This window comes from Adhaeribacter soli (assembly GCF_008727925.1).
Taxonomy (GTDB): domain Bacteria; phylum Bacteroidota; class Bacteroidia; order Cytophagales; family Hymenobacteraceae; genus Adhaeribacter_A; species Adhaeribacter_A soli.
Genome location: NZ_VTWT01000008.1, coordinates 1 through 57,671, shown reverse-complemented (window position 1 = coordinate 57,671; position 57,671 = coordinate 1). Strand labels below are relative to the sequence as shown.

At 46.5% G+C, this 57,671-nt stretch carries 45 protein-coding genes (1 of these 45 running past the window's edge); 16 read left to right on the top strand and 29 right to left on the bottom strand.

What is annotated here, in order from left to right; translation table 11 throughout:
* From F0P94_RS14715 to rffA, 17 genes are all read right to left on the bottom strand, one after another.
* Positions 1 to 548, bottom strand: the 5' end (the start) of a protein-coding gene (locus F0P94_RS14715; RefSeq protein WP_150904667.1) for a type I restriction-modification system subunit M. The gene continues 1,486 nt to the left of window position 1, outside the view; the window shows 548 of its 2,034 coding nt (coding positions 1–548); the start codon lies at positions 546 to 548; its stop codon lies off the left edge, out of view.
* 256 nt (positions 549 to 804) lie between these two features.
* Positions 805 to 1,815 (bottom strand): DUF3871 family protein, encoded by a 1,011-nt coding sequence (locus F0P94_RS14710; RefSeq protein ID WP_225307236.1) that lies wholly within the window; start codon positions 1,813 to 1,815, stop codon positions 805 to 807.
* 93 nt (positions 1,816 to 1,908) lie between these two features.
* A complete protein-coding gene (locus F0P94_RS14705; protein WP_150904666.1) occupies positions 1,909 to 2,100 on the bottom strand; it encodes a hypothetical protein in 192 nt (63 codons plus the stop codon).
* 186 nt (positions 2,101 to 2,286) lie between these two features.
* Positions 2,287 to 2,535, bottom strand: coding sequence for a hypothetical protein (locus tag F0P94_RS14700; RefSeq protein ID WP_150904665.1), 249 nt, complete (start codon positions 2,533 to 2,535; stop codon positions 2,287 to 2,289).
* Between the two features lie 69 nt (positions 2,536 to 2,604).
* On the bottom strand, positions 2,605 to 2,946 hold the full coding sequence (locus F0P94_RS14695) for a hypothetical protein (RefSeq protein WP_150904664.1): 342 nt from the start codon (positions 2,944 to 2,946) through the stop codon (positions 2,605 to 2,607).
* Between the two features lie 495 nt (positions 2,947 to 3,441).
* Positions 3,442 to 4,584 carry an AAA family ATPase gene (locus F0P94_RS14690; RefSeq protein ID WP_150904663.1) on the bottom strand — a complete coding sequence of 381 codons (1,143 nt, stop codon included), beginning with the start codon at positions 4,582 to 4,584 and terminating at the stop codon, positions 3,442 to 3,444.
* A gap of 67 nt (positions 4,585 to 4,651) precedes the next feature.
* Positions 4,652 to 4,933 (bottom strand): helix-turn-helix domain-containing protein, encoded by a 282-nt coding sequence (locus tag F0P94_RS14685; protein WP_150904662.1) that lies wholly within the window; start codon positions 4,931 to 4,933, stop codon positions 4,652 to 4,654.
* 78 nt (positions 4,934 to 5,011) lie between these two features.
* A complete protein-coding gene (locus tag F0P94_RS14680) occupies positions 5,012 to 6,031 on the bottom strand; it encodes a hypothetical protein (protein WP_150904661.1) in 1,020 nt (339 codons plus the stop codon).
* Between the two features lie 6 nt (positions 6,032 to 6,037).
* Complete coding sequence (locus tag F0P94_RS14675) at positions 6,038 to 7,252, bottom strand: site-specific integrase (RefSeq protein ID WP_150904660.1); 1,215 nt, start codon at positions 7,250 to 7,252, stop codon at positions 6,038 to 6,040.
* Between the two features lie 527 nt (positions 7,253 to 7,779).
* Positions 7,780 to 8,733, bottom strand: a complete 954-nt coding sequence (locus F0P94_RS14670) for an ISAon1 family transposase (protein WP_150904659.1) — start codon at positions 8,731 to 8,733, stop codon at positions 7,780 to 7,782.
* Positions 8,734 to 8,772: 39 nt separating this feature from the next.
* Positions 8,773 to 9,108: an ISAon1 family transposase N-terminal region protein gene (locus F0P94_RS14665; protein ID WP_225307235.1), complete on the bottom strand. Its 336-nt coding sequence runs from the start codon at positions 9,106 to 9,108 to the stop codon at positions 8,773 to 8,775.
* A gap of 197 nt (positions 9,109 to 9,305) precedes the next feature.
* Positions 9,306 to 12,890, bottom strand: a complete 3,585-nt coding sequence (locus F0P94_RS14660) for a T9SS type A sorting domain-containing protein (protein WP_150904658.1) — start codon at positions 12,888 to 12,890, stop codon at positions 9,306 to 9,308.
* Between the two features lie 272 nt (positions 12,891 to 13,162).
* On the bottom strand, positions 13,163 to 16,612 hold the full coding sequence (locus F0P94_RS14655; protein WP_150904657.1) for a T9SS type A sorting domain-containing protein: 3,450 nt from the start codon (positions 16,610 to 16,612) through the stop codon (positions 13,163 to 13,165).
* Between the two features lie 715 nt (positions 16,613 to 17,327).
* On the bottom strand, positions 17,328 to 20,756 hold the full coding sequence (locus F0P94_RS14650; RefSeq protein ID WP_150904656.1) for a beta strand repeat-containing protein: 3,429 nt from the start codon (positions 20,754 to 20,756) through the stop codon (positions 17,328 to 17,330).
* Between the two features lie 810 nt (positions 20,757 to 21,566).
* Positions 21,567 to 22,736 carry an acyltransferase family protein gene (locus F0P94_RS14645; RefSeq protein WP_150904655.1) on the bottom strand — a complete coding sequence of 390 codons (1,170 nt, stop codon included), beginning with the start codon at positions 22,734 to 22,736 and terminating at the stop codon, positions 21,567 to 21,569.
* Between the two features lie 215 nt (positions 22,737 to 22,951).
* Positions 22,952 to 23,944: an OmpA family protein gene (locus F0P94_RS14640; protein WP_191907055.1), complete on the bottom strand. Its 993-nt coding sequence runs from the start codon at positions 23,942 to 23,944 to the stop codon at positions 22,952 to 22,954.
* Between the two features lie 61 nt (positions 23,945 to 24,005).
* A complete protein-coding gene (gene rffA, locus F0P94_RS14635) occupies positions 24,006 to 25,145 on the bottom strand; it encodes a dTDP-4-amino-4,6-dideoxygalactose transaminase (protein WP_225307234.1) in 1,140 nt (379 codons plus the stop codon).
* Between the two features lie 222 nt (positions 25,146 to 25,367).
* Between rffA and F0P94_RS14630 the strand changes: the two genes are divergently transcribed.
* Entirely contained in the window at positions 25,368 to 26,426 is a 1,059-nt protein-coding gene (locus tag F0P94_RS14630; RefSeq protein ID WP_150904654.1) for a class I fructose-bisphosphate aldolase, read from the top strand.
* 189 nt (positions 26,427 to 26,615) lie between these two features.
* Positions 26,616 to 27,521 (top strand): acetyl-CoA carboxylase, carboxyltransferase subunit beta, encoded by a 906-nt coding sequence (gene accD, locus F0P94_RS14625; protein ID WP_150904653.1) that lies wholly within the window; start codon positions 26,616 to 26,618, stop codon positions 27,519 to 27,521.
* An 86-nt stretch (positions 27,522 to 27,607) separates the two neighbouring features.
* Here the strand turns inward: accD and F0P94_RS14620 are convergent, their stop codons facing one another.
* Positions 27,608 to 28,288: a hypothetical protein gene (locus tag F0P94_RS14620; RefSeq protein WP_150904652.1), complete on the bottom strand. Its 681-nt coding sequence runs from the start codon at positions 28,286 to 28,288 to the stop codon at positions 27,608 to 27,610.
* 313 nt (positions 28,289 to 28,601) lie between these two features.
* Here F0P94_RS14620 and F0P94_RS14615 point away from each other — a divergent pair, with 313 nt between their 5' ends.
* The 3 genes from F0P94_RS14615 (at position 28,602) to F0P94_RS14605 (ending at position 30,818) form a co-directional block, all read left to right on the top strand.
* Positions 28,602 to 29,336, top strand: a complete 735-nt coding sequence (locus tag F0P94_RS14615) for an OmpA family protein (RefSeq protein WP_225307233.1) — start codon at positions 28,602 to 28,604, stop codon at positions 29,334 to 29,336.
* Positions 29,337 to 29,528: 192 nt separating this feature from the next.
* Positions 29,529 to 30,218 carry an OmpA family protein gene (locus F0P94_RS14610; protein WP_150904651.1) on the top strand — a complete coding sequence of 230 codons (690 nt, stop codon included), beginning with the start codon at positions 29,529 to 29,531 and terminating at the stop codon, positions 30,216 to 30,218.
* A 129-nt stretch (positions 30,219 to 30,347) separates the two neighbouring features.
* Positions 30,348 to 30,818, top strand: a complete 471-nt coding sequence (locus F0P94_RS14605; RefSeq protein WP_150904650.1) for a hypothetical protein — start codon at positions 30,348 to 30,350, stop codon at positions 30,816 to 30,818.
* A 152-nt stretch (positions 30,819 to 30,970) separates the two neighbouring features.
* Here F0P94_RS14605 and F0P94_RS14600 read toward each other — a convergent pair whose 3' ends face one another.
* A complete protein-coding gene (locus F0P94_RS14600) occupies positions 30,971 to 31,639 on the bottom strand; it encodes a DUF2238 domain-containing protein (protein ID WP_150904779.1) in 669 nt (222 codons plus the stop codon).
* Positions 31,640 to 31,688: 49 nt separating this feature from the next.
* On the opposite strand from F0P94_RS14600, the gene F0P94_RS14595 reads away from it, so the two are divergent.
* The 4 genes from F0P94_RS14595 (at position 31,689) to F0P94_RS14580 (ending at position 35,957) form a co-directional block, all read left to right on the top strand.
* Positions 31,689 to 32,393: an endonuclease III domain-containing protein gene (locus F0P94_RS14595; protein ID WP_150904649.1), complete on the top strand. Its 705-nt coding sequence runs from the start codon at positions 31,689 to 31,691 to the stop codon at positions 32,391 to 32,393.
* Between the two features lie 223 nt (positions 32,394 to 32,616).
* Entirely contained in the window at positions 32,617 to 33,600 is a 984-nt protein-coding gene (locus F0P94_RS14590) for a radical SAM protein (RefSeq protein ID WP_150904648.1), read from the top strand.
* 290 nt (positions 33,601 to 33,890) lie between these two features.
* Positions 33,891 to 34,400: a gamma carbonic anhydrase family protein gene (locus tag F0P94_RS14585; RefSeq protein WP_150904647.1), complete on the top strand. Its 510-nt coding sequence runs from the start codon at positions 33,891 to 33,893 to the stop codon at positions 34,398 to 34,400.
* A gap of 36 nt (positions 34,401 to 34,436) precedes the next feature.
* Entirely contained in the window at positions 34,437 to 35,957 is a 1,521-nt protein-coding gene (locus F0P94_RS14580) for a T9SS type A sorting domain-containing protein (RefSeq protein WP_150904646.1), read from the top strand.
* A gap of 342 nt (positions 35,958 to 36,299) precedes the next feature.
* On the opposite strand, the gene F0P94_RS14575 is transcribed toward F0P94_RS14580, so the two are convergent.
* Positions 36,300 to 37,610, bottom strand: coding sequence for a hemolysin family protein (locus F0P94_RS14575; protein ID WP_150904645.1), 1,311 nt, complete (start codon positions 37,608 to 37,610; stop codon positions 36,300 to 36,302).
* Between the two features lie 210 nt (positions 37,611 to 37,820).
* Between F0P94_RS14575 and F0P94_RS14570 the strand changes: the two genes are divergently transcribed.
* Both F0P94_RS14570 and F0P94_RS14565 read left to right on the top strand, forming a co-directional pair.
* On the top strand, positions 37,821 to 40,007 hold the full coding sequence (locus F0P94_RS14570) for a protein-disulfide reductase DsbD family protein (protein ID WP_150904644.1): 2,187 nt from the start codon (positions 37,821 to 37,823) through the stop codon (positions 40,005 to 40,007).
* Between the two features lie 408 nt (positions 40,008 to 40,415).
* Complete coding sequence (locus F0P94_RS14565; RefSeq protein WP_150904643.1) at positions 40,416 to 41,444, top strand: isoaspartyl peptidase/L-asparaginase family protein; 1,029 nt, start codon at positions 40,416 to 40,418, stop codon at positions 41,442 to 41,444.
* A gap of 252 nt (positions 41,445 to 41,696) precedes the next feature.
* On the opposite strand, the gene F0P94_RS14560 is transcribed toward F0P94_RS14565, so the two are convergent.
* Positions 41,697 to 42,815 (bottom strand): MBL fold metallo-hydrolase, encoded by a 1,119-nt coding sequence (locus tag F0P94_RS14560; RefSeq protein WP_225307232.1) that lies wholly within the window; start codon positions 42,813 to 42,815, stop codon positions 41,697 to 41,699.
* Between the two features lie 17 nt (positions 42,816 to 42,832).
* The gene (locus F0P94_RS14555; RefSeq protein ID WP_150904642.1) at positions 42,833 to 43,030 is read right to left on the bottom strand and encodes a hypothetical protein; all 198 of its coding nucleotides are present in this window, start codon (positions 43,028 to 43,030) and stop codon (positions 42,833 to 42,835) included.
* Positions 43,031 to 43,253: 223 nt separating this feature from the next.
* On the opposite strand from F0P94_RS14555, the gene F0P94_RS14550 reads away from it, so the two are divergent.
* From F0P94_RS14550 to F0P94_RS14535, 4 genes are all read left to right on the top strand, one after another.
* Complete coding sequence (locus F0P94_RS14550; protein WP_150904641.1) at positions 43,254 to 43,901, top strand: hypothetical protein; 648 nt, start codon at positions 43,254 to 43,256, stop codon at positions 43,899 to 43,901.
* Between the two features lie 124 nt (positions 43,902 to 44,025).
* Entirely contained in the window at positions 44,026 to 44,286 is a 261-nt protein-coding gene (locus F0P94_RS14545; RefSeq protein ID WP_150904640.1) for a hypothetical protein, read from the top strand.
* Positions 44,287 to 44,382: 96 nt separating this feature from the next.
* Positions 44,383 to 44,646, top strand: a complete 264-nt coding sequence (locus F0P94_RS14540) for a hypothetical protein (protein ID WP_150904639.1) — start codon at positions 44,383 to 44,385, stop codon at positions 44,644 to 44,646.
* Positions 44,647 to 45,264: 618 nt separating this feature from the next.
* Positions 45,265 to 46,095, top strand: coding sequence for a DUF1206 domain-containing protein (locus tag F0P94_RS14535; protein ID WP_150904638.1), 831 nt, complete (start codon positions 45,265 to 45,267; stop codon positions 46,093 to 46,095).
* Between the two features lie 44 nt (positions 46,096 to 46,139).
* Here F0P94_RS14535 and F0P94_RS14530 read toward each other — a convergent pair whose 3' ends face one another.
* The 3 genes from F0P94_RS14530 to F0P94_RS14520 all read right to left on the bottom strand — a co-directional run bounded on the left by F0P94_RS14530 (position 46,140) and on the right by F0P94_RS14520 (position 50,773).
* Complete coding sequence (locus tag F0P94_RS14530) at positions 46,140 to 46,733, bottom strand: hypothetical protein (RefSeq protein ID WP_150904637.1); 594 nt, start codon at positions 46,731 to 46,733, stop codon at positions 46,140 to 46,142.
* Positions 46,734 to 46,875: 142 nt separating this feature from the next.
* On the bottom strand, positions 46,876 to 48,687 hold the full coding sequence (typA, locus tag F0P94_RS14525) for a translational GTPase TypA (protein WP_150904636.1): 1,812 nt from the start codon (positions 48,685 to 48,687) through the stop codon (positions 46,876 to 46,878).
* A 568-nt stretch (positions 48,688 to 49,255) separates the two neighbouring features.
* Positions 49,256 to 50,773 (bottom strand): SulP family inorganic anion transporter, encoded by a 1,518-nt coding sequence (locus F0P94_RS14520; RefSeq protein WP_150904635.1) that lies wholly within the window; start codon positions 50,771 to 50,773, stop codon positions 49,256 to 49,258.
* 345 nt (positions 50,774 to 51,118) lie between these two features.
* On the opposite strand from F0P94_RS14520, the gene msrB reads away from it, so the two are divergent.
* Positions 51,119 to 51,658, top strand: a complete 540-nt coding sequence (gene msrB, locus F0P94_RS14515; RefSeq protein ID WP_150904634.1) for a peptide-methionine (R)-S-oxide reductase MsrB — start codon at positions 51,119 to 51,121, stop codon at positions 51,656 to 51,658.
* Positions 51,659 to 51,870: 212 nt separating this feature from the next.
* Here the strand turns inward: msrB and F0P94_RS14510 are convergent, their stop codons facing one another.
* The 4 genes from F0P94_RS14510 to F0P94_RS19705 all read right to left on the bottom strand — a co-directional run.
* A complete protein-coding gene (locus F0P94_RS14510; protein WP_150904633.1) occupies positions 51,871 to 52,068 on the bottom strand; it encodes a PID-CTERM protein-sorting domain-containing protein in 198 nt (65 codons plus the stop codon).
* Positions 52,069 to 52,139: 71 nt separating this feature from the next.
* Positions 52,140 to 55,313, bottom strand: a complete 3,174-nt coding sequence (locus F0P94_RS14505) for a T9SS type A sorting domain-containing protein (RefSeq protein ID WP_150904632.1) — start codon at positions 55,311 to 55,313, stop codon at positions 52,140 to 52,142.
* Positions 55,314 to 55,550: 237 nt separating this feature from the next.
* The gene (locus tag F0P94_RS14500) at positions 55,551 to 56,816 is read right to left on the bottom strand and encodes an IPT/TIG domain-containing protein (protein ID WP_150904631.1); all 1,266 of its coding nucleotides are present in this window, start codon (positions 56,814 to 56,816) and stop codon (positions 55,551 to 55,553) included.
* Between the two features lie 35 nt (positions 56,817 to 56,851).
* Positions 56,852 to 57,671 (bottom strand): hypothetical protein (locus F0P94_RS19705; protein ID WP_225307231.1); only part of this gene is annotated, 820 nt, incomplete at its 5' end.

The window sequence follows — 57,671 nt, the reverse complement described above, 5'->3', positions numbered from 1 at the left end:
CCTGCAGTTGTACCACCTTTATTTTCGTCAGCAAACCTTTTAATAAGGTACTCATAAGCGTCACCTAATATATCAACTGATGCATTTTTATTGCTGAGGTCAACTGCATCCAAGTAATTTACGAGCAATGACAGCACTTCAGGGTGTAGTTTTTTCCCACCAGAGCCATCCGGAGAAGGTTCATTCCAACGCACTGTATTAATTACTCCTTTCAGATCAGGATTGTGATCAGCAATCGAATTTACCGCTCTGTTTAGCACATCGTTCTTCTTATCCATTGAGGCTTCTCTCACATCCTTCCAATGGCACTTTGCTGGAATCTTAAAATCATGTGCATCTAACAAAATCTTATCAATTTGTTTTTGATTCAATTTTCCGAAGGTTTCTTCAGCCTCCTTCAGCACCTTTGTAGACTCCCAATCGTAATTGTCTGATAAGCGCTTAAAAAATAACAGAGAAAGAATGTAAGCTTTATAGTCTTCAACCTTATCCCTAAGTATATCGGCCATGCCGAACAGGGTATTACCCAATGCTTGTTTGGTGATCATTTACTGAAATATGTTTTACTGGTAATCTCTGAACTTAATGTAAAAATATCTATTCTGCCAAAGCTTGGTTTTAACTTGGACAGTGCTGCTTTGAAATGTGAAAAAGTAATAAGTTAAACTTGTTGTCAAAATCAACGATAAACAGCTTTCCGAGTAGCGAATATACCATTTAAAATAGAGAAGTAAAGGGTAGTCTCTTTTAATCGGAGTGCCTACCCTTTCTCAATTTAAATCATGAATTATATAATAAGTTATATTAATTTAAGAACCAACTACTTGCTCCCCCATCTAATGCACATTGTACCTGAGAAGCAAAATCAAGAGCATTAACAGATCTATCTAAGAATTGATCAATGTAGGTGGATTTATTAGCTCCAGTAAACAGGTTATAGAGTTTCCAAAGGCTGATACCGCCATCTTCTTCCCTGCAAAAACTATTATTTTTATAATAGTCTTTACAAACCAAACTGAGTTGTGAATCACCATATAAAAGAGCTGGTATTTCCTTCTTGTTTGCAGACGGCAAGTATTGATACATTCTACACCTTCCAATAAGCTGAGCAAACTGTTGTTCAGAAAGAGAATATTCAGTTAAGGCTTGCATCTGCTGTAAGTGCCTATGCTGGTTATAAGCACCCAATAAATGGTATGCTTCATTTTTTAACTGCTCCAGGCTTGACACTCTTAAATCATTTAAGTACCCATCAGTACTTACACACATATTAGTGCAAACTTTATTCTGAAACCCTATAAATAATTTAAAGTGTTCAATCCCCCCCTTTTTGGTGTAAAGGTTATCCAGGTTGTAGGCTTTTACCCCTCCAATTGTAAGGGCTAACTGGTTACCATCTATGACATCCAATACAGATGGAATCTCAATTACAAACATCATTCTCTCATAATATAAGGTCCTCTCCCATTCCTGGAGTTGGTTAGCAGGTTTATCCTTGGCATCTGGGATTCTACCTTTAATAGGATGTGATACTCTGATTTGTGGCTGCAATATCTGCTCTCCTTTAAAAAGATCAGTAACTGCTTCAAAGGTAGTCTGGATAAAATCAGCTTGGCTTATCAAGGGTTCGTTGTCTTTGACATACACTGGGATAATATGATCCTTTTGAATCTCCTGATAGCTTACAACAGTAGTATTTGCCTCAATAAAAGCGGAAGAGGTAGCTTGTTCAACTACCTCCTCATTTTCGACTATTCTCATTATTGGTTGTGGCTCAGGCTCACCAGAGCCCAACATAAATATTTGCTTTTCCATTTTTCTTAAAGTTGTTTTAAAATGATTTCATGAATCGTGTGGTTAGGATAGTAACCGATCTTTGTAAAAGAATAGAATCTTTAACTAACAGTCTCAAAGACTTTTATTGCTTTTACCTAGGTCTTTATCTCTTGGTAATTCTTTGCTATCTTTCTCATGCGACAAAGGCATTACAGGTTTAATCATTGTACTTTTTTCTAATTCATAGAAGTACTCCTGGTTCTCAAAGCACCTGCACTCTTCTCTAGGGTAACCACAGCCAGTACATATTTCATTACTTTTCATAATTAGAGTTTCTTATTTATAGTTGTATAATAATTTATGACATAGCTGAAATGGGATAGCATACAATTAGTACACTATCCCTAATTCACCTTGCTGCAGCTAGTGAACCAGCTACATTACTTTCAGTGGTTTGATTTTAAGGAGTAACCATCTCAAAGAACCTAGCGAAGAAATACAGCATAACTCCTAACCTTTTTTAAGCCCCTTTATTACCAGAGAAGTCGGAGGCTTGTAGTAAAAGAACCTGTGTGGGTACAGCTTACCTTTCACCTGGAACAGCAGCGTATTATAATCCCATTCTTTTACAAGGTCCACTACTACCTTTTCCCCCTTGTTCCAGCTTATGGTATCCTGAGCAGTAATAACTTCAAAAGGACAGTTAACCCTGATGAGCTTATACTTGGTCAGGAACAGGCAGCTATTCTCATCATCCATACAGTTATAGGCTCTTTTTAAAAAGAATAAAGGGTAGACCGAAGCCTACCCATTAAAGAAAAAGACCGCTTAAGCAGCAACTTTTACTTGAAATACTTCCTGTTCTACAGTCTTTGGATTAGGGTTATAGTAATATGAATAATCGAGCTTTATAACTTCGCCAGTTTCCTTCACTGTGTAGTCATATGGCTCGCACTGCATCTTCTCAATAGCACCAGGAAGTGTCTTGCCAATAAGCCCTTCGCAAACGACTTCATTAAAGGTGCAGGAGATGCTGCAGGTTCTCGCAGTTGCGTAAAACTTACCAGTAGTTTTGGAAGGAATAAATTCTAGATCCCCTTGTAGAATTAATACATTGAAGGCTTTACCTTCTGTAGTGTTTTTGGTCTTAAATCCGGTTACAGTTACCATAGTTTTAAATGTTTAAAATTGAACATAAAGACATAGGGAGGTACCAACCTCTCCGGATTAAGGCGGGGGAGTCTTACGGGGCTTCCTGAGATTTAGAGTCGCTCAAAAAACATAAAAAAAATGATAGGGTGCGGCTAGCAGATTAAAGCTATATATATTGATATGTTAGCTCTTTCTAGAAAATAATTACCGGATATAAAAGCAGGGGTTGTTAGTAATCACTGGTAGTTAGATACCCATTATTTATTACCAAATTAAAATACTACTTAAAAATTAAAGTTTAAGCCTAATTAGTTAGTATCAAGTATCAAAAGGTTCAAAACCCTAGTAAAATAAATATGTGACACTTTGATACCACTTTAATCAACAACGAAGCCTCTAATGAGTAAAGAAAAAGCCTACCATAGTGGCAGGCTTAACTTCCAAATTAATTTTAATGCTAGATTTCGAAATGAATAGCTAAGCACTTTATAAAAACCGCATTTTAGTTGTTGGCTAATTATCTACTGGACCATCAGCATTATCCATGTCTGAGTATTCAGAGCTATCTATTGCCTGATCCCAAAAGTAATTTCTATCTTCACCTTTTTTAATATATTTCGCTTCTGCCAGGGCACCAATACGCCTCTTAGCTGTTGCTTCGGATACTTCCATTTTCTCCATAATCAATTCCGTTAACTCAGTATAAGATAAACCCTGATTAGAATCTAGACCATCTTTCACAATTGTTATGCAATTTTCAAATTCCCTTTCTGCTCTTGACATTTCAGCTTCTTGAGCCGTTATGAGGTTACTAGCTTCAACTGTTTCAGAAGTACGAGAAAAAATGAAAGTTTCCTCATCGAAAGTAAGAACTAAAGCTTTCTCTTTAAATTCTCTCGGACAATAATTCCCTTTAGTAACAGCAAGATATTTCTTATTGGCTTCACCAGGAGAAATTTGCCATGCTAATCTTACTTTCTGAGTTAATCCACTTCCTCCTTGGATACCCTGTTGTGTTGGATTTTTACCATAGGCAGCTTTATTTATGTGATGTACAAATAAAATCAGGCATTTATGCTTCTTAGCGAGTGCATCAAAACTGTTTACAGTTTGTCTCATCTGGGTATTACTATTCATATCACTACCACCAAAGACATCACTAAAGCTATCAACTACAACTAGATCAGCAGGCTCAGCTTCTAGCGCAGTATCGAGAGTTTGTAATATTGCTCGTTGATCTAAAACTTCAGGAAAAATAAATCTTAAATTCTCATTTGGCACCAAGCCTAACCCGCTATGCTGCCTGATTTGAAGCTCTTTACAACTTATCGGATCATCCTCAGTAGCTAAATAAATTGCTTTGCTATGAGTAAGTTTTAAGGGAAAACCTAAAAAGGCATTTACTCCGTGAGATATAATAATTGCCAATTGTCTGGCGAACTGGCTTTTGCCTGTATCAGGCTGACCAGCTACTAAAGCGGTACCAATAATTGGAAGGAAAGGCTCCAATAGAAACCTTTCATTAGTTGTGCCTTCTATGTTGGCTAACTGCCTAGCTGTGATTACTGTGGGAATTGCCGCTGGCTCTGCATTTGGTGATTCTGCTGAACCTTGTTTATTCTCCAGATTTTGTTCCTCTGTAACTAACATATTCATATCTTTATTTCTTTTACAATGATTTAATTATTAATCGGTTAAATATCATATCTGAAATAGAGATGGATTATGGAGGCTTAAATGATTGGTTATAATGTTTTAGAAGCATTACATCAATATCAGACTGCCGGTAGTATATCTTATGACCGATCTGGCTGAAAGCAATGATTCCTGAATCTCTCCAGTTCTGAAGAGTACGTTTACTAACTTTAAGTTCCTTTAAAGCCTGCTCATTATCTAACCAGGTTTCTGACGCAGAAACTGGTAATGCTTTTATTGCCTTCTCAATAGAATCAAGCTTTTTGAAAAACTGATCTGCTGAATCCGCAGTTATAAAAAATGCTCCCATATAACGTTGTATCGTTTAATGGGAGCAAAATTATAGCCTTTTAAGCCCCTAGAAGGGTTGTAAAATTGGGGTTAAATGTCAGTAGTAAATTAACATGTGTTCTTCAGCATCTTGTCTAACCTTCTTTTTGACTGAAGCTAGAACATCTTCAATAGCTTCTACATTCACCAACTTCTTTTTCTTATTTAATTTCTGAAGAACTGACGGATTATTCTTACTTGCTTGTAAATGTCTTAAACCCTTTTCGTAGATGGTATTATGAGATACACCTGTAAGTAAACTCACATACCTTTTAAGCTCAGTGTCATTCGGATTTGTAATTACTCCTACTTTACGGAGATATGCAAAGAGTATTGCAAGCTGTTCAGCATTTAGTACTGAAGGCTTGTTTTTCGTGTATGCATACTGATCAATTAAATCTCCTTGGGCATTGACATTAATAAATGCGAATAGCTCTTCTTCCGTTGAAATATTCAATAGTGCATTTCCCATTTGGAAGATAGCGTTCTCCCCTATAGCCATATCACTGGCTAGTTCCTCTATCACGAGCCCATAAAAGGAATTGAATAATTGGTACCTGTCTTCTAAGACATCGATAAAGCTTACCAGAAAGGGAATGAGAATGTCACTTACAAATCTCGCATCATTTAAGAAGACTTCAAGCTCCTCTGCAGCAGCTAAATTTGAATCATGTTGAGGTTCCTTCCCATCTGAATTATGATTATATGTTTCCCAAAAGGAAAAAACATTTGTATACGCTTCAACCCCAATATCCCTAATAATAAGTTCATTCTCTCTGCATTCTTTTAAAAAGAGCTTACTTTGTATAATGAGCCATTTTAAGTTAGTATCAGCGACATACAGAAGAGGCAGTGTTGTATGAAATGGTGGAATGCCAGCCTTTTGTTGAATACTATTAATGAAATCATCTAAATACCTGGTGTAATATGTAGCTTCTTCAGATACATACTTGTCATTATCCGGGCTATCATTACTATTTTTATAAAGAAGAAAAGCTGCCTTGAAATTACTAACAAAAGCAACCTTATCTTTAAATATTAACATCAACTTCCTATAGGTGTGAAAAAAGTCTTCCATATAATCTTAATCAAATATTTCCATTGCTTTATCTAACTCTGAAGATACAATTTTTGCATAAATCTGAGTGGTTTTAATCGACGTATGTCCCATAAGCTTTGAAACATATTCTATTCGCATACCCTTTCTCAAGGCTCTTGTTGCCCAAGTATGCCTGCTAGAGTGAAAGCTTAAGTTACCAATAACTCCGATTTCTTTACCAATTGCTCGAATATCTTTATTAGTATAGGCTGTTGCGGAAGAAATTGCCTGGTATAAGACTTTAGGATCATTATAGTCTTTACCTGCTTTCAGAATAGGAAATACAAAATCTTCCGGATTTTGCTTACCCTTCCCTTCTTTCTGATATAGTTCTAGAATAGCTTTTGCTTTAGAAGGCAATTTTACAGATACTGTACTACCAGTTTTTTGGGTATCTATAATAATGCGTTCCCCGTCAAAGTGTTTCCACTGTAAGGTCAAGATGTCTGAAATACGCAGCCCACCTGTATAAGCAGCAAACACATACATATTCCGGTGATGGAATTTTCTTGTACCAGGCTTTAAAGGAAGATCTTCCAACTGTTTCAGCAATTCTTCAGTGAGATAGATTTTCGCAGTCTTTTCCAGCTTCAGCTTGAACTTCAGGAATGGATTCTTTTCATAAGGGAGCAAATCTTCTCGTATAGCTTCATTAATGATTCTTCGGATAACCCTAAGATTTAAATGAATAGTATTTGTACTATTCTTTATAGTATCTTTTAGATGCCGTTCATATGCTTTAAGAAAACTAACTGTAAGTTGATCAAATAGAAGATCTTTATTTTCCAGGTAATCTTTCAGTTTAGAAATTATGGACTTTGCTTTGATACCTGTTGCAACCTGACCATTCTTCTCCAGAGCTTTGATGTAAGCATCTGCATATCTAAGAAAACTCTCTGAGGCTTTTCCTAAAACTGCCTCCTTGATCTTTCGGGTGGAGATGCCTTTTTCCTGTGTTTCCATAGTAAGAGCAACTCCTTCAGCCTCCGCTATCTTAGAAGCAATGAAATTGTTTAGGCGCTGAGAGTTCGGATGAGATTTCTTTACTTTCCTTTCTTCAGCATTCCAGTGTTTCGGGTTTATCCGGAATCCTAATGAAATATACTTTGGTTTCCGGTCTTTTATCAACCGTATATATAAAGGAGCTTCACCTGAAGCATTCGCTTTATCTTCTTTTAAGATGATCTTTACAGTTGCCATATTCTATAGCATTAATGATTACAAAATTAGGTTCTTAGTCAGGGACAGTTCTTCACTGGTTTGCCTTCTAGTGCTTTGGATTGCCTTTGAAGAAGTCAATGAGAGGTTCAATAGGAAATAATAGAGGTTGCCAGCCTAGCAGCTAAAGAATATTGATAGAAGTCACAACCGTGGAAACCCCTTTATAGGGAGAAGAAATAAAGGCTCACAACTAGCTTTTGAAATGGATTCTATTGCAGAGAATTGATAGAACAGGTAAAACATTTGGTAAAACATTTACTGCTTTTACCTGCATTGCCTTACCATTTCCTGCTATCTTTGCAGAGTAAAAAGCCTGAATTCAGTGTATTTAGGGGTATTTTAGTGTAAACAGGAGCAATAACAATGCTTCCTGCGCGACCACAAAAAAGCCCCTCAGTTAACGCTGAGGGGCTTTTGTTTTTACCGGGTACAGATTTGGGAGAGAAATTTTCTGTCGAGTTTCAAACTTTCAGGGATCAAGCAGAATTGTTGAGGGGGCATTTTTGCTAAGCATAGATATTTGCAAGTCTGAAGAGGAAGAAAGCAGTATCTCTTACGCCTCTGGAAGTTGCCCTGAACGCTTTTACTTTGGCATTAAAAGATTCAGCTGCGGCATTGGTACTACGATTGTTGAAAAAGTTAAGAATAGAAAGGTAGTGTGCCTGCACTGATCGGCAGACGGTTTTAAAGGAGTCTATTTCAGCTTCTTCCACTTCATTGTACCACAAGGCCAGCTGCTTAAAGGCCTGTTCTTTCGTTTTACAGACTGCAAAGATCTTGCCCAATCGCATCGTCAGCGCGTAGGCTTTCTGTAATTGCGGATAAAGCTCAAAAAGAATATCTGCCCGTTCTTTCTGACTAACTGTCCATTTGCCCGGGTGCCTGAATAAAAGGTAGCGGCTGCGGGCCAGCAACTGCTTCAAAGTATCGCCATTGCTAAGTGTTTCCGGCTGATAAGCTTCTTTCTTTGCTTTAGCCTCTGCCATAAGGCTGCTTTCCTGGTCTAAAGCCTGCCAGCGGTATTTGATCCGGACTTCCTGCAGGGCATCATAAGCCAGCTTCTGCACATGAAAGCGGTCTGTTACCCGGTCTGCTTTGGGAAAGCACCGCTTTACTGCCAGCTGCATATTAGCTGCCATGTCCAGAGTTACTTCCTTTACGCTATGGCGCAGCTTCTCAGGCAGTTTGCTCAGGACGGCTATAATGTCTTCTGCCCGGGTGCCTTTTATCATAGCTACAAGGCTGCCTTTGCCCCCTTTCGCTGTTTTACTGGTGAGAATAGTATAAAGCTCGCCGTTGGATAAAGCTGTTTCGTCGATGCTTAAAGAAGGGCTGATATTCTCCGCAAAGAGCATCCACTCTTTTGCATGGGCTTTCTGCTCCCACTCATGGAAGGAGCTGATGTGGTCTTTGTACTGCTGCTGGAGCTGTTTGCCGTCTACATGAAAGAACTGACCCACCAGACGGCTGCTGACAGGATGGTTATCTAAACATACCTTTTAAAAAAGCCGCGAACTCTGTGGTGATCCGCGTACTTTCTTTACCAGATCCCAGTCCCGGCTGATGATTTCTCCAGTGGCTTTCACTTCCCACCTGCGCCGCTTTACCTGCAGCATAACTTTCTGACCGCGAATAGGAAAGTCGCCGATGCTTACCTGAGGTAAAAAGCCCTTGGACTCCAGCGCCTGCTTTTCAAAGCCAGATGGAGAAATATTCTTCTCCTCCAGAAACAGCTCTAAGCCTTTAGGGCTCTGCTTAACCTGTACTAACTCAAAGTATTCTAATATGCCTGCCGGGAGTAGCAGGCCAATAAGGGTGTGGTAAGCGTCTGACAAAATCGAAGTGCTGGTTTATTCAACCCAATACAAACACTTTTTTAAATCCCCCTCAAATTTTTAACTTGATCCACTTTCAGCCTTCACTTGATGCAGGTTATTTTAGTGTCTCCACAAAACGATCATTCTGATTCTAAACAAAAAAGCCCTGCCTCCGGAAAGAAGCAGGACTTTTTTGTGCTAAAGCGCTATCGTTTTTATTCGATAATGAGCTTACGGGTAGCGGTGCCGTTTTCACCTTTCACTTTTAGCAGGTAAATGCCTTTGGCTGCTTTGTTCAGCTGCAATTGGTTCACTCCTCCGGATACACTCTGGGTCATGATCACTTTTCCGGTCAGGTCGGTAACGGTCAGCTCGTAGGTTTTGCCTTGCGGCAGGTCTACTTTGAAGGTACCGTTACTTGGGTTCGGGAACACGTTCAGCTGGCTTTGCAACAGGTTCGCTTTTAAGCCGGTTGGCATATAGCTGATAATGCTTACGTTGTCGATCAAGTTGGCTGTACCGTTACCACCGGCATACGCTTCCTTCACGCTCGATTCCAGACCTACTTCAATGCTTGGCTGGCCGATGTAGGAAGAAAGGTCTACGCGGATGTTGTTCCACACAATTGGAGTAGCCGGGTTGCTCGGATCGAAAGGCGGGTTATAGGTTGGGCCTACCTGGGTTCCGTTCACGGTCACGCGGAAGTTGGTGTTGCGGTTAGCATCTTTGTAAAGCTGCTTCAGGTCGAAACGCAGGATCAGGGAATCTGCGCCGCTTACCGGGTTAAAGCACAGGTAAACGCCGGCAAGGTGGTTCGGGTTCATGGTCCAGGGGTTTACTGTTGGCAGCGGCATGGTCCAGGCGGAGCTGCTAACGCCGGCCATCACCAGCCCTTTGGTTGAAGAAGGAGTACCGGAGCTGGCGCCTGCATCTTCGGCCAGGGTAGAGTTGGAATTCACCACTTGCTTCAGTGCTGTCAGGCCGGTGTTGTTGGTTTCAAAATCCAGGCTGATGGGCAGGGTTGCGAACAGGGAATTGGAAACGGCCTTGGTGGTGGTGTCGTTGCTCAGTACCATGTCGCCGGTTAAAGCCGTGTAAGCCTTAAAGGTATAACCTCCGGCGGTACTTAGGTTAGCCGGCACGGTAAAGTTATAAGTAACATTGGCGCCGGGAGCCAGCGGGCCGGCATAGGTAGCTGTAACCGGGTTACCGCCGTTAATGGAGTAGCTAACCGGAATGTTGCTCTGCGGGTTGGTACCGAAGTTGGTAAGCACTACTGTTACAGTTTCGGTAGCGGTAAGGCCGCACACAGAATTAGGAGAAGTGATGGCTGTGATCCCTACATCGGTAGTGTTGTTCATGAATTCGTACGCGCCCGGATCCGGAGCATTCGGATTGCGGGAAATGCCGGCAAAGTCATTCGTAATGCCGGTGCCGCCCTGGCCGATGTTGTTTACCGCTAAATTGGTAGGGGTGAAATCTGCAGCTGCAGCGTTCGTAAACTGCGGATCTACAGCAACGGAGTTCTGGTCGTAAGCAGCGGAGTTTACTGCCTGCCAGGCGGTAAGCGTAGGCTGGTTGGAAGAGTAAAAGCCAATACCACTGGAACTGGAGCCGCCGGTCAGGTGAAGTACGTTGTTGTTAGAAGTAATAGTGGAGGTAGTACTTCCGAAGTAAAGTGTATGCTTGGCTCCGGAAGTGCCGGCCACAATGCTGACGATGTTGTTGATGAACTTCACGTTAGCGGCAGTGGTGGTCTGGTAAAAGCCACGGTTGGTGCCGGTATTGGCCGTGTTGTCGAGGCTGATGGTGTTGTGAAAATAGTGAGCGCCGTCGGAGCTGCTGTTGTAGATACCATAAATGGTGCTGGTGTTGTTGATGTTGTAGATCAGGTTGTTACTGGCCACGTTCTCTGCACCGACTGGGGCATCTGCTCCGGTGAAATAAATACCGTAAACAGTTCCGGTTTTGGAAGTGGTAGCATCGTGGGAGTTATGAATGCGGTTCTTCCGGATCAAAGTCCCTTCAGAGCTGCCACTTACTTCAATTCCGGTAAAGGTGGTAGTGGTGGTACGGGTTGGGCGGTGAATATTATTTCCTTCAACCAGCGTGTTTTTGGCCGCATTCACTTTAATGCCATCAGCATAAAAATCGAGCACCGTGTTGTTGAGGATTTGGTTATTGCCCTGCCCGGTCACTACGCCGTTCAGGTGAATGCCTTTGTAAGCGCCATTTATGGTATTGCCGGAAATTATGTTGTTGTTTCCGGTGTTTCCGGCGGTAGTTACCGAAGTAGTGGAGTTCGCAAGCACAATACCTACCGAGTTAGATTCGGTAGTGGAGGTAGAAGCAATGTTAATGGTGTTGTTGCTAATGGTGTTGTTATCGGCGCCGTTTAGTAGATGGATGCCCCAGCCAAATGTTAGATCGGAAGCGTTTATTATGAAGTTGCTGAAGGTTACATGATCCGTACCGTCCAGACGAACCACGGCCCGATCGGCAGTAGTGGAAGCAAAGGAAATGGTATTGCCGTTGCCGTTAAAAGTAATGGTGTTGGTGGCAGAAGCTCCGGCAATATTCGTAAGGGTAACCTGCTCATTATACGGGCCGGTGCCTGCCACAACATTAAAAGTTACCGGTCCGCTGATGCCGCAACTATTCATACCTTGCAAAGCTGCAGCAAAGGAAATATAGTTTGTGGCCGATGCCGGAGAATTTTTATCGATGGTGAAAGTGCCGCTGATTGTATTGCAGGCAGTTATTGTGGTAGAGGTGGAATCGTTATAGTTATTTCCGTCCGTAGCTCCGTTGGGGCTGGTAGTCCAGGTTTTAATGGTATGGTTTCCATTCGGGAAATTGAAGGATCCTATAGTAACCGGAGCGCTAACGGCATTGGGGGCAAGGTTGCCTGTCCAGCTAAACGTGGTACCAGGCGTATTGCCTACCTTCCAGCCAATCTGGGCGCTGGTTAAGGGAGCAGTACCGTAATTTTTAATGGTTACCTGCACATTTTGGTTTCCGGGAGCAACGGGGCTTCCCGGGGCTGTAATCGCGGTTACGCCGGCATCGTTAGGGGTTATGGCAATAGGCAACGACTGATTCCAGGTACCGGCTACCTCGGCAGCAGAAAGGGCCCGGTTATAGAACCGGAATTCATCCATCAGGCCACCGGAAGGTAAGCCGTTAAGCGTGGAGTAGCCTCCAACCAGAAAAGGGCCGGTTCCGGTAAGGTTTACAGCCGTCTGGGGAGAGGTTACCGTTAATACCCCGTTCACATAAGCCTTAATGTTCCCTGCAGTAGCATCATGCACATAGTGAATAACCACCGGGCCATTGCTCACTACATTAGGCATATCAATGGCCGTAATTCCTCCGCCTACCAGTCTTATACCACCCGGATCTGCTACGCCGCCGGTAAAAGCCCGTAAGCTGTTTGTATTTACGTCGCCGAAAAAGTATTGAAGGGTTGTGGAAGAAGGTATGTTATTTAACCACAAGGAAATAGTCCAGGAGCCGGAGCCTAAGTTGGGAGCCCAGCCTGTGTTCACGGAGTTGGTGGCAGTTGTATTGCCATTGCCTGTAAATGCGCTTCCGAATTGTCCGGCTCCACCAATAGTTGCTCCGGAAATCGGAGCGGGATTTGTGCCTGCCGGAGCGGAGGCCAGGTTTTGTACGGTAGTACCTGGCGAATCAAATTTATAATAAATTAATTCCGGTACACTTTGCGCCAGAGCTGTACTACTAAAATAGTAACTCATTGCTAGTAACAGGATGAGCGTCCGTGATAAAAGTTTTTTCATAGTAAATAGGTTATATTTAATGATTTGCTAAAATATTGTTTTATGACGAAAAAATGAAAATTATTTTCATGAAATGGATTAAGAATGAATGCATTAGCAAATTCCGGGAAGCGGAATGCATATAAATGGCTGATGCATTTCTAACTATTCATAAGACAGCTTTTAGCCGCTGAGCGTTGCCTGGCTTGTTCCTGAAAATTATTTTGGCAGTAAACAAAAAGTCCTGCCTCGGGAAAGAGGCAGGACTTTTTTGTGCTAAAGCGCTATCGTTTTTATTCGATAATGAGCTTACGGGTAGCGGTGCCGTTTTCACCTTTCACCTTCAACAGGTAAATGCCTTTGGCTGCTTTGTTCAGCTGCAATTGGTTCAATCCTCCGGAAGTACTCTGGGTCATGATCACTTTTCCGGTCAGGTCGGTAACCGTCAGCTCGTAGGTTTTGCCTTGTGGCAGGTCTACTTTGAAGGTACCGTTGCTTGGGTTAGGATATACGCTCAGCTGGCTTTGCAGCAGGTTTGCTTTTAGGCCAGTTGGCATATAACTGATAATGCTTACGTTGTCGATCAGGTTGGCTGTACCGTTACCGCCTGCATACGCTTCCTTCACGCTCGATTCCAGACCTACTTCAATGCTTGGCCGTCCGATGTAGGAAGAAAGGTCTACGCGGATGTTTTTCCACACGATCGGGGTAGCCGGGTTGCTCGGATCGAAAGGCGGGTTATAGGTTGGGCCTACCTGGATTCCGTTCACGGTCACGCGGAAGTTGGTGTTGCGGTTAGCATCTTTGTAAAGCTGCTTCAGGTCGAAACGCAGGATCAGGGAATCTGCGCCGCTTACCGGGTTAAAGCACAGGTAAACGCCGGCAAGGTGGTTCGGGTTCATGGTCCAGGGGTTTACTGTTGGCAGCGGCATGGTCCAGGCGGAGCTGCTAACGCCGGCCATCACCAGCCCTTTGGTTGAAGAAGGAGTACCGGAGCTGGCGCCTGCATCTTCGGCCAGGGTAGAGTTGGAATTCACCACTTGCTTCAGTGCTGTCAGGCCGGTGTTGTTGGTTTCAAAATCCAGGCTGATGGGCAGGGTTGCGAACAGGGAATTGGAAACGGCCTTGGTGGTGGTGTCGTTGCTCAGTACCATGTCGCCGGTTAAAGCCGTGTAAGCCTTAAAGGTATAACCTCCGGCGGTACTTAGGTTAGCCGGCACGGTAAAGTTATAAGTAACATTGGCGCCGGGAGCCAGCGGACCGGCATAAGTAGCTGTAACCGGGTTACCGCCGTTAATGGAATAGCTAACCGGAATGTTGCTCTGCGGGTTGGTTCCGAAGTTGGTAAGCACTACTGTTACGGTTTCGGTAGCAGTAAGGCCGCACACGGAATTAGGAGAAGTGATGGCTGTGATCCCTACATCGGTGGCGTTGTTCATGAACTCATAAGCACCCGGATCCGGAGTGTTCGGGTTACGGATCAGGCCGTTAATGTCGGTGGTTACCGCCGGAACCAGTGCTCCGCCTTTGTTATTAGCGGCGGCATTTGTAGGAGTAAAGTCGCCGGTAGCAGGGGCGGCAAACTGCGGATCTACAGAAACCGAGTTCTGGTCGTAGGCGCCGGCTGCCTGCCAGTCAGTAAGGGTAGCCCGGTTGCTGGTTAAGTAGCCAATGCCACTGGTACTTGCCCCGCCGGTTTGGTAAAGCACGTTGTTGTTAGAAGTAATAGTGGAGGCAGTAGTTCCGAAGTAGAGTGCGTGCTTCGCTCCGCTGGTGCCGCCTATTATATTCACAATGTTGTTCTGAAACTTCACGTTGGTAGCAGTTGTAAGCTGGTAGAAACCACGAACCGTACCAGTATTGGCTGTATTGTCGAGGCTGATAGTGTTGTGGAAAAAGTGGGCGCCGTCGGAAGTGGTAGAGTAGATGCCGTAAATGGTACCTGTATTATTGATGTTGTAAACCAGGTTGTTGGTGAATACGTTTTCATTTCCTACGGTGGCATCTGCTCCTGTTGTGTAAAGGGCATAAACCAGGCCGGTAAGGGAAGTGGCAGCGCCATGGGAGTTATGTATCCGGTTTTTGGTTACCAGGGAACCTGTAGTGCTGGTGCTCAGGGTAATGCCATAGAAGCTTCCTACGCCGGTACGGCTAGGGCGGCTTATATTGTTGCCTTCGATCCGGGTGTTATTGGCATAGTAGTTATAGATGCCGTAAGTATATTGGTCTTTAACCGTGTTGCCAATGAAGTGGTTGTTGTTTACCGGGGTTGCCGAAGCGCCATAGTTGTAGATACCATAGTATCCGCCGGTAATGGTGTTGTTCTGGAACGTGTTGTTGCTGCTTCCGGAGTAAACGTATAAGTTATAGGAAGTGGAAGAGCTGGTAATGTTGTGCTTTAGGGTAGCGTTTGAAATAATGTTATCGTTGGCGTTGTTAACAAGACGCACTACGGCATTGGTGGTGGCGGCCGGGTCGGCTTCCATTACCAAGTTATCAATGCGGATAAACCTAGAGCCATCGAGCTTGAGGGTAGCATCGGCTGAAGAGGAAGTTGCCCGCAGGGTGTTGCCGTTACCATTGAAAGTAATGGTATTGGTAGCAGAAGTTCCGGAAATGTTCGGGATCACTACGTTCTCGGTGTATGGGCCAGAACCAGCTACTACGTTGAACACGATCGGGCCGCCTGCGCCGGCGCAATCTAAAGATGCAAGGGCAGTAGCAAAGGAAGTAAAATTGGTGGCAGAAGCAGGTGCATTCTTATCGATCGTGAAGGTGCCGGAAATAGGAGTGGCACTTGTAGTTACCTGTACAGGAGTAGAAGCCGCTGTTTGCCCGCTACAGGTTACCTGTGCCCGGTAATACGTGCTAGCAGTTTGAGAGGTGGTAAGGGAGCTGCTGGTTGCGCCGGCAATATTGGTCCAGCCGGTAGTGCCGTTTGCCGAAGATTGCCACTGGTAGGTAAGGCCAATTCCGACTGAAGTACCATTAAGGCTCAATGTGAAATTAGCATTCGGGCAGGTTGAGCCAGCAGAGCTTATGGTGGTACCACCGGTAGGCGGGGCAGTACATGGATTTGCTAAAAATGTAATCTGGATATTGGGACGGAGATTATCTAAATTACCTATGCTATTGCTGGTGCTGGATAGATTAGCGGTTGGGGTGGTTGTGTTGCTAATACCGTAGATACGATCAGTAGCAGTAGAAACCTCCCAATTAATGGCTGCAGTTGTAGGATTGCCCGTAGCCTGATTGATATCCCAATCGGTAGAAATCTCTAGTGAACCGCCTGTATATTGAAAGTTCGTATTTAGCGGAAAATCAAGCCAGCCGATCGTAGCAGGTATTGCCTGACTGGTGTTGTTGTAAACCTGGGTTGCGCCAGCAACCTGGGTTGCCCATGGAACTGAAGCCGCTGAAAAATCAGTTGCAGCGGAATTTTTCATATAAATACCAAATATGCCGGTCGCACCAGTGGAAGTTGCGGTATTGTTGGATTTATTCCAGGCCACTTTGGTAATAATGGCTCCGTTAGGAATGCCGGCAGCGGCTAATTCGGCAGGCGTAAAAAGGTAAGAATACCGGCTGGCATCATAGGCACTTGAAGCAGATGAACGGTAAATAGGGCCAGCATGATACGTTGGAAGGCTGGAGGCTGTGCCGGTAATTGTTGCTACTGTTTGAGCATAGCTTGTACCTGCCAATAGCAAAAGCAGAAGGAAATAAGATAATAGTGTTTTCATTTATTGTTGTTTAAGTGTTTTGCTAATCTGCAACATGAATACTGTTGGTAGAGGATTAAGTCCCACCGGGAAGTTCAGTTTAAGGCGAGGTTTAGGTATTCTGGATTTGGCAGCGAAGAAGGTATTGAACATTCATATTTGTTTGATTCAACCTTCGTAAAGGCAGAGGCGCAAGTGGCATGCGAAAGGGTTTTGTAAGCTATTCGTTAGGTCATGAAAAAGTAAGTTTAGCTTGTAACAGTAATTTGTTGTCTAAAAATAATAGAAAAATTTATTAAATTATTTATTAGTAACAAATTATTTCGAATTTTTTTGTTAAAATGTCCCTTTTTACTCCAAATGGCGTTATCAAATCTGACGTTTAACCTACAAAGGCTACCATTGAACTTTAATCTAATAAGGTTCCTGCTTTTTAAAAGCAACCTTTCAGATAAGCGTTGTACATAAGTAAATTTATTGCCAGGCGGTAACCGGACGTTGGTTATTAAAATAAGATCCCAAAAGTGTTACCTCTAATTATTGCTCAAATACATGTTATACAAAATCATTATAAGCTCGATTGTTGTAAAAGCATCTGAAGTACCCTGAATTCCTGAGTTTGTAATCCCGGTTAGTATCCATTCACGATTTATGGATTTACTTCAGGTCCGATGCAACAAAAAGTCCTGCCTCCGGAAAGAAGCAGGACTTTTTTGTGCTAAAACGCTATCGTTTATTATTCAACAATAAGCTTACGGGTAGCAGTTCCATTTTCGCCTTTCACCTTCAGCAGGTAAATGCCTTTGGCTGCTTTGTTAAGCTGGAGGTGGTTTATGCCACCGGAAGCATTCTGGGTCATGATCACTTTTCCGGTCAGGTCGGTAACGGTCAGCTCGTAGGTTTTGCCTTGTGGCAGGTCTACTTTAAAGGTGCCCTGGCTTGGGTTAGGATATACGTTCACCTGGCTTTGCAGCAGGTTTGCCTTTAAGCCGGTTGGCATATAGCTGATAATACTGATGTTGTCGATCAGGTTGGCCGGGCCGTTTCCGTTGGCATACGCTTCCTTCACGCTCGATTCCAGGCCTACTTCAATGCTTGGCTGTCCGATATACGAAGACAGGTCTACACGGATGTTGTTCCACACGATCGGGGTAGTCGGGTTGCTCGGATCGAAAGGCGGGTTATAGGTCGGGCCTACCTGGGTTCCGTTCACGGTCACGCGGAAGTTGGTGTTGCGGTTAGCATCTTTGTAAAGCTGCTTGAGGTCGAAACGCAGGATCAGGGAGTCGGCACCGCTTACCGGATTAAAGCAGAGGTAAACGCCGGCAAGGTGGTTCGGGTTCATGGTCCATGGATTAACCGTAGGCACCGGCATAGTCCAGCCGGAGCTGCTTATTCCAGACATCACCAGCCCCTTGGTAGAAGAAGGAGCACCGGAGCTCGCACCTGCATCTTCGGCCAGGGTAGAGTTGGAATTCACCACTTGCTTCAGTGCTGTCAGGCCGGTATTGTTTGTTTCAAAATCCAGGCTGATAGGCAGGGTTGGGAACAGGGAGTTGGAAACGGCTTTGGTGGTGGTGTCGTTGCTCAGTACCATGTCTCCGGTTAAAGCCGTGTAAGCCTTAAACGTGTAGCCTCCGGCGGCGCTCAGGTTGGCCGGCACGGCAAAGTTATAAGTAACATTGGCGCCGGGAGCCAGCGGACCGGCAAAGGTAGCTGTAACCGGGCTGCCGCCGTTAATGGAGTAGCTAACCGGAATGTTACTTTGCGGGTTGGTGCCGAAGTTGGTAAGCTCTACCGTAACGGTTTCAGTAGCGGTAAGGCCACACACGGAGTTAGGCGAAGTAATAGCTGTGATCCCTACATCGGTGGTGTTGTTCATGAACTCATAAGCACCCGGATCCGGAGCGTTCGGGTTACGGATAAGGCCGTTGAAGTCGGTGGTAATTGCCGGTACTACTGCAGTGCCTATGTTGTTCACCGCAACGTTGGTAGGCGTAAAATCACCTGTTGCAGGGTTTGCAAACTGTGGATCTGCCGCAACGGAGTTTTGGTCGTAAGCACCGGAGTTTACGGCCTGCCAGTCAGCAAGCGTAACCTGGTTGGAAGATAAATAGCCAATACCACTGGTGCTTGCTCCGCCGGTCAGGTGAAGCACGTTGTTGTTGGAGGTGATGGTAGAAGAAGAAGTAGTAAAATAGATAGCATGCTTAGCACCGGTAGTGCCAGAGTTGATGCTTATAATATTATTCTGGAACTTGATGTTGGTGGCAGCACCCGTTTGCCAGAAGCCGCGGTTGGTACCGGTATTGGCAGGATTGTCTATGCTAACGGTATTGTGGAAGTAAAAAGCGCCATCGCTGTTAGAGTTGTAAATACCATAAATAATGCCGGTAGTATTCAGGTTATAAAGCAGGTTATTGCTGAATACGTTCTCAGAGCCTGCCGGAGCATCGGTGGCGGTTGCATACAAACCGTAAACTGTTCCGGTAGGGTCGGTATCGTTGGTGTTGTGAATACGGTTTCTCGATACCTGGGTGGCAATAGAACCACTGCTCAGGTAAATGCCATAAAAGGTGCCGGTAGTAGCGCGTAAAGCACGGCTGATGTCGTTGCCCTGAACCAAGGTAGCATTAGCAGCAGAAACCTCAATGCCATAAGCATAAAAATCCTTCAGGGTGTTGTTAGTGATCTGGTTATTACCGGTACCAGTAATAACGCCATTCAGGTGAATGGCCTTGTAACCGCCATTAATGGTGTTGCCGGAAATAGTATTATTATTACCAGTATTGCCGGCTGTAGTTACTGAAGTAGTGGAGTTTGCAAGCACAATACCTACCGAGTTCGATTCGGTAGTAGAGGTTGATGCAATGTTAATGGTGTTGTTGCTGATGGTGTTGTTGTCGGCCCCGTTAAGCAGGTGAATACCCCAGCCATAAGTAATGTTTGACGCATCGATCACGAAATTGGTGAAAGTAATATGGTCTGCACCGTCCAGGCGTACCACCGCACGGTCGGCAGTGGTAGATGCAAAGGAAATAGTATTCCCGTTGCCGTTAAAAGTAATGGTATTGGTGGCAGAAGTACCTGGAGTAGCGGGAATAGTTACCTGCTCATTATACGGGCCGGTGCCTGCTACTACGTTAAATACAACCGGGCCGTTAACACCGATGCAATCTAAAGATGCAAGTGCAGCGGCAAATGAAATAAAGTTGGTGGCTGAGGCAGGGGCATTCTGATTAATTGTAAAAGTGCCTGAAACAGGAGTTCCACTGGTAGTTACCTGCACAGGGGTAGAAGCTGCTGTTTGTGCGCTGCAGGTTACCTGTGCTCTGTAATAAGAAGTAGCCGTTTGCGACGTGGTAAGGGTACTGTTGGTGGCTCCGGTTATGTTTGTCCAGCCGGTAGTGCCGTTTGCTGAAGTTTGCCACTGATAAGTTAAACCAGTGCCAATGGTAGCTCCCGAAAGGCTTAAATTGAAATTAACATTTGCGCAAACTGTATTGGCCGAGCTTATGGTAGTACCTGCGGTAGGAGGGGCGGTACAGGGGGAGGACAGGATGGTGAGCTGAATATTTGGCCGTAAGGCATTTCTGCCAACAGTAGTTACCCCGGTTCCATTGTAAGTTATAGCATTTGCATCGGTAACGGAGGTGTATTCCCAGTTCATGCTGGCGGTTGGGGTGCCAGGCCGGTACCAATCCACAAAAATTTCCAGATTATCGGTTCCGTTCCAGAAAAATGGAGTGGAAAGGGTTAATTCTTTCCAGCCGGCACCCGTCGAAAAACTATGGGTAGTAGAAGAATATACCTGCGTAGCGCCGGTTACTTCTGTAGCCCATGTAATTGGGGAGGAAGCATGTGTGGTGAAAGGAACGGCTTTAATAAAGACATTCATAGTAGCATCTGCAGTGGTGTACTCTCCACCGGATGACTTGTTCCAGGCTAATTTGGTGATCAACCCGGCTGAACCGCCGGCAGCTGTAATTTCGGCAGCAGAATAAACGGCAATGGCCTTCGAGTACTTGTTTGTGCTGGTACTGGTAGCAATCAGGGAATTGAAGGCATTGGTAGTAGTTCCGGTGCCAATAGTTGTTGGGGTTTGCGCAACGGCAGAACTGGCTAGAAGAAAAAATAGTAAGAAATAAGATAATAGTGTTTTCATTAAAAATTGTTTAGGTGGTTGACTGATTTGCAAAAAAAACAATGCTATTAATCGAAGGTCGGATCTTACCTGGAGTTCAGTGAGGGCTACCTGCTTATGGAGGTATTAAGAATATAAACCTGGTTTAATTATTCAGACTGAACCCCGGGAAGAACAGGGTGGGCAAGTGCTTTTAAAAGAGCAAATGTGAATGTTGTTAGTTAGGTCATGATAGGAAGGGTTATGCTTGTAACATTTTTTTTTCGCTTAAAAATAAGATAAAAATTTGTAATGTATTTATCTTCAAGGAATTATTTGTAAATTTTCTGTAAAAAAAAGCTTTTCTGTCCTTTGATTTTTTAATTGAAGGTGGTGAATAGTCTGATTCTGAATTGCATTTTACGGTGAGTTAGAATGCGGATGCTTTATTACGTCCGGTCTTAAAATTTTCAAACCTTATTAGTTCCAGGACAGGGTTTCTGAGGTTTACCCTTAGTTCACTTCCATGTTTTTTAGTTTTCGTTTAATCGAGCTTGCCTGCTTCCCCTTAGCCAATAAAAACCAAACAGCGTTGCCTGACCATTTTCAGGAAATCCAACAAGGTCACCAAAATCTGGGAACATGTTTTTGAGAACAAAAAAGCCAGGCTGCAAAGCCTGGCTTTTTTATTTGATAATGGTACTGTTTTAAACCTTGATCCTTCTCCATGATCTGGAAAAGCTCCTTTGGCCTAAGTGTTAAGATAGTACCGGTGCGGCGGTTTTGGTGGTTTCTAGGGGCACGTTCTCGGTATTACAGGCTAGCTGCCTGCTTACAAAAGTATGCCCCGGGTTATTTCGCTGCGACAAGCGTTTCAGGTGCCTTTTTTTCGGTATCGAACCTGTGTTTCAGCTTCAGGAATCTGGCTTCGAAGTAAATAAAACTTGTTTTACTTAAGATTAAGGTTAAAACAAACCCAAGAATTCCGATAAGGAACAAGCTGATGAAATTTGTTTTTGGAACGTTTAAAACCCGGACCAGCACATCAAGAATGGTAATGGCAATGGGATGTAGCAAGTAAATGCCATACGTGTATTTCCCCCAGTTATTAGGGAAGGTTAATCTTGATAAGTCTAAACGCGAATTTGTTTTGGTTAGCGCCTGAGCAGTAATTATGAGTGCAAAAGATGCGGCAATAACGATCCGCCCAATGGCATTGCCATACTTAAATGAAAACAGGGGATCGCCCCAGAAAAGAAGGCAAAATGAAAAGGCAAAAAGCAACAAATGGGTTTTAGAACCGGTGTTTTCGAAAAACCTTTTTACAGGAGCAAATTTTTTAACCAGATAAGCCGCAAGTCCTCCAATGCCCAGATCTGCCAGTACCGAGAATGTATGAAAGTATAAAACCGAATTATTCTCATGATTCAGAATGCGAAAGTATACGGAACCACCAATAATGAATAAAATGGCAAAAAACCAGCCTTTCCTGGGCAGAAATGCAAAGATTAAAGGCCAGAATAAATAAAACTGTTCTTCTATTGAAACGGACCAGGTTATACCCTGTGACATGGCATCATTTCCCGGGCAATTCTCCTGGATGTTGATCACGTCAAAATTGCTTAGGAAAGTAAGATGGTACAATACATTCGATCCCAGCGGATTGTCAATGCCGATCAGATTTTTAATAAAGGGATAAATAAAAAAGGAAAAGGTAACTACTAAGTAATACAGGGGCCAGATCCGCAGCACCCGCCTCATGTAAAAGTTTCTTACCGATATGGTTTTAGTTGTTTCGTATTCTTGAATCAGTAAATAAGTGATCAGGAAGCCGCTTAGCACAAAGAATATAGAAACACCAGTCCCGCCGCTGCTTATAAGAGTAAGGAGTTTTTCCCAGACAGTATTCTCTATGGGCAAATACTGATAGGACGGGCTTATTCCATGGGCAAGAAAAACCATTAAAGCCGCAAAAAACCTAATAGAGTCTAAATTTTTAAAATATATTTTGCCTGTACTCATTCTTACACTTTGGTTTACTAATTAGAAAAAGCCTTAAATGGTTCTTTGTATTTCAGGATCTTACTTACAGTTAACCAAGTGTTCTTTATTCCTTTTTGCATAGTTTATCACAAAGGTACTTCATATTCTTAGTATTGCCTGTTACTTGAAAACAAAAAAGCCAGGCTGCAAAGCCTGGCTTTTTCACTATGAAACAGTACTGTTTTTCCTAAAGATTAATTCTTCTCCAGGATCTGGAAAAGCTCATCCAGCTTAGGAGTTAAGATAATTTCGGTGCGGCGGTTCTTCTGGCGGGCATCGGCGGTTTTAGCGGCTTCCAGCGGTACGTTTTCGGCGCGGCCGCTTGGCGTAACGCGGCTGCCTGGTAAACCGGCATCCGTTAAAATGCGGGTAATTTCCGTAGCGCGCAATACGCTCAGATCCCAGTTATCTTTCATACCGGCGGTGCCTTTCGAGATCGGCACATCGTCGGTGTGGCCTTCCACTACCACGTTCACATCTTCCTGGTCTTTCAGGGCTTTGGCTAGTTTTTCCAAGGCATCCTGGCCTTTTTTATCGACTTTGGTGCTGCCCGATTTAAACAGCAATTGCTCCGAAAGCGAAACGTATACTTTGCCGTTCTTCACGTTCACCGTCAGGTCTTTTGAGTTGAAACCAAGCAGGGCGTTGTTCACTTTGGTTCTCAGGTTGGCTACGGCTTTGTCTTTTTCGTCCAGGATGCGCTGCAGTTCTTTCAGTTTCTCTTCCCGCGCTTTCAGGTCGGTGCTCAGCTGATCGATCTGGCCTTTGCTCTTGTTCAGGGAAGCATCCAGGGCTTTCAGTTCTGCCTCGCGACGGGCAAGGTCACCGGAGAGTTTGCTGGTTTCGGAGGCGCTGTTGGCCAGCAGTTTTTCGTGGTTGCGGTTCAGCTTTTCGTAGGTACTGTTCAGGTCGTTGTAAAGCTGTTTGGTTTTGCGCAGGATAATACCTGTCTGAATGGAGTCGGCTACCAGTTTGTTGTTGTTTTTGGTAAGCTCGGCGTAAAGTTCGTCCAGGTTTTTTTTATCGGCCTGCAGTTTGGAAAGTGTGTTGTCGCATTCCGCTTTTTCGCGTTCCAGGTTCATTTTCTGGGTCATCAGGTCGTCGTACTTTTTGGAAGCCACGCAACCCGAAAGCAAAGCGCCGCCCAGTAAAATGGTGCAGGCGTTCTTTAATAAATTCGTATTCATAATGCTGTCAGATGAAAGAGTATTGCTCACAAATATAAGTAAAAACCGAAACTACGAAGCCCTAAGTGTAAAATTTGCGGATCGCTTCCAGAATGCGGGATTGCTGATTTTCAGTCAGGTTAAAATAAAAGGGCAGCCGTACCAACCGTCGGGCGGCATTTTCGGTTACCGGCAAACTTACTTTCGGATAATGCTTTAAATAATAAGGACTTTCGTGAAGCGGCAGGTAATGAAAAACGGCCATAATTCCCTGCGCTTTTAAATGCGCCAGCAAAGCGGTGCGTTTTTCGGGCGTACGGCAAAGCAGGTAAAACAATCCGGCATTGTTGGTAGCGTAATCCGGCACAAAAGGCAGTTGCAGTTTCCCGGCATCGGCCAACGGTTTCAGCTCTTTATAATAGGTATTCCAGAGTTTTAATCGTTGCTGCTGAATTGTTTCCAGATTTTCCAGCTGGGCCAGTAAATAAGCGGCATTCAAATCGGAGGGAAGGAAAGAGGAACCCACGTCGAGCCAGTCGTATTTGGCCGCTTCGCCCCGGAAAAAGGCTGCGCGGTTCGTACCTTTTTCCCGGATGATCTCGGCCCGTTCCAGAAAGTTTGCATCATTAACAGCCAAAGCCCCGCCTTCGCCGCACATCACGTTCTTGGTTTCGTGAAAGGAAAAAGCCGCTAAATTCCCCAGACTACCCAACGGACGGCCTTTGTATTTTGCATCCAGGGCCTGCGCGGCATCTTCCACAACCAGCAGGTTTTTTGCCTTTGCAATTTCCAGAAGTTGGTCCATGTCGCAGGAAATGCCGGCATAGTGCACCGGAACAATAATCTTCGTCTTTTCAGAAATAAGGCTTTCCAGTTTAGCAACATCCAGGTTCAGTGTTAGCGGATCTACGTCGGCAAAAACGGGTCTGGCGCCGCGCAATACAAAGGCATTGGCCGTGGAAACGAAAGTGAAAGCCGGTAAAATAACTTCATCGCCGGGTTGTATTTCCGCTAAAATTGCGGCCATTTCCAGTGCATCGGTGCAGGAAGTGGTAAGCAGGGCCTTCTTAAAACCGTAGCGGTTCTGCAAAAAAAACTGGCATTGTTTCGTGTAAAAACCGTCGCCGGAAATTTTACCGCGCTGCACCGCATCCTGCATGTAAGCCAGTTCGTTTCCGATGGTAAAGGGTTGGTTAAACGGAATGATTTCGGAAGCGGCCACGAAAAATGCTAGGGTTTGAGGTAGAAAAAGGAATTGCTTGGTAAAACAGGTATGCGAAATTAAGCAGTTTTGCCGGCAAAGCTGCAATTATACTTACTTCTAACTGATATTTACCCGGAATACAAGCAATTGGCTATATAGAAATTGTTTTCGGTAAAATTTTAGGCCTATATTTGCGGCATCATTTACAAGCTGTTCAATTCCTTAAACTCCTTTATTTAAATGAACCACGATAACATTGTTTCTTTGCTTGGCAGCGATGCGGAAAGCCTGCTGCAGCACGAATGTAAGACCATTTCGAAAGACATGCTGCACCTGCCGGGTCCGGACTTCGTAGACCGTATCTTTGGTCAGAGCAACCGCACGCCGCAAGTGTTGCGTAACTTAGGCCAGCTGTACAATACCGGCCGCTTAGCGGGAACTGGTTACCTTTCTATCCTGCCGGTTGACCAGGGAATTGAACACACTGCCGGTGCTTCTTTTGCACCAAACCCGATCTATTTCGATCCGGAAAACATCATTAAGCTGGCTATTGAAGGTGGTTGCAACGCCGTTGCTACTACGTATGGTAACCTGGCCATGATGAGCCGTAAATACGCGCACAAAATTCCGTTTGTAGTAAAGATCAACCACAACGAGCTTTTAACTTACCCGAATAAATTCGACCAGATCATGTTCGGTTCGGTAGAAGAAGCCTGGAACCTGGGTGCTGCTGCCGTTGGCGCAACCATCTACTTCGGTTCTGAGGAGTCTAACCGCCAGATCATCGAGGTGGCCGAAGCGTTTGAGCGCGCACACCAGCTGGGTATGGCTACTATTTTATGGTGCTACGTACGTAACAATGCTTTCAAAAAAGACGGCGTAGATTACCACGTGGCTACCGACATCACGGCTCAGGCAAACCACTTAGGCGTAACCATCCAGGCCGATATTATCAAGCAGAAATTACCGGAGAACAACGGTGGCTTCAAAGCGATCAACTTCGCAAAATCGCACCCGGCCATGTACGATAAGCTTTCTTCCGATAACCCGATCGATCTGTGCCGTTACCAGGTAGCGAACTGCTACATGGGCCGCGCCGGCCTCATCAACTCCGGTGGCGAGTCGAAAGGTGAATCGGATCTGGCAGATGCAGTGCGTACCGCAGTAGTTAACAAACGTGCCGGTGGTATGGGCCTGATCTCCGGCCGTAAAGCCTTCCAGAAAGACATGAAAGTTGGCGTGGAATTACTGAACGCTATTCAGGACGTGTACCTGGATAACCAGATTACCATTGCTTAATTTAAGGAGCGGGCTTTATTTGCCTTCACCAGTTTTTTTGTAATTAATTGAATAGAAACGGCCTGTTGCCCGTTCTTTATAAAAAAAGAACGGCGTAACAGGCCGTTTTTCGGTTTAAGTCGTTATTTTTGCGGCTCGCTTTTTTTGTAAGGATTTTATTAATGCGCCTGGCGCTTAAAGGAATAAAGTATGTCTTGGTTTAAACGTGTAGAAAAAGGGATCATAACGCCCACCGAAGAGAAGAAGGAAACCCCGGACGGGCTTTGGTATAAATGCCCGAGCTGCAAGGCCGTAACCAATACCACGGAGCACCGCAAGCACCTGTACACCTGCCCGCAATGCAATTACCACGACCGCATCGATTCGGCCGAGTATTTCGAGGTGCTTTTCGACGAGAATAAATTCGTAGAGCTGGACCCGAACCTGACTTCTGCCGATCCGCTGGAGTTCGTAGATTCCCAGCCTTACCCGAACCGCATTGCCATTACCCAGAAAAAAACGCATTTGAAAGATGCTGTTCGGAGCGCGCACGGTAAAATGAACGGCCTGGACCTGGTGGTTTCCTGTATGGATTTCAAATTCATCGGCGGCTCTATGGGTTCGGTAGTAGGCGAGAAAATTGCCCGCGCCATCGATTATGCCCGTCAGCACAAGATCCCGTTCCTGATGATCTCCAAATCGGGCGGCGCGCGCATGATGGAAGCCGGTTTCTCCCTGATGCAGATGGCCAAAACTTCCGCCAAACTGGCCTTATTAGCCGAAGCCAAGGTACCTTACATTTCTTTACTAACTGACCCAACCACCGGTGGCGTTACCGCTTCCTATGCCATGCTCGGCGATTTCAATATTTCCGAACCGGGCGCTTTAATTGGTTTTGCCGGTCCGCGCGTTATTAAAGAAACCATTGGCAAGGATCTGCCGAAAGGTTTCCAGAGCGCCGAATTCGTTTTGGACCACGGGTTCCTCGATTTTATTGTAGACCGCAAAGATCTGAAACAACAACTCACCGACCTGCTTTCTATGCTGCAGCCAGAAGAAAAGCCGGAATTAGCAGAAACCGAAACCGTAGGCAAGAAGGCGAAAAAAGTAAAGTAGAACTGAAGTTCTCTGCTAAAACGGTAAGATTTTAATAAAAAAACCGGTTAGCTTTACGCTGGCCGGTTTTTTTATGTCTGTATAAATCAGAATTTATATACTAACTGAATGTTGGAAACCGGAGAAAAATTCATGTTAAAAGAATTAGATGAAACCGTTACTAAATCTGTGGTTACAGGTTTTGTTTCTGAACTTGGCCAGGTTAGAAGTGATCTTTTATTTTCATCTTTTTCATATTGTAAGGACAAACTTGATTCAAGCCCTATACAAAACCTTCTGTTTATTTCGAATTGAACTCCGGCAAAAGGCTTTATGATATAAGCTTGGTAAGTAGACTTGAAATTTTGAAATTCGGCATAAGCAGATTCGTCTGGCTTATAGTTTTTAAATTCATATTCAGAAGATCTCTTGCCAAAGCCAAAGCCCCCATCGGCGCCATAGCGCAGCACCCACCGGTGGCTCACTTTTCTTTGCCATTCATAACCTATTAGGGTTTGCAAAAATAAGCTGGATTCCTTGTATTTATAAGAACTAGCATCAACACTTATGGGAGCTTCTGGTACGGTTCTATTATAGTAAGTGCCCGATTCTATTAAGCGCAGAGCACCATCTGGTTTTACCTGTCGCTTATAAATTATTCCTATTGATCCACCATGTCCACCAATTATCCCAAGTTGGTTTTTATAATAAATGGAATCAGAAGTTTGTGAAAAGGCTGTGAAGCCGCACATTAAAAATGTAACTAAGGCAAAAAGTTTGTTTTTCATAACAGGTTTAAGGGTTAAGGTGCAAGCCTAAAGTACAGAAACTTTTCATAATAAAGTATGCTTTATTATGAAACTTTAGGGCAGCTTCAGCTTTGAATTTGCCGGTAATGAAAAATTTCTGGTAGACCTTCTGAAATTCATCAGGAACTATTTGTTTCCGGTTTTTCGTATTTAGAGAGTTGAAAATCAGCATATAAGCAGGTTGTTGTTCTGTTAAATAGAAAATTTTCTATATTCGCCGAACATTTTGGCACGATATTCAGTATGTGTAGCCAATAAACAATCCAAATCAATTTATTAAACAATCCAAAACATGAAAATTCTGAAAGTTTATTTATCGTTCTTTCTGGCTATCGTAATGGCTTTCTCGGCTTGTAAATCGAGCAAGAGCACCATGCCTACCGGCGGCGACAGCACATATCAAAACGAACCTGAAAAGAAAGGCATGAGCAAAACCGCTAAAGGCGGTATAATTGGTGCCGGTGGCGGAGCCGTACTTGGCGGCGTAATTGGTAAAATGGCTGGCAACACTGCAGCGGGTGCTATCATCGGTGCAGCAGTAGGCGGTTCTGCCGGCGCTATCATTGGTCGTCGGATGGATAAGCAGGCCGAAGAGCTTCGCCGCGACATGAAGGGCGCGAAAGTTGAGCGCGTAGGCGAAGGTATCAAGATCACGTTTGCTTCCGGCATCCTGTTCAATACCAACTCTGCCGAGCTGCGTCCACAATCTCAGGCCGACATCCAGACCTTAGCTGGTACCCTTAAAAAATACGGCGATACCAACGTAATCGTGGAAGGCCACACCGATGCTACCGGTTCCGATGCCATTAACCAGCCTTTATCCGAAAGAAGAGCCCAGTCGGTAGCTAACTATACCATTGCGCAAGGTGTAGAACCATCCCGCATCACTACCCAAGGCTTTGGTTCTTCCAAGCCGGTTGCCGATAACTCCACCGAAGCCGGTAAACAAGCTAACCGCCGGGTAGAGATCGCGATCTTCGCAAACGAGAAACTGAAGAAAGCTGCCGAAAAAGGCGAGATCAAATAATCAAGCACTTAATTACCTTTAAAAAAACCGCTTCGGAAATTCCGAAGCGGTTTTTTTATGCACTTAAGCAATTAAACATTAGGTGGATAGAAGTGGGTTTTGTTTCTGGCATACTGCTTGCATACTTGTTTTCAAATGCTTCCGGAGGAGCTTCATTATTCCAAAGGAGGTGAAAACCAAACTCTGAATCTTATGAAAACTTTAAGAACGTATGCAGCAATTTTACTGGCAACCTTACTTTTAGCTTCTTCCGCCGTTGCTCAGACCAAAACCCGGAAAGCCATGAGCCGCACCACCAAGGGCGGCCTGATCGGGGTTGCCGCCGGCGGGGTTATTGGCGGAGTGGTTGGTAAAAAGGTTGGCAACACCGCAGCCGGCGTCATTATTGGCGCTACCGTAGGTGGCGCGGCCGGAGCCATTATCGGGCGCCGGATGGATAAACAAGCCGAAGAACTGAAACGCGAAATGGCCGGCGCCAAAGTAGAACGCGTAGGCGAAGGCATTAAAATTACCTTCGATTCCGGCATTCTCTTCCCGACCAACTCCTCTGAATTAAGCGTTACCGCCCGAAATAACATCGCCGAATTGGCCAAAACGCTGCAGAAATACGACGATACCAACGTGCTGATCCAGGGCCATACCGATGCAACCGGCACCGCCGAATACAACCAGTCTCTTTCCGAACGCCGCGCCTATTCCGTGAAAAATTTTACGACTTATCAGGGTGTTGCTTCCGGCCGCATTACCACCCAAGGCTTTGGCGAAAGCATGCCGGTAGCCAGCAACAACACCGTATCCGGCAAACAAGCTAACCGCCGCGTGGAAATTGCGATCTACGCAAACGAGAAACTAAGAAAAGCAGCCGAAAAAGGCCAGATATAAGAAATTGTTTAATTGTTTAAAGTGAGTGTCTAAAGGCTGCTTCCGGATGGGAGCAGCTTTTTTTTGTACCCGGTTTTTTTTCTGCCAATTAATACGGTTTATAAGCAGCCATCCGTTTACCTTTATGGTATGAAAAAAGCAAGCTTCCTGCTAAATTCCTTATTTTTCCTGAGTCTGGCCTTAGGTTTATTTTCCTGTGAAACCCGCAAACCGGAAAACCAGCAGCCCGAACCTCAGGTGTTCAGCCCTGAAGCGGAAGCAACTCCATCGGTGACCACCGACACTTCCGCGACGTTAAATTCAGAGAAACCCATTCAGGAGGAAACAGCGCCGGAACCAACTCCCCGGAAATTGCCTTCGCGGGAAGAACTTAAAAAAATTACCCCAAGCCAGGAAGCGAAGCGCGCCCTGAGTGCCGATGCCATGAAAGCCTACCGCATGAAACCAGAAGCATTTGGAGCCTATATGCAAACCCGAATTCCCTACTACCGCGGCAAAGGCGACCTGAAAGCCCAAAATGACGTGGTAAAAATTGAGATCAATGCTGAAGAAATGCGGATCGAAACAGCCAAAGGTTCTCAAATTTTTCCGATGAAATAACCAGAAGCTATCTCAAATTCCACCTGTCATCCTGAGCGATAGCGAAGGACCTCGTTTGCTCCCAGCACCAAAGCCTGATTTAACGTTTTACCAATTGCCGACAAGTTGTTTCGCTGTCGCTCAACATGACATCCATTTTTTTGAGATAGCTGCTAGCGTTTCCCCGAACGGAAAGTCACTTTTCGCCAGGTTAGCACCAGCAGCATGGTAATTATTGCGCCCAGCAAGGCCATAAAAACATCCTTCTGCGAATCCCAGAAATCGCCCTGTGCTCCGATAAAAGCCGCGCCTGCCTTCGGGAAAAATACATCCGCCACCAGCCATTCCACGATCTCGTAAAAAGCGCTCAGCGAAAGGGTATATTCAACCGGAAAAAAATAAGCCAACCAGCTCCGTACCCCAAATAGCCGGCAAAGCACTTCCTGCATGGGGTAAGCCAATAGAAACCCGAAACAGAAATGCACGATCCGGTCGTAGTGGTTGCGCGAAAAGTGGAATTGTTCCTGGAGCCAGAATCCGAATGGATTTTTGGCATAAGCGTTCTGGCTGCCGTAAAGGTGCAACAGCAGAAAAATAAGAATAAGCGAGTAGCTGACATTGGAAAAAGGAAACTTCCGGTAAAAATAGATCAGCAGCACCACGGCCGAAACGGTAAGCGAGTTTTCCAGTACCCAGTTCACAAAGTCCGTGGCCGTAGCGCCGGTAAAAACCCAGAAGAAAATAAAGATACCGATATACGCTTTCAGCAAAGGATTTTGCCGGAACGGATTAGGTGCTTTAAAGACAGGGTCGGGAAAGAAAGCGTGCAGGCGTGGCGCCATAAAACCAGGAATTACGTACTCTAGTAACCGGATTTTACGCCGCAAGGTTATGACTAAAAACGAAGCTCAGGAGAAAATAGCGGAAACCCAACGGCTGCTGAATGCCTATTACGGTGTACTGAAACTGGAGCCGCGCCGTGAACCCCTACGCGAACTCATTTCCACCATGCTTTCGCACCGCACCACCCACAACAACGAAGAGAAAGCGTACTTTCAGATGCTGGAAAAGTTCGGCGATTGGGAAGGTGTTCTAAAAGCAAAATTCGAAGACCTGGCCGATGCCCTCGCGCCCGCCCAATTTCCCGGTCAGAAAGCCGCCAACATTCAGAAAGTACTGCAACTCATAAAAGACCAACCGGCCAACAAAGGTAAGATCAGTATCGATTTCCTCCAAAAACTTAGCACGGAAGAAGCGATGGAATGGCTCACTTCTTTGCCCGGCGTAGGCTTAAAAACCGCTTCGCTGCTGCTCCTGTTCAATTACCACAAACCCGTAATGCCCGTCGATACGCACGTGTTCCGGGTAAGCCAGCGCGTAGGCATTCTGGCCGCCACCGATACCCCGGAAAAGGCTCACACCATTCTGCTGGAGATGCTCCCGAAAGATGCCGTAGCACTATACAATTACCACATCCATCTGCTCTGGCACGGCCAACGCATCTGCACCTGGCGCAAACCCAAATGTGAAAAATGCGTCCTCAACGGGATCTGTAATTACTACAGGGAGGTGGTTAAGGCAGATTTGGAGATTTGAAAATTTGGAGATTTGAAAAAGAAGAAACGTGTAAATTATAAAATGAGGAAATACTTGAACCGGGAATTAAGAAAGCCTGATGCAAAGTTTTTCCGCTACCGGATTTCAGATAAAATCAGTTAATTTTACGTAAAAACCGAATCCTAAAACATTTCCTCATTTTCAAATCTCCAAATCTCCAAATCTCCAAATTCCCAAATCTTCAAATCTCCAAATCTAAAAAATGCGCCTCGTTCATCATCCGGTTTTGTGCAACTATTATGTAACGTACCGTTGCAATGCCAAATGCAGCTTTTGCGACATTTGGGAGAAACCGAGCCCGTACGTAACGCTGGAACAGGTGGAGCAGAATTTGCGCGATCTGAAAAAGCTGGGCGTGAGCGTGATCGATTTTACCGGTGGCGAACCCTTGCTGCACCGCGAGATCGATAAATTTCTGGGTTTGGCGCGTGACCTCGGTTTTATTACTACTCTCACCACCAACGGTATGCTTTACCCCAAATTGGCCGAACGACTGAAAGGTAAAGTAGACATGCTGCATTTCTCCTTAGATTCTTCCGAAAAAGAACAGCACGACAAGGGCAGGGGAGTAGCCTGTTTCGATTTTGTGATGCAGAGTATTGAAGTTGCCGGAAGCTTAGGCGAACGCCCCGATATTTTGTTTACCGTTTTCCGCGAGAACCTGCACCAGCTGGAGAAAGTGTACGAAGAAATTATTCTGCCCAATAAGTTAATGTTCATTCTTAACCCGGCCTTTGCTTACAACGAAGTGGCCTCCGGCGAAAACCTGACGGGCGAAGAACTCGATTTCCTTTCGGCTTTCGGCAAACGCAAATACGTGTACCTGAACGAAGGCTTCATCCAGCTCCGGCGCGACGGCGGCAACCACGTTTCCGACCCAGTGTGTAAAGCCGCCAGCACTACATTGGTAATTTCGCCGGAAAACGAACTGGTGTTGCCCTGCTACCACTTAGGCGAAAAGAAATTCCCGATAAACAATAACCTGGCGGCGCTTTATAATTCGGAAGAAGTAAAACAGCAGATCGCGCTGGAAGGCCGGTTACCGCAATGCGAAGGCTGTACCATTAACTGCTATATGCAGCCCAGTTTCGCCGTGGAAGTAAACAAATACTTCTGGAAAGCCCTGCCCAGCACCCTCAAATACAACTACTACAAAGGCACCTGGAAACGCATGCTTGCCAATTAAGCATTAGCGGTTACTGAAAAAATAAGAATACCGGGTTATAAATATGTTGTTTGAAAATAGTATGAATTCAGCCTGAAAAACCAGGTAATTGCCCGATAAGTACCCGTGTCCGGTACCCTCACCGGACACCCTGCTGCTGTTTGCATTCCTGCTGTCATTTCTGGATGCCGATTGTCCATAAAATTATTTCCAAAAGCCAAACTTCAAAAACTTTCCTACCTTTACACTATCTTTAGAAACGGGCAACTACCGATTTCTAATTACTGGTTTTCAATCTTTTATTAAAACAAATGCCGCTTATTTTACCAATTAAGGGTGTTTCACCAGCCTGGGGCGAAGCCTGCTATATTGCCGAAAATGCCACCATAGTTGGCGATGTAATTATGGGAAATACCTGCACCGTCTGGTTCAATGCCGTGATCCGGGGCGATGTAAACGCTATCCGGATCGGAAATAAAACCAACATCCAGGACGGTGCGGTAATCCACTGCACCTACCAGAAAGCCGCTACCACCATTGGCAGTAATGTGAGCATCGGGCATAATGCCATTGTGCACGGCTGCATGGTAGAAGACAACGTGCTGATCGGCATGGGCTCGATTGTAATGGACAACGCGGTGGTGCAAAAGAACTGCATTGTGGCGGCCGGATCGGTGGTGCTGGAAAATACGGTTTGCGAAAGCGGTTATATTTATGCCGGCGTTCCGGCCAAAAAAGTAAAGGCCCTAAGCCCGGAACAGATCGAAAACCTGGATAAAGTGGCGAATAACTATGTGCTGTACGCCAGCTGGCTGCAGTAATACTATTAATTTATTGTTCTACTAATCTTTATAATTATGAAGAAAATCTATCTACTCCTTGGCTTGATGCTCGCTTACACTGGTGCGAAGGCACAATACGTAAGCCCGAATACCGGCCAGAAACTCACCATGAACAGCCTGCTTACCGCCGGAGCCGTAACCAATACCGGTGGCGCCTACATCCTGAGCGCGGACCTGACGATCTCCGAAAACGATACGCTCTCCATTACCACAAACGAAACCCTCCGGCTGGCCGATAATATCCGGATCACCATTAAAGGCGCCATGCTGGTAAACCCACCGGATTCGGTAAAGATCACCGCCGATAACCCGGCAAATACCTTTCATACCCTTCGTTTCGAGAGCTCTACTAAAGTTTCTAAACTGAAGAAAACCCTTGTAGAGTACGGCAGCGGCGTTAGAGTAATAGATGCCGGTCTGGAAATGGATAGCTGTGTGGTACGGTTTAACGAGCGCGTAGCGCAAAGCGGTGCCATTAACATATCCGGCACAATCCCGGTAACCGTTGCAAACTCCAGAATTTACCGCAACGCCCGTTCCGGGATTTCTACCCCATCAAACGGGGGAACCGTTATTATCCGCAACAACTGGCTTTTTGAAAATGGAACCGAACCGGGCCTTTATCCGCAAATTAACCTGGGTATCTCCAATAACGGTCCACTGATCATTACCGGCAATACCATTATCGGGATCAATGCCACTACCAACCGGTCGGGCGGTATTGGCATCAGCAACCTGCTGACTAATCCAACTGTTACCAACTGCTTAATTGAGAAGAACACCATCCGGTATAACAGCTACGGCGTAGGTATTACCGGTGGCAATATTCACGGTTACATCAAGCGCAACCTCATAGAGAACAACAATGTGAACCCAACGGTTTTAACTACGGGAAGCGGACTTAACTTCAATACCACTACTACAAACCAGTTAATGGTAGCAGCCCGCAATATTATCCGCAACAACCACTGGGGCGTTACGATTCAGGCAGGAACAAAAGTTGCTTCTGGTCCGAGACCAAGCCTGGGCCGCATCGGCAGTGCCGATACTGCTGATGTAGGCATGAACCGGATCTACAACAACGTAAACGGCGCCGGCCCACAGATCTGGGACCTGTACAACAATACCACCGATACCGTTTATGCCGAAAACAACGACTGGGGCACCAACAACCTGGTCGATATCGAGGACCACATTTATCACAAGACAGACAGCTCAACCCACGGTTTTGTAGATTACTTGCCACTTTATCAACCGGTAACCGGTACGGTGAAGGAGCTTGCTAAGTCCGGTTTCAAGGTATATCCAAACCCGGCTTCCGGCTTCGTAATCATTAAAGCCAACGCTACCCTGTTAAGCGGAAAAACCAACGTGCGTTTCTTTAATGCCTTAGGCCAGGAAGTTCTTACCCTGCAACCACAAGTAAAAGGAGGGGAACTTAGGATCGATACCCAGAAACTCCCGGCAGGTATCTACACCTACCGCATCGAAAACAACGAAAAGGTAACTGCCGGTAAATTAATGATCAACCGTTAATCGGAAATAGGTAATAACCCTGGTTTCTAAAGCAAAAAAGCCCCTGCAGCAATGCAGGGGCTTTTTTTTTGTGGTTGAAATTCAGAAATAATGGGGGCTGTTACTAAAGCAAGTCATTCCGAGCGAAGCCGAGAAAACTTATGGGAATTACAATGACAAAGCGAGCGTAGCAAGATTTGGCTTACTGCTTGATTCTTTAATTTTATGGCTCCATAAGTTTCCTCGGCTGGCGCTCGGAATGACACCATAAATTGGCTTAACCTTGAGGCACTAGTGAAACCACAAAACAAGCACGAAACATAATTAGGAAAGCCTTTCATTGCCGTCTGCTTTAGCTGACGCTTACAAAATATCGTCCCGCTTATCTTCGGTAACCTTCAGCTGCACCAGCTCGATCTTGCGCTCCGATTTTTCCAGGATCTTCACTTCATACACGTCGTGGATCATGGTTTCCCCTTTTTCCGGAATATGGCCGAAGATCATGTTGATGAAACCGCTCATGGTTTCGTAATCTTCACCTTCCGGCAATTGGTAAGGCAGAAACGCGTTCACGTCGGAAATGGCCGCCGAACCTTTAATGCGGAACTCAAAATTTCCGATCTTTTCTACCAGCGGATTTTCCTCGTCGTACTCATCCTGAATTTCTCCAACCAGCTCCTCGATAATGTCTTCAATGGTAATCAGGCCGGCCACGCCACCGAATTCATCGGTTACAATGGCCATGTGCATGCGTTTGCGCTGGAATTCCTGTAAAAGGCGGTTGATTTTTTTGGTTTCCGGCACGAAGTAGGCTTTCCGCATCAGTTTCTCCAGTTCTATCGGTTCGTTTTTCCGCATCTGGATCAGCAGGTCTTTTACATAAAGCACGCCCACCACGTTGTCGATGTTCTCGCGGTAAACCGGCATCCGGGTATAGCCTTCCGCAAAAACAACCTCCATGATCTTGTCGGCGGTAAAGTTTATTTCCAGGCCTACCACGTTCGTGCGCGGCACCATCACCTGCTTTACCATCCGGTCGCTGAACTGGAAAACGTTCTCGATGAGTTCGTGCTGGGAATCCTGGATCTGGCCGCTTTCCTTGCTTTGCTCAAAAAGCAGGCGGAGCTCGTCGGCAGTGTGCACCTCGGAGCCGTGCATGGGTGCAATGCCCATGAGCCGGAGAATAAAATTAGAAAATCCGTTCAGGGTCCAGATGGCCGGCTGAAAAAGAAAGTAAAAGAACTTTAAGGGGTAAGCTATTGCTAAGCTGGTAGATTCCGGCCGCTGTATGGCCAACGATTTTGGCGCCAGTTCCCCGAAAACGATGTGCAGAATGGTGATCAAGGCAAAGGAGATGGGTAAGGCAATGCTGTGAGCCACTTCCGGGCTCGCCTCAAATCCCATGGCGTGCATCAGGGCAATAATAATTTCAGAAACCACGCCTTCGCCCACCCAACCTAAACCAAGCGAAGCAAGCGTAATACCCAACTGGGTAGCCGATAAATAAGCATCCAGCTTGTGGGTCATTTTGTGGGCTACCATAGCCAGTTTGTTGCCGGTCTGGGCGCGGAGCTCCAGCTGGGAGGCCCGGACTTTTACCAACGCAAATTCTGCTGCCACAAAAAAGCCGTTCAGCAGCACCAGAAATATCGTAATAAGAATGTTTATGAGCATGTATACTGGCGGCCCGCCTGAAACTACAAAGCAGACCGTTTTTCAAAATTACGGTTATTGGAGGAATTTCAAATAATTGTTTTGCCGCCTACGTTAACTAAGGAGCTACAGATGCACTCCGGCCTGAAACGAAGGCGCGGAAAAGGTATCAAAATATCCCGAAAAAGTGCTTACTTGCTATTATTTTTCAAACACTTAGTGTTTCCTTCCATGGTTCTCAGAGTATTGTTTATTTTCCTTTTCAGTTTCGCTTTCCGGCTCCTGGCTCCGGCCCAGATTTTGCAGCCGGTTAAGTGGAGTTACGATGTTTCCAAAAAAGAAGTGAAGATCGGCGAAGAGGTCGAACTGATCTTTAACGCCAAAATTGACCCGGACTGGTACCTGTATTCTTCCGATTTCGATCCGAACCTGGGGCCAACTGTAACCACCTTCGAATTCAAAAAGAACCCCACCTTTGAACTGGTAGGAAAAATAAAACCGGTAAACCCGAAAAAGAAGTACGACGATATTTGGGGCGGCGAGTACACTTACTTTACCAAAACCGGTCAGTTTCGCCAGAAAGTAAAGATCCTGCAGAAAAACCCGGTTATAAAGGGAACCTACGATTACCAGACCTGTACCGAAGTCGACGGCAAATGCATTCCCTTCAACGACGATTTTACCTTCGATAATTTCACCATTACCGATGCCCCGGCCACGCCGGCAGCAGGATCTCAGCCAACCGGTAGCCTTTCGCCCGTAAAAACCCAAAGCCCAACTAACCTACAAGCTACGGCCGACAGCCTCGAAGCAGCAGCCGCCCCCCCGGATAATGCCACCGCCGTTTTAGCCGAACCTGTTCCCGATACCACGCAAAACGCTACCCAAACCACGGCAGAAAGTACGGCCGTTCATCCGGAAAAGAAAGTCCCGGAAGAAACCGCGGCAAGCCTGTGGCAGTTTTTCCTCATTGCTTTTGGCTCCGGCCTTATTGCGCTTTTAACCCCGTGCGTTTTCCCGATGGTGCCCATGACGGTGAGTTTTTTTACCGGCGGCAGCGGCAGCCGGGCAGCCGGCATTTTTAAAGCGGTAATTTACGGCCTTTCCATCATTGCCATTTACACCCTTATCGGTACGCTGGTAGCCCGGGTTTTCGGCGGCGATGCGGCTAATTTCCTGAGCACCCACTGGCTGCCGAACGTAGCCTTCTTCCTCATTTTCCTGCTTTTCGGGATGTCGTTCCTGGGCATGTTCGAAATTACGCTGCCAAGTTCCTGGCTAACCTCAGTAGATAAGCAGGCCGATAAAGGCGGTTGGCTGGGCGTGTTCTTCATGGCTTTTACGCTCGTGCTGGTATCGTTTTCCTGCACCGGCCCCATTGTAGGCAGCATTCTCATCGCCTCGGCCAGCGGCGAAACCCTGAAACCCATGATTGGCATGTTTGCCTATTCCCTGGCCTTTGCGTTGCCGTTTACCTTGTTTGCAATTTTCCCTTCCTGGCTCAGTAATCTGCCCCGCTCCGGTGGCTGGCTGAACTCCGTGAAAGTGGTTTTAGGCTTCATTGAACTGGCTTTGGCGTTGAAATTCTTAAGCATCGCGGACCAGGTTTACCACTGGAATCTCCTGAACCGCGACGTATATCTGGCTCTCTGGATTGTGATCTTCTCCCTGCTTGGTTTCTACCTGCTCGGCAAGATCAAACTCCCCCACGACAGCGACCTGAAACACCTGAGCGTACCCCGCGTGATGCTGGCTTTAATTTCCTTTGCCTTTGTGGTTTATCTCGTTCCGGGGTTATTTGGCGCGCCGCTCCGGCCGCTTTCCGGTTACCTGCCGCCGCAAACCTCCCGCGATTTCAATTTAACCGCCATGAACCGCCAGGAAGCTTCTTTCCTGCCCACCCAAAGCCGGAATGCCCTGTGTGAAGCCCCGAAATATGCCGATTTTCTGGAGCTGCCGCACGGCCTGCAGGGCTATTTCGATCTGGACCAGGCCCTGAAATGCGCCAAAGCTGAAAACAAACCCATCTTCATCGATTTTACCGGCCACGGTTGCGTAAACTGCCGCGAAATGGAAGCCAATGTCTGGTCCGATCCGGAAGTATTGAAGCGCCTCCGCAACGACTATGTAGTAGTAGCCCTGTATGTAGACGATAAAACCGAACTGCCGAAAGAAGAGCAATACGTTTCGAAATACGACGGCAAAGAGAAAACCACCATTGGCCGGAAATTTGCCGATTACCAGGTTACCAAGTTCAACGTGAATGCCCAGCCGTATTACGTGCTCCTCGGCCCCGACGGCGAGAAACTGAACGAACCAATTGCCTATAATTTAAATGTAGCAGCCTTTGTAAAATTCCTCGACGAAGGCAAAGCCATTTACCAGTCTAAATTCGGCAAAGACCTGACCCAACGGTAGGAAATTCAGCAAAAAAGTCGAAGCAGATCAACACCTGTGAGGTTTTTAAACCTCACAGGTGTTCAATTCATTTGAATGCTGCCTATGTTAGTGGGTTTTACAAAAGCCGCCAAGCTAAACTACATTATTGCGTCATCCCGAGCGCCAGCCGAGGGAACTTATAGAGCCGCATATTTAGGATCAAACAGTAAGACAAATCTTGCTACGCTCGCTTTGTCATTTCAATTTCCATAAGTTTCTTCGACAAGCTCAGAATGACCTGCTTTTTTTAGCAAGTGGAATATTCTGTTGCTACAAAATAACCAAAAGGGCTTTAACCAGTTAATTACTAATTGCCTAAAAAGCTATCCGCTAAATACCAACAACTAGCAACCACCAACCACCAACCAACAACCAAACCATCCGCGAATGCGCCGTTTACTTTTCCTGCTAACCCTAAGCTTCAGTCTGAATTTTATGGCAAACGCGCAAAAGACCTATCCCATTACCCTGGTTATTCACGGCGGCGCCGGCAACATCTCACGCGAAAGCATGACTCCTGATAAGGAAAAAGCCTACACCGAAGGGTTGAATGCAGCTTTAGCTGCCGGTTATGCTGTACTTGAAAAAGGAGGAACCAGTCTCGATGCGGTAGAAGCTGCCGTTCGGGTGATGGAAGACAACCCCTTGTTCAATGCCGGAAAAGGAGCGGTTTTTACAAATGAAGGCAAGAATGAGCTCGATGCGGCTATTATGGACGGCGCTACGCTTAAAGCCGGTTCCGTTGCCAGCGTTACCACCATCCGCAACCCCATAACTGCCGCCCGTACGGTAATGGAAAAGTCGCCGCACGTCATGATGGTCGGGAAAGGCGCCGAAAAGTTTGCCAAGGAACAGAAACTCGAAATCGTAAACCCGTCTTACTTTTATTCCGAACCCAGATTCAAACAACTGCAGAAAGCAAAAGAAGAAGACAAGCAAACGCTCGACCATTCTTCCGATACCACCGGCAGCACCCTGCCCATTTTCATGGAAGGTAAAAAGTTCGGGACCGTTGGCGCGGTGGCCTTAGATAAATACGGAAATCTGGCAGCAGCGACTTCCACCGGCGGCATGACGAACAAGCGTTACGGTCGGGTAGGAGATGCCCCGATCATTGGCGCCGGAACCTACGCCAACAATAAAACCTGTGCCGTTTCAGCCACTGGCCACGGCGAATTCTTTATCCGCTACACCGTAGCCCACGACATTTCCGCCTTAATGGAATACAAGCATAAATCGCTAAGGAAAGCAACTGAAAAAGTGGTACTGGAAAAGCTGCTAAAAGCCGGCGGCGAAGGCGGAGTTATTGCCGTAGACCGCAAAGGAAAAATAGCCATGCCCTTTAACTCCAACGGTATGTTCCGGGCCTATAAAACTGCCAAAGGCGAAACCCAGACGCTCATATTTAAAGAATAATCTGAACCAGGAGCCCTCAAATAAGAAAAGAAGCAAACCAGATTGGTTTGCTTCTTTTCTTATTTGGCATTACGCAAAAATTGAAATGCTATGGTTTTAGACAGAAAAAGTATCAGGTACAACCTTTTGCTTACCAACTCTCATTGCCGGTTCCGTCAGCTAAAGCAGACGGCAATGAATAAGCTACATAGAAAGCTTGCGTAACTTCCCTTATTTATTCAGTTGTAATCAAACTTAATGAACGAAGTCTTCCTACGGAAAATCATTCGTAGGTCGGTTGTCCTGGTGGAAATTATGGACTTCCCGGGAATCCGGAATTTCGCCGTAAACCGACAGGTTCATTTCCTCGCCGTAATAAATATGCGTATCAAGCGGGCTGTTGAGTTTGCTGTGCTGGCCGTTGCCGTTATGTTTACGTTTGGAAATAGCATAAGCAGCTAAACCGGCAACGGTTACCAGACCGGCCGTTATCAGCACTTTATTGGTGGTGCTCGATACCGGTTCCGGCAATGAAACCACGCCTTGTTCATCCATAATGGCCGGGTGCCCCACGTAACGGCCGTGCGCCGGAACTGCAATTTCATCGAACATGCGGGCCAGTTCATTCAGCTCATCAATCATGCGCTCGCCGTGCATCGGAATACCGTGCCCGGTGGCAATTACGTTCGGCCTCAGGGAAGCGATATTCTGCACCGATATTTTTGCGGCTGTCCAGTCCGGGGTAAAATACGATGGCGGGCCACATACTTCCGGTTCATCCGTAATTACCGCCAGCACCGATTCCGGCTTGCGGGTAGTTATGGCATCGCCGGCGATCAGGGTGCGGTCGCGTTCCCGGAAAAAAGACACGTGGCCTGCCGTATGGCCGGGCGTATGGTACCAGCTCCATTCCGGAAGGCCCGGCACCGAACCATCTGCGGGTAAAGGCTGCACCATGCCGCCCAATTCAATGGGCTTTTTCGGGTACATAAACGACATAAAAGCCATGCCGCCGCCGCCAACGCTCGGGTCCGGTGGCGGGTAGCTCGAAAGACCGGTCAGGTACGGGATTTCCAGGTGGTGCGCATAGATCGGAACATTCCATTCCATGGCGAGTTCCTTTAAAGCGCCCACATGGTCGAAGTGGCCGTGGGTTAAAATAATGGCGCTGGGCCGGGCGCCCCGGCCGAAACGCTCTTCGGCTACTTTTTTTATGCGGTGGGCTGAGCCGTACAAGCCGGCATCTACCAGCACCCAATTGCCGCCCGGGCCCTCGGAACCGTTCACAAAGAACACGTTCACGAAAACGATCTTCATCCCGATCACGCCGTCGGCTACCGTGTAGATATTTTCCTTTTTCGGTACGGTTAACGTTCTGTAAGTACTTTCCATATTTTTCACATTAAAGATTAACTGTCTTCCCGGCCGGCAATGCTTCGTTCGTTGCCCTGGTCGGTGGTTGAATTTTTATCTGAATCGCCGGCTCTGCCGCCCTGGCCGCCCTGGGGAGGGTGCGCATCTTTGCTGCTGTGCATGTCCGGATCGCCGTGTTTCTGAACCTCGCTTGGTTCCGGTCCCCGTTGGCCGGGTGTCTTTTCTTCTTGCATACAGGTACAATTAAAAATTTAAGATTAAGAGTTGAATACGAAAGAATTACGGAATGCTTTGTACGGGTAAAAGTTAAAGTTGGCTGTTTTCAGGAAAATAATTCTTAGCCCCGACTTTTAATTTCCTTTCCCGTAATTTTGCGGCCGCCTGACGGAATTCTTTTACCTTTTTAAACCTTTGGTTCAGGCACAGACAATTTATTTAAAAATGGGGAGGAAGCTTTTGAGTTGGTTTACGGGTTTATTGGCAGCGGTAAGCCTGCCGCTTTCTGCCGCCGTTCCGGCCGATTCTGCCCTGGTAAACACCCTACAGCCTAAAGTACGTTTTGTTTTTAATTTCGATACCCGTTATACCTTGCTCGATAACGACCGGGCGCGCATCAGCGGCCTGAAAACCGGGCTGGAATGGAAAAACAAGTACCGGGCTGGCTTGGGGTATTATTTTTTAAGCAGCCCCCTTGTAACGCAACTGCCTGTTGCTGCCGATCAGGCGCCGGTAGAAGCAAGGGTTAAGTTCGCCTACGTGGCAGGCTACGGCGAGTATGTTTTCCTGAAAACCGAACGGTGGGAAGCCAGTGTTCCGCTCCAGATAGGCGTTGGCAAAACCCTGAACCAGTACCATAACCAGCAGGGGCAGGTGGTAAATACCGAACGCGTACCGCTGTTGCTGTTCGAGCCATCCGTTTCCGGCCATTATAAGATTTACAACTGGGTAGGCGTGGGCGCCGGCGCCGGTTACCGCCACATGCTGAACCAGGCCAGACAGGAAACCAGCCACCTGAATGCCCCGATCTACTACGTTAAAGCCAAGTTGTTTGTAGGCGAGCTTTACCGCCAGGTTAAACGAAAGCATTGCCGCAAAGCCGTGTAGGGAATTCCTTAAGTCTTCGCCCTGCTTTTCCTCCTTATAATTTTCTGAAAAAAACGCCGTTAATAAAAGGTATTTCATTTTACCCTTGCTGGAATTAAACTGCCGGCGATTTAGTTTTTAGAATATGGTAAATTTAATTATCCCCCCAAACTACCAGGCCATGTACGCCTGGTGCATCGACGATTCGCTGCCGGCCTTTGAACCGGAAGAATGGATCGAAAAAGGCCGGGTGTATGCCGTAAAACATATGTCTGAACCCTTGAATGTTACAGAAGGGTTTGCCCTTACCATTCTGGATCTAAATGGCAACGAAATTCACCCTTCCGCATCCCACTGGAGTTTTGCTTCGCACCGGTTCGAGCTGTTTTCCGTATTTTTGAACTAATTTTTTAACCCGGGAAAAGTTTATTAATTTAAGGGAAGGGCTGCCGCCAGCAGCCCTTTTTCTTGTCTTAGAACCATAGCAACCGTATAATGATATATGCTGAAACTTGCGGAATTTAAGGAGTTGACAACGGTAGAGAAAGCAGCGTATGTGCAAATGCATGGCCGGTATTTACATTACCGGGTAAAAGGCTGGTGCAAAATAGACCTTTACCTGATCCGGACGGAAACGGAGAGTTTTTATGCTGAGCTCTGGTATTATTACGATCTGAAAACCATCGGGCTGGTGCGGGTATTTGAAAAAGCGCCGCCACTGGAACCCTACGTCGAAAATATTCACATCAGGGTAGAGGAAAAATAGAAAAAGTGCACCGGGGAGGTGCACTTTTAAAAAAGGTTACTCGCTAAGAGAAAATCAAATATCTCACCCTTTAAAAAACCCTTTAAGCGGAAATAACCTTCTATAATACGCTGTAAGCAGCGAGTAACAAATATAGAAATAATACGCTGTAAGCAGCGAGTAACAAATATAGAAATATAATATTTTTCTACCAAATGTTATGGCAAAATATTTTTCCTTTTTTTTTGGTTTCTGAAAAATATTTTGTATTAGTTTAGAAATCAGCTATTTGTAATTCATTGGCTTGGTTTCCTCTGTTTTTTGTAGGTGGTTCAGCTACAGGCTTGTAACGCCAGGATTTTTTCTGCCAATCGTTTCATAAGAATTTAGCAGGCAAACGCACCCGTTTCGGACATTGCCTGTTGCCGGATCGGCTGATGGGTTTTTGTATTCGGTCAAAAGCTGCTCCGGCCGGCCTTTTGACTTTCCTGTTTCCGCTTCCTGCCCGCATTTTTTCTGATTTAAGCAAAACCCTTACCCCGTAATATTGCTATAAAGTACCTGATGTTTATACGTCTGAGGTTTGGTTTTTAAAACCATACGCCCCGGTTTTACGTGAAGGGAGGCAATATTGATGCTATGAAAAATATAACTGCTGCTATGCCTTCCCCGCCCCCGAAGTGGGTGGAACGTTTTGCCCGGATCGGGCTTTTGGCCAATGGCCTGGTTTATTGCCTGGTTGGGCTGCTTGCCTTTATGGCTGCTTTCGGGCTCCGGAAGGGCTCTCAGGAAAATGCCGACCGCGAAGGGGTGTTTAAATTTGTACTGGAACAGCCTTTCGGGAAAGTGCTGCTACTGCTCATTGCCCTTGGCCTGGCCTTTTACAGTCTCTGGCGCCTGATCCAAGCCCTGAAAGATACCGAGCAAAGGGGGGAAAACCTGAAGGGGCTTGGGCGAAGAGCCGGCTATCTGTTTAGCGGGGTAATGTATGGTGGGTTCGCAATAGCAGCTTTCAGGTTAGCCCTTGGTTCCGGAGGCAGCGGCAAAGGCGATCAGCGCGAAACCCTGGCTCAGAAGGTATTAGAGCAACCCATGGGACAATGGCTTTTAATTTTAATAGGGCTAGGCGTAATTGGTTCCGGGCTTTACCAGATCTACCGGGGCGTTTCCAACAAGTATAAAAAGAAAGTAGCCGGCTCCAACCTGAAACATGAAACCGAAGAAATGATGGTGCGGGCCGGAAAAGCAGGCTACGTGGCCAGAGGCATTGTTTGGGGCCTGATCGGGTATTTCTTTATTCAGGCGGCCCTGCATTTTAACCCTTCCGAAGCCGGCGGAACCGGCCAGGCCTTCCGGTTTCTGGAAAGTTCTTTTGGCTCCATTTTGCTGGGTGCCGTGGCGGTGGGGCTTATTTGCTACGGGGCTTTTATGTTTATGCGGGCCAAATATCAACCTATAAAAACCGCCTGATCTGTTTAAGCGGTATCCTGATTTGCTTTCCGCAACTTTGTAATTTAATAAAGCTTAAAGCGGGGCGTGGTCGCTTCGTAGGTTTCGCCGTTGGTTAGCTGGTAAATGAGCTTGAAAGATTGGTATTCTTTGGGATCGGGTTTTTGGGTAAAATAAATAAGCAATCGCTGTTCCCGGATATTCTGGCTGTGCAAGGAAAAGTATTCTTCCGGTGTTTGATTGTTGATCCAATAAACATCCTGCAGGGTATCGCCGGGTTGGATGTCTGCATTAAATTTTCCCAGAGAGATCAGGCACAGGCCGGCCAGTTCCTCTTCGGAACCACCCCAGCCAGGAGGAGGACAGGGAGCAGTTGCAAGGGCCTTAGGAAAAAATGAAAGGCTGGTTTCTGTATTGAAAGCATAATAATCTGCCTTCAGGAAGCCCTCAAGACTAAAAGAATTGAATGGAACCTCATCCTGGTCTTTCAAAACCGTTCCTGAACCATTTCCGTCGGGCTGCTGTACTGTGCCTCTTGCATTCAGTTCCAGGCCGGTAATATTAAAATGCTCTGCTGAATCGCAACCTTCGTAATTTTCCTTTTCACAGGCAAACTGAAGCGCGGTAAAACCGAGGAGAATCCAGAAGATTTTTTTCATCGTATCGATACCGTTTTAAGAAATTGTAACTGCTTGTAAGTTAGCTTAACATTTTACAGATTACAAATCGGCATAAACAAAAAACTCCCGACGAAATGCCGGGAGTTTTTTGTTTCAAACTATACCGTTTTTACGGCAATAATTACATGGCTTCTACTTTTTTCTCGTAGCGTTTGCGGTCGTTTTCGTCTAACCAGATCTTCCGCATGCGGAGGCTTTTCGGGGTTACTTCCAGATATTCATCTTTCTGGATGTATTCCATGGCTTCTTCCAGTGAGAATTGTTTTTTCGGAACGATCTTCACGTTGTTGTCGGAACCGGAAGCACGCATGTTGGTCAGCTGCTTGCCTTTCTGAATGTTTACGGTTAAGTCGTTGCCGCGCGAGTGCTCGCCAATTACCTGGCCCATGTAAACCTCTTCACCCGGCTCTACAAAGAATACGCCTCTGTCCTGCAGTTTGTCGATGGAGTAAGCTGTTCCAGGACCGGTTTCCATGGCGATCAGGGAACCGTTGATACGACCCGGGATCGGACCTTTAAATGGCTCGTAGCTCAGGAAACGGTGGTTCATAATGGCTTCACCGGCAGTTGCGGTAAGAACGTTATTTCTTAAGCCGATCAGGCCACGCGCCGGAATATTGAATTCCAAATGCTGCAGGTCGCCTTTTGGCTCCATGATGGACAATTCGCCTTTACGCATGCTTACCAACTCGATCACTTTACCGGCAACTTCGTCCGGAACGTCTACTACTAAGTGTTCGATCGGTTCGTGGCGCACGCCATCGATTTCCTTGAACAATACCTGTGGCTGACCTACTTGTAACTCGTAGCCTTCGCGACGCATGGTTTCGATAAGCACGGACAAGTGAAGAATTCCGCGGCCATAAACCAGGAAAGTATCCTCTTTGTCGGTTTCAGCAACGCGTAAAGCAAGGTTTTTCTCAGTTTCTTTGAACAGACGCTCACGTAAGTGGCGGGAAGTAACAAATTTACCTTCTTTACCAAAGAACGGCGAGTTGTTGATCGTGAACAGCATGTTCATGGTCGGCTCGTCGATCGAGATACGCTCTAATGGCTCCGGATTTTCGAAATCGGCCAGGGTATCGCCAATGTCAAAACCTTCAATACCGGTTACGGCGCAAATTTCGCCGGCAGAAACTTCTTCTACCTTGGCTTTGCCTAAACCTTCAAATACGTGAAGTTCCTTTATTTTTACTTTTTTGAAAGAGCCATCGCGCTTGCAAAGCGTCATGTTAGCGCCTTCTTTCAGGGTACCGCGGTGCACGCGGCCAATAGCGATACGGCCTACGAATGAAGAATAGTCAAGCGACGTGATCTGCATTTGCGGGGTGCCTTCACGGAACGGCGCCGACGGAATTACTTCTACAATAGCATCCAGAAGCGGCGTAATATCTTCGGTTTTGTTGTTCCAGTCGGTGCTCATCCAGCCTTGTTTCGAAGAACCGTAAAGGGTAGTGAAATCCAGCTGGTCTTCAGTAGCGCCTAAGTTGAACATCAGGTCGAAAACCTGCTCATGCACTTCGTCCGGGCGGCAGTTTTCTTTATCTACTTTATTTACTACCACAATCGGCTTCAGGCCTAAGTCAATAGCTTTACCCAGTACGAAACGGGTTTGGGGCATGGCACCTTCAAAAGCATCTACGAGCAAAAGTACGCCATCGGCCATTTTCAATACACGCTCTACTTCACCGCCAAAGTCGGCGTGACCAGGCGTATCAATAACGTTGATCTTTACCCCTTTGTAGCGTACGGATACGTTTTTAGACACGATGGTGATTCCGCGTTCGCGTTCCAGATCGTTGTTGTCCAGGATTAAGTCGTCGAATTGCTGGTGCTCATCAAATAATTTAGAAGCGTGGATGATCTTGTCAACCAGGGTCGTTTTGCCGTGGTCAACGTGGGCAATAATGGCAATATTACGAATACTTTGCATTGAAAATTTTATATCAGGGCGCAAAGGTACAAAGAAAAACTTGTTTTATAAGCAATTTTTCTAACCTTTACAAACTGCTGTTTGGTGTTTAGTTTTTTTTGTTTGAAACGATAGCGTGTTACAGCTTCTGAGAGGTAACGTAACGGTTTAGGGAAAGAGTTCCACCCCACCCGGGTTCTAAATCAGGGGAAGGCTTTCTGGTAGTGCTGGTTTTGGATTTTTGTAGTTAAACGGTACAGTTTTAAGGCGAAAAAGTGGTCAGATTTTCTGCATCCGGTTTTCCGAATTAAAAGATTGTCCGGATTCATGTATGGACCGGATTTATGTAGGGACAGGTCGCGACCTGTCCGCACGCATTCCCGATCAAAACCTGTCCGCGCGCATTCCCGACCAAACCCTGTCCGCACGCATATTGCGGCAAATTATCTGAACACGATTCAAGAGATTTTCTGGATGAACAGAAATTTTTATCTGAAACATATGATCTGAAATGCTTGTCCGGAAATATACGATCGGGAATGCGTGCGGACAGGTCGCGACCTGTCCCTACATTTAAATCGGGGTGGGGTCAAACCACGCCATAATGCGGATCTTCCAGAATATTCACATCAATAACCGCATCCGCATTTTTGAGCAACCCGCGGCAATCGGGGCTGAGGTGTTTTAAATGTAGGGTTTTTCCGGCTTTCCGATACCGTTCGGTTAGTTTGTTTAGCGCTTCAATACCGCTCATATCGGCTACGCGGCTTTCCCGGAAATCCATAATTACTTCCTGAGGATCATTGGCTACGTCGAATTTCTCATTGAAAGCCGTAACCGAACCAAAGAAAAGCGGGCCGTACATTTCGTAATGTTTCACACCCTTGTCATCGGTGTATTTCCGGGCGCGGATGCGTTTGGCGCTTTCCCAGGCAAAAACCAGCGCCGAAATAATTACGCCGATTAAAACAGCCAGTGCCAGATTATGCAGCCAGATCGTGATAACCGCCACCAGGATTCCCACAAAAATATCGTGCTTCGGCATTTTATTTATGATCCGGAAACTGATCCACTCAAAGGTGCTGATCGCCACCATTACCATCACGCCCACCAAAGCCGCCATCGGCACATTTTCGATTACCGGCGCACCCACTAAAATGATTGCTAAAATCGTAAGGGCTGCTACAATGCCGGAAAGCCTCGCTCGGGCGCCGGCGCTTAAGTTCACCAGCGTTTGCGCGATCATGGCACAGCCGCCCATGCCAAAGAAAAAGCCGTTCAGTACGTTGGCGCTGCCCTGGGCTACGCATTCCCTATTGCCGTTGCCGCGGTTGCCTGCAATTTCATCTACCAGGTTCAGGGTAAGCAAACTTTCGGTTAAACCCACTCCGGCCATAATGAGCGCATAAGGGAAAATGATTTGTAGTGTTTCCAGCGTAAAAGGCACCTGCGGAATATGGAACGGCGGAAGGCCGCCGCTTACCGAAGCAATGTCTTTTACCGTTTTAGTATCAATTCCGAAGCCCATAACCAAGGCAAAAATTACCAGAATGGCCACTAAAGATGGCGGAATGGCTTTCGAAATCTTCGGAAAAAAAAGAATGATTGCAATAGTTAAAGCCACCAGACCGAGCATGGTGTAAAGTGCCGTTCCGGCCAGCCATACCGTTTCGCCGTTCACTACGGTTTTGAATTGCTCGAGCTGGCTCATGAAAATGATAACTGCCAAACCATTCACGAAACCGAACATTACCGGCTGCGGCACCAATCGGATGAATTTCCCGAGTTTAAAAACGCCTACCAGGATCTGTAACAAGCCCGCCAAAGCAACTGCTGCAAATACATAGTCGATGCCGTGGCTCTGCATTAAAGCAATTAAAACCACTACCGTTGCGCCCGCACCTCCGGAAATTAAACCTGGCCGGCCGCCAAAAACTGCCGTAATCAGACCCATGATAAAAGCGGCGTACAAACCAACCAGCGGCGGGAAACCACCCAGAATGGCAAAGGAAAGCGACTCGGGCATCATGGTCATGGCTACCGTAAGCCCGGCCAGGATCTCGGTTTTATAATTGATGTTTTTTAAAAAACGTAAATTGAAACTCATAAAAATATTGAAATGGGAATGCTATACCGGAGCGACCAAAAAGTAAAGGTGCCGGTTTAGGGTTAAAAACTGAATGCAGGAATATAAAAGAAAGCAGGCGAACGCAAGGGCCGGAGAGGCCGCGCTTTAAAAATTGCCCTAAAGCAAGGAAAATCAGTGTGGGGTGGAATTCAAAAGACTGGATCGGTTTTTCGTTGCGGGTGCAAAGGTAGTTTACAGGATTTAATATAAAAAATGAACGGACGGTTGCCGGCCTTTCGCTGCCAGATTTATAATTAAGGACTTTTGTTAAATTAAATGCGCCGGTGTTTTGTTTTCGTATAAGGAATTTAAAGAAGCGGCACCATGAAAAGATTATTGTATATCCTGCTGGTAAGCGTAATCAGTTTACCGGGCTGCGGCCAGAGTAAAACCTCGGCCCAAAATACGGCACAGACCGGCCAGGAAAGGCCGAAATTTGAAAATATTAAGATCACGAAGAGCCCGAAAACCGGCCGCGATACGGTTATGATGTCGGATGCCCAATGGCGGAAGCAGCTTACCGCTGAACAATTTGAAGTTACCCGCCGCAAGGGCACCGAATTGCCTTTCCGGAACAAGTACAACGGCAACCACGAACACGGCATTTACAAATGCGTGAGCTGCGGCCTCGACCTGTTTAAATCTGAAACGAAATTCGAATCCGGCACCGGCTGGCCCAGCTTTTACGACAAGATCGGCAACAACGTAACCGTAGCCAAAGACAACAGCATGGGCATGACCCGCGATGAAGTACTTTGTTCCCGCTGCGGCGCGCATTTGGGCCACCTTTTCAACGATGGTCCTAAACCTACCGGCTTGCGCTATTGCATGAATTCGGCAGCCTTGTATTTTGTGAAAAAGTAAATGAGACTAAAGGAGTGAATATCGAACTTTTTCAATCAGGATATTAATGGAATTAACGGGCATTATAAACAGGGGCAAGCGCTGTAAGGAACAGTTTATTTTGTGAATTTCAAGAATGATTGGCTTAGGATTGTTAGAAAAGACAATAAATTAATAGAAAAGCCTCGTAACTATTGCTACGAGGCTTTTTAACCGATTGATAAGGCATAAATTTACTTCTGAAATCTTTTTCTCATTTTATGAATACCCAGGGCAGCTCCGCCTGCAGCAAGAAGGCTGATACCACCATCAATGGGAATATCGGTAGGAGTAGGACCCCCATTTCCCGGGCTACCTTGTGCCCAGGCTGAAGCTGTAATTACCGTCATAAAAGCGGTTGACAGCAATGCTTTGATACTGTTATTCTTCATAATATATTTTTTGTAAGGAAAAGCAGCAGGGTTTTAGATCTGCTGCTTTCAATATTTCAAATTATACGGTTTTACTCAATTACTATTTTCCGGGTAATTACCTGCTGATCGGCTTTGATCTGGAGCAGGTAAATTCCCTTAGCCGCTTTCAATTCTACCGCTTCGGAGATCGTGCCGCCATTGGCTTTTACCTTTTTCTGCAGGATGGTTTTACCGGCAAGATCAGTAATGGTCATTTCAGCTGAAGAAGCTTTTAGTCCGGAGAGTTGGAGCTGGAACTTACCTTGGCTTGGGTTCGGATAAAGCTTCACTTCCATACTTTTTACTGCCTCCGCTATACCGCTTACTCTTGCACCAACGTGCAGCACAAAACGATTTGCCGTGCTTCCGCCTGCATGCGAGAAGGAGTAAACAGTAGCAGAAGTCAACGTCTGCATGGTATTGAGCTGGTTGTCTTCCAATTGTACCTGGAACTGGTTTAAGAGCTGCTCTACTTTAAGCTGATAAGCTCCGGCTACTCCTTCCACTACTAAAGGAATCTGTTGCGGAGCTGCTGCATACCCCAAACCATTGATGGAAAGCTGGGAAGTACCGGCTAAGGTAAATACCCGTACCGCTCCCATCGGCAGCGAGAAAGCATCAAAGCTGTTGTCCATACCTGAAGTTGCTCCCTGCTCTAAGTACACGTAGGCTTCATCCTGCTGCTGACCTTTAGAAGCAGAAAGCTGAAGTAAAGGACGGGTTTCAGTAGTCCGGTAAAAAGAAGGATTCTGGTAAGAAGTAAGCCTTGCTGCATTGGTAAAGCTGAAGGAAGCCACAGGAGCAGTGGTGCGTACAAAGAAGGCCTGCATGGCCGGAATTACGCCACCGGTCAAAGATCCTACTCCGTTCACGTAAGCAGCATAAGCACCGTTGTAAGCAGAAGAAGAACGGAAAGCATACACCGCATCCATCATGCCCGAAGGAACAGTGATGTTGTCCCAGTCGATCGGAGCAGGATAAGGATTACCCAGTAAATGCCACCCCGATTCTGCTGTTGCTCCTCTGCCTAAGCCTGTAACCGTTACGGTGCCGTTGTTCAAAGTACCGGTGAAATCCACTGTCTGGGAAGCAGGAATGTTTACCGAGTAGCCTCTGCCCGGCGTTAAAGCTGAAGATAGTGAAGCCGGAGATTCCCAGCCGAAGCCGAAGTCCATGGTAGCAGCGCTGTCGTTGGTTAAGCGGCTCTGGTTGTACTGGAATACGGTTGGGAAAGGACGCACCGTTCCCGGCTTGGTAGCCGTGTTGTAAGCCGGGTTCACTACCGGCGTAAAGCCACCTGTTACTAAATCACTCACCGTAGTTGAAGTAACCGGAGAAGCGAAGTGGCGGTAACCTGCTGCTGCGTTCAGGGCAGGGTTGATGTAGCGCTGCACTTTAGCCGTGCCGTTCACTACCCCACCCGCATTCACTACCATGGCTGTACCAGTTGCATTCGAGAGCAGTGTAAAGGTATTGCCATTCGTGTTCAGGTTGCCATTTAACGTGAGCACCCGCTGAACAGAAACAGGTCCGGCTAAGCTTGCACCCGCTGCGCTGATGGTCAGATCATGGAAAGTGGAAGGGTTTGTTCCCCCGATAACCTGCAGGACTGAGCCGGAGAAAGTCGCAGAGCCGCCGGTAGCTGTAAAGGCGCCGTTGTTGGTGAAGTCTTCTTTTACTTCCAACGTACCGCCGTTAACCGTTAAACTTGCACTCGAGGCGATCGTCAAATCTTTGGCCAGAGCCGTGCCGGAAGAGATAACCGGGTAGCGCGAAACGCCGGATGGAATTACCACATCGCTGGAGGCTGTTGGTACGCTGTTGTTGCTCCAGTTGCTTGCCGTGTTCCAATCGGTGGAAGTGGCACCCGTCCAAGTAAAATTAACAGTTCCAATTTCTGCTTCCAGCACAAATTTATACGCATCAAAGAGGTCGACCGGGGCTGTATTGCTGCCTTCTGCAGACCGGTAAAAAGCCTGGATCCAATACAAACCGCTGTTTTCTTTCTGAGCGCCCATCGGGTAGATCGTTGCCGGAGCATTTGCAGGTAAGGCCTGAGCTGGCTGAGCCATACCAATGTAATAAACCTCATTGTTAGAGAAGGTTGGCGGTACCGTAATCGGGAAGTTAACCATTTTATCCAGGTCAGTGGCAGCAAGCACTTTATTGGCCGAACGGGCTACTTCCACGCCAGCGGCATTCAGCACCACGCCATAGACCGTAACGCCGGTAGTATTTATATTAGGGCTGAAAGCCGGACCCGGTACATAGGCATTTACTGCCGTAACGGCTGTAGGTCCAGTTGCCCTGAAGGCTGCCAGAAAATTGGCGTTCCGGGTAGCAGGAGTTGGGTTCGTAAGCGGGTAGTTTCCTTCAAAAGCAGTATTTACCACCGGTAGTGCGTTGGCAACAGTAGGGTATTGAGCATAGCCCTGCGTTGATGGCGTAACCACCATATTTACCTGTTTTGAGTTATTGCCTGAAACATCGTCTGCGGCCACACTTACTTCCACCAGGTTGTTAGAGCCAAGTACAGTAGGAGCAAATGCCGGAAAAGCAACCGTTCTCTCAGCGCCTGGGGCTAATGAGCTTACCAAAACTGAAGTGTTGAAGGTATTGGCTCCGGTAATGGAAAGAGAAATGGTACGGTTGGTTAAAGTGGTGGTACCCGTATTTTTTACCCGGGCCTGAATAGACCTGGCGCCGCTCGTTAATGCCATTTTTCCCATCGCGAAAACGCCCATCACGCTCATGTCGCTGCCGGGAGTAGGGTAACCGAGGATGAGTACCGGGCGGAAAGCGCTGCTTCCGGTAAGAGTAGCAGTACCCGCCAGGGTTGTAGCAGTTACGGTTACCAGGCTGGCCGGCAGTTCGTTGTTGGTATTGTAAATCGCCGAAACCGCCGAACGGGTTGTGGTGCTCCATTCATATGCTAAATAAAAGTTTCCGCCGGTATAGTTAAAGGGCGTTTGCAGCATGATATTGAACGTTCCGGAAGCAGCCGGAATGGTTAACGGACCATCATAAACCAGGGCCATAGCCGAAGGAGAAGAAATGATACTGGTCCAGGTGGTACCGCGGCTGTAAATTGCATCGGAAGTATTCACCATATAAACCTTAATGTTGCCGCTGGCCGCCGTTGCTGCCGGCGTACCAATACTGAAGCCAAAATAATTAACGGTTCCGGCCGGCAGGTCCGGGAAATCGGAGCCTTTATAAAGCATGGCCGTACGCTGGAAATTGATGGCACCGTTCGGGCCACGACTGCTGCCGGAAGTACTGTTAGAAACAGGGCCGGTTCCGAAGGTGTAATTGGTAACGGTAACCGTAACCGAGCCGCTACCCGCCTGCGTGCAATAGCCTGAATTTGCCGTAGCAGTAACGGTATAGGTGTGCGCCCCTGCCGTAGCCGGGGTTACGGTAATGCTGGTGCCGGTCTGGTTGCTTACGCCGGTGCCGTTTCAGGTATATGTAGCATTCGGGTCTGGATTGGAAACAGTGAGCGTGGCATTATCCCACTGGCCCAAAGCAGTTCTGGAAGCAGTAGCTATTGGAGTAGCGATCCGCCCCATAACCGTCAGGTTGCTGCCGTTGTCGGTGCCGGTGGTTGCCGGGTTAGAAGCAATAACCCGGATGCGGTAACCTGCTCCGGCGGTTTGGGCGGCCGGCATGGTAGCTGAAATGTTGCCGGAAGTGGTAGCGGTTACCGTTCCAATGGTTGTAGGCGAAGTAAAGCTGCCGCTGGCATCGGAAAGCTGGGCGGTAAAAACGTTACCCGAAGCAAAAGGACCGGTAGCTGTGAAAGGAACTGTAACGTTGCTGCCGGCGCAGAAACTTGTTGGTGAAATAGGATCTGTAGTAATAGTAATAGGTGTAGTAACTATAAAGATGTCATCGCTATATTCCCAATAGGGTGAATTACCAACTACTATTAGAAACCCTGTAACAGCGCCTGCCGGCACAGTGGCGGTAATCTGGGTTGCTGAATTTACTGTAAGTGTAGTTGCGCGAACGGAACCATCAAACAGAACGTTTGTAGTTGCGGTAAAATTGGTCCCGGTAATGGTAACGATTGAACCTACCGGTCCGCTGGTTGGAGTAAAGGAAGTAATGGTTGGAGAATCATATACATCAACTATGTTAATGGTGAAGGCTTTTTCAAAAAACAGGCCATGGCTGTCGGTGGTTCTTATCCGGATGCTGTAGCTGTTTTGGGTTTCGTAATCCGGGGAGTTATTGATGCGAAGCGCGTTGCCGGAGATGTTAAAGGAAGCATTGTCGGTGCTGCCGGCACCGCTTACCAGGGTATAAGTATGCATATCGCCGGTGTCGATGTCGATAGAGGTAAGCGTGCCCACCGTACTGTTGGCCGCCACATTCTCGTAAATGGCTGTAGCCGATAATGTAATATCGGTTGGGGCAGCCGTATTAAGGGAAAAAGTTTTGGCAAACGCACCACCGCTGTTGTAGGCAATATATAGTTTGCTGTTTTTAAAGGCCAGGGAAGTGTAGTCTGCCTGACCAGCCGAGAAGCCGGGCGTATCTATATCTACCCAAATCGTGCCGTTAAACTTCATCACGGTAGCTTTATTGCCATTGCCTCCATCCTGGTAAGCTACATAAGGGGTGCCGCTGCCACCCAGCGCCAGGGAAGTGTAATATACCACACCAGCCGAGAAGCCGGGAGTACCTATATCTACCCAGGTTGTGCCGTTAAACTTCTTCACGGTAGTTTTATAGCCATTGCTTCCATCCTGGTAAGCTACATAAGGGTGCCGCTGCCATCCAGCGCCAGGGAAGTGTAGTCTGCCTGACCAGCCGAGAAACCGGGAGTACCTACATTTATCCAGGTTGTGCCGTTAAACTTCTTCACGGTAGCTTTAAGACCATTTCCTCTATCCTGGTAAGCTACATAAGGGGTGCCGCTGCCATCCAGCGCCAGGGAAATGTAGTCTGCCGAACCAGCCGAGAAGCCGGGCGTACCGACATCTACCCAGCTTGTGCCGTTAAACTTCTTCACGGTAGTTTTATTGCCATTGCCTCCATCCACGTAAGCTACATAAGGGGTGCCGCTGCCATCCAGCGCCAGGGAAGTGTAAGATACCACTCCAGCCGAGAAGCCGGGAGTACCGACATTGACCCAGGTTGTGCCGTTAAACTTCTTCACGGTAGCTTTATAGAAATTGCCTCCATCCGCGTAAGCTACATAAGGGGTGCCGCTGCCATCCAGCGCCAGGGAAGTGTAATTAGCGCGACCAACCGAGAAGCCGGGCGTAACTATATCTATCCAGCTTGTGCCGTTAAACCTCTTCACGGTAGCTTTACTGCCCTTTTCATCATCCATGTAAGCTACATAAGGTGCGCCGCTGCCATCCAGCGCCAGGGAAGTGTAATATACCACACCAGCCGAGAAGCCGGGAGTACCGACATCTACCCAGCTTGTGCCGTTAAACTTCTTCACGGTAGATTTATTGCCATTGCCTCCATCCTGGTAAGCTACATAAGGGGTACCGCTGCCATCCAAGGTCAGAGAAGTGTAGTCTGCCTGACCAGCCGAGAAGCCGGGCGTACCGACATCTACC

Coding starts and splice junctions, on each gene's coding strand:
- F0P94_RS14595 (WP_150904649.1), top strand. CDS start 31,689: ATGACTAAAAACGAAGCTCAGGAGAAAATAGCGGAAACCCAACGGCTG.
- F0P94_RS14690 (WP_150904663.1), bottom strand. CDS start 4,584: ATGAATATGTTAGTTACAGAGGAACAAAATCTGGAGAATAAACAAGGT.
- F0P94_RS14610 (WP_150904651.1), top strand. CDS start 29,529: ATGAAAACTTTAAGAACGTATGCAGCAATTTTACTGGCAACCTTACTT.
- F0P94_RS14590 (WP_150904648.1), top strand. CDS start 32,617: ATGCGCCTCGTTCATCATCCGGTTTTGTGCAACTATTATGTAACGTAC.
- F0P94_RS14560 (WP_225307232.1), bottom strand. CDS start 42,815: ATGGAAAGTACTTACAGAACGTTAACCGTACCGAAAAAGGAAAATATC.
- F0P94_RS14505 (WP_150904632.1), bottom strand. CDS start 55,313: ATGCTTTATAAAGGCTCCGATTTCCCGGACCTGCCGGCCGGAACCGTT.
- F0P94_RS14660 (WP_150904658.1), bottom strand. CDS start 12,890: ATGAAAAAACTTTTATCACGGACGCTCATCCTGTTACTAGCAATGAGT.
- F0P94_RS14605 (WP_150904650.1), top strand. CDS start 30,348: ATGAAAAAAGCAAGCTTCCTGCTAAATTCCTTATTTTTCCTGAGTCTG.
- F0P94_RS14640 (WP_191907055.1), bottom strand. CDS start 23,944: ATGAATACGAATTTATTAAAGAACGCCTGCACCATTTTACTGGGCGGC.
- F0P94_RS14700 (WP_150904665.1), bottom strand. CDS start 2,535: ATGGATGATGAGAATAGCTGCCTGTTCCTGACCAAGTATAAGCTCATC.
- F0P94_RS14675 (WP_150904660.1), bottom strand. CDS start 7,252: ATGGCAACTGTAAAGATCATCTTAAAAGAAGATAAAGCGAATGCTTCA.
- accD (WP_150904653.1), top strand. CDS start 26,616: ATGTCTTGGTTTAAACGTGTAGAAAAAGGGATCATAACGCCCACCGAA.
- F0P94_RS14620 (WP_150904652.1), bottom strand. CDS start 28,288: ATGAAAAACAAACTTTTTGCCTTAGTTACATTTTTAATGTGCGGCTTC.
- F0P94_RS14615 (WP_225307233.1), top strand. CDS start 28,602: ATGAAAATTCTGAAAGTTTATTTATCGTTCTTTCTGGCTATCGTAATG.
- F0P94_RS14510 (WP_150904633.1), bottom strand. CDS start 52,068: ATGAAGAATAACAGTATCAAAGCATTGCTGTCAACCGCTTTTATGACG.
- F0P94_RS14685 (WP_150904662.1), bottom strand. CDS start 4,933: ATGGGAGCATTTTTTATAACTGCGGATTCAGCAGATCAGTTTTTCAAA.
- F0P94_RS14580 (WP_150904646.1), top strand. CDS start 34,437: ATGAAGAAAATCTATCTACTCCTTGGCTTGATGCTCGCTTACACTGGT.
- F0P94_RS14645 (WP_150904655.1), bottom strand. CDS start 22,736: ATGAGTACAGGCAAAATATATTTTAAAAATTTAGACTCTATTAGGTTT.
- F0P94_RS14535 (WP_150904638.1), top strand. CDS start 45,265: ATGAAAAATATAACTGCTGCTATGCCTTCCCCGCCCCCGAAGTGGGTG.
- F0P94_RS14695 (WP_150904664.1), bottom strand. CDS start 2,946: ATGGTAACTGTAACCGGATTTAAGACCAAAAACACTACAGAAGGTAAA.
- F0P94_RS14545 (WP_150904640.1), top strand. CDS start 44,026: ATGGTAAATTTAATTATCCCCCCAAACTACCAGGCCATGTACGCCTGG.
- F0P94_RS14600 (WP_150904779.1), bottom strand. CDS start 31,639: ATGGCGCCACGCCTGCACGCTTTCTTTCCCGACCCTGTCTTTAAAGCA.
- F0P94_RS14565 (WP_150904643.1), top strand. CDS start 40,416: ATGCGCCGTTTACTTTTCCTGCTAACCCTAAGCTTCAGTCTGAATTTT.
- F0P94_RS14655 (WP_150904657.1), bottom strand. CDS start 16,612: ATGAAAACACTATTATCTTATTTCCTTCTGCTTTTGCTATTGGCAGGT.
- typA (WP_150904636.1), bottom strand. CDS start 48,687: ATGCAAAGTATTCGTAATATTGCCATTATTGCCCACGTTGACCACGGC.
- F0P94_RS14585 (WP_150904647.1), top strand. CDS start 33,891: ATGCCGCTTATTTTACCAATTAAGGGTGTTTCACCAGCCTGGGGCGAA.
- F0P94_RS14530 (WP_150904637.1), bottom strand. CDS start 46,733: ATGAAAAAAATCTTCTGGATTCTCCTCGGTTTTACCGCGCTTCAGTTT.
- F0P94_RS14520 (WP_150904635.1), bottom strand. CDS start 50,773: ATGAGTTTCAATTTACGTTTTTTAAAAAACATCAATTATAAAACCGAG.
- F0P94_RS14575 (WP_150904645.1), bottom strand. CDS start 37,610: ATGCTCATAAACATTCTTATTACGATATTTCTGGTGCTGCTGAACGGC.
- F0P94_RS14540 (WP_150904639.1), top strand. CDS start 44,383: ATGCTGAAACTTGCGGAATTTAAGGAGTTGACAACGGTAGAGAAAGCA.
- F0P94_RS14630 (WP_150904654.1), top strand. CDS start 25,368: ATGAACCACGATAACATTGTTTCTTTGCTTGGCAGCGATGCGGAAAGC.
- F0P94_RS14650 (WP_150904656.1), bottom strand. CDS start 20,756: ATGAAAACACTATTATCTTATTTCTTACTATTTTTTCTTCTAGCCAGT.
- F0P94_RS14555 (WP_150904642.1), bottom strand. CDS start 43,030: ATGCAAGAAGAAAAGACACCCGGCCAACGGGGACCGGAACCAAGCGAG.
- F0P94_RS14570 (WP_150904644.1), top strand. CDS start 37,821: ATGGTTCTCAGAGTATTGTTTATTTTCCTTTTCAGTTTCGCTTTCCGG.
- msrB (WP_150904634.1), top strand. CDS start 51,119: ATGAAAAGATTATTGTATATCCTGCTGGTAAGCGTAATCAGTTTACCG.
- F0P94_RS14705 (WP_150904666.1), bottom strand. CDS start 2,100: ATGAAAAGTAATGAAATATGTACTGGCTGTGGTTACCCTAGAGAAGAG.
- F0P94_RS14680 (WP_150904661.1), bottom strand. CDS start 6,031: ATGGAAGACTTTTTTCACACCTATAGGAAGTTGATGTTAATATTTAAA.
- F0P94_RS14710 (WP_225307236.1), bottom strand. CDS start 1,815: ATGGAAAAGCAAATATTTATGTTGGGCTCTGGTGAGCCTGAGCCACAA.